This window comes from Sphingopyxis sp. (assembly GCF_035998905.1).
In the GTDB taxonomy this organism is placed as follows: Bacteria; Pseudomonadota; Alphaproteobacteria; order Sphingomonadales; family Sphingomonadaceae; genus Sphingopyxis.
The window spans coordinates 1-54,341 of the sequence record NZ_DASYHG010000030.1 but is presented as its reverse complement, the minus strand read 5'-3'; the positions used below and the strand labels follow the sequence as shown (position 1 = coordinate 54,341).

56 protein-coding genes, 1 tRNA gene, 1 pseudogene and 1 riboswitch (1 of these 59 running past the window's edge) are annotated in these 54,341 nt (G+C 65.9%); of the genes and pseudogenes, 31 read left to right on the top strand and 27 right to left on the bottom strand.

The genetic code is table 11. The features are described 5' to 3' along the window. The 3 genes in view from yajC to secF are tightly spaced (at most 55 nt apart) and all read left to right on the top strand, a layout consistent with a single transcriptional unit that may run on beyond the window. Nucleotides 1-117: the end of a preprotein translocase subunit YajC gene (gene yajC, locus VGN62_RS19795; RefSeq protein WP_052182143.1), read on the top strand. Its footprint begins 213 nt before the window's first position; the window shows 117 of its 330 coding nt (coding positions 214-330); its start codon lies off the left edge, out of view; its stop codon occupies nucleotides 115-117. A 55-nt stretch (nucleotides 118-172) separates the two neighbouring features. Continuing rightward, nucleotides 173-1,786 (top strand): protein translocase subunit SecD, encoded by a 1,614-nt coding sequence (gene secD, locus VGN62_RS19790; protein ID WP_327457155.1) that lies wholly within the window; start codon nucleotides 173-175, stop codon nucleotides 1,784-1,786. 12 nt (nucleotides 1,787-1,798) lie between these two features. Further along, the gene (gene secF / locus VGN62_RS19785) at nucleotides 1,799-2,779 is read left to right on the top strand and encodes a protein translocase subunit SecF (protein WP_327457153.1); all 981 of its coding nucleotides are present in this window, start codon (nucleotides 1,799-1,801) and stop codon (nucleotides 2,777-2,779) included. Nucleotides 2,780-2,842: 63 nt separating this feature from the next. Here secF and VGN62_RS19780 read toward each other — a convergent pair whose 3' ends face one another. Beyond that, nucleotides 2,843-4,018, bottom strand: coding sequence for a glycosyltransferase (locus VGN62_RS19780; RefSeq protein WP_327457151.1), 1,176 nt, complete (start codon nucleotides 4,016-4,018; stop codon nucleotides 2,843-2,845). Next, nucleotides 4,019-4,579, bottom strand: coding sequence for a helix-turn-helix transcriptional regulator (locus tag VGN62_RS19775; RefSeq protein WP_327457149.1), 561 nt, complete (start codon nucleotides 4,577-4,579; stop codon nucleotides 4,019-4,021). 88 nt (nucleotides 4,580-4,667) lie between these two features. Between VGN62_RS19775 and VGN62_RS19770 the strand changes: the two genes are divergently transcribed. After that, on the top strand, nucleotides 4,668-5,150 hold the full coding sequence (locus VGN62_RS19770; RefSeq protein ID WP_327457147.1) for a DUF6456 domain-containing protein: 483 nt from the start codon (nucleotides 4,668-4,670) through the stop codon (nucleotides 5,148-5,150). A 196-nt stretch (nucleotides 5,151-5,346) separates the two neighbouring features. Here the strand turns inward: VGN62_RS19770 and VGN62_RS19765 are convergent, their stop codons facing one another. Further along, nucleotides 5,347-7,122: an ABC-F family ATP-binding cassette domain-containing protein gene (locus VGN62_RS19765; protein WP_327457145.1), complete on the bottom strand. Its 1,776-nt coding sequence runs from the start codon at nucleotides 7,120-7,122 to the stop codon at nucleotides 5,347-5,349. 134 nt (nucleotides 7,123-7,256) lie between these two features. Here VGN62_RS19765 and VGN62_RS19760 point away from each other — a divergent pair, with 134 nt between their 5' ends. Beyond that, nucleotides 7,257-8,003, top strand: a complete 747-nt coding sequence (locus VGN62_RS19760; RefSeq protein ID WP_327457143.1) for an SIMPL domain-containing protein — start codon at nucleotides 7,257-7,259, stop codon at nucleotides 8,001-8,003. Between the two features lie 19 nt (nucleotides 8,004-8,022). Here the strand turns inward: VGN62_RS19760 and VGN62_RS19755 are convergent, their stop codons facing one another. Continuing rightward, entirely contained in the window at nucleotides 8,023-8,703 is a 681-nt protein-coding gene (locus VGN62_RS19755) for a 2OG-Fe(II) oxygenase (protein WP_327457141.1), read from the bottom strand. Nucleotides 8,704-8,817: 114 nt separating this feature from the next. Between VGN62_RS19755 and VGN62_RS19750 the strand changes: the two genes are divergently transcribed. From VGN62_RS19750 to VGN62_RS19690, 13 genes are all read left to right on the top strand, one after another. Beyond that, nucleotides 8,818-8,894 (top strand) — tRNA-His (locus VGN62_RS19750). Between the two features lie 97 nt (nucleotides 8,895-8,991). Then, nucleotides 8,992-10,041: a Glu/Leu/Phe/Val family dehydrogenase gene (locus VGN62_RS19745; RefSeq protein ID WP_327457139.1), complete on the top strand. Its 1,050-nt coding sequence runs from the start codon at nucleotides 8,992-8,994 to the stop codon at nucleotides 10,039-10,041. 47 nt (nucleotides 10,042-10,088) lie between these two features. Continuing rightward, entirely contained in the window at nucleotides 10,089-10,442 is a 354-nt protein-coding gene (locus VGN62_RS19740; protein WP_327457137.1) for a YbaN family protein, read from the top strand. 184 nt (nucleotides 10,443-10,626) lie between these two features. Continuing rightward, nucleotides 10,627-11,358: a heme ABC transporter permease CcmC gene (gene ccmC / locus VGN62_RS19735; protein WP_327457135.1), complete on the top strand. Its 732-nt coding sequence runs from the start codon at nucleotides 10,627-10,629 to the stop codon at nucleotides 11,356-11,358. Nucleotides 11,359-11,361: 3 nt separating this feature from the next. Further along, complete coding sequence (locus VGN62_RS19730) at nucleotides 11,362-11,517, top strand: hypothetical protein (protein ID WP_327457133.1); 156 nt, start codon at nucleotides 11,362-11,364, stop codon at nucleotides 11,515-11,517. Next, on the top strand, nucleotides 11,514-11,951 hold the full coding sequence (gene ccmE / locus VGN62_RS19725; protein ID WP_327457131.1) for a cytochrome c maturation protein CcmE: 438 nt from the start codon (nucleotides 11,514-11,516) through the stop codon (nucleotides 11,949-11,951). The genes VGN62_RS19730 and ccmE overlap by 4 nt, the downstream gene beginning before the upstream one ends. Then, on the top strand, nucleotides 11,948-13,915 hold the full coding sequence (locus VGN62_RS19720) for a heme lyase CcmF/NrfE family subunit (RefSeq protein WP_327457129.1): 1,968 nt from the start codon (nucleotides 11,948-11,950) through the stop codon (nucleotides 13,913-13,915). Before ccmE ends, VGN62_RS19720 begins: the two co-directional genes overlap by 4 nt. Further along, nucleotides 13,912-14,442 (top strand): DsbE family thiol:disulfide interchange protein, encoded by a 531-nt coding sequence (locus VGN62_RS19715; RefSeq protein ID WP_327457127.1) that lies wholly within the window; start codon nucleotides 13,912-13,914, stop codon nucleotides 14,440-14,442. The genes VGN62_RS19720 and VGN62_RS19715 overlap by 4 nt, the downstream gene beginning before the upstream one ends. A gap of 143 nt (nucleotides 14,443-14,585) precedes the next feature. Beyond that, a complete protein-coding gene (locus tag VGN62_RS19710) occupies nucleotides 14,586-15,002 on the top strand; it encodes a cytochrome c-type biogenesis protein (protein WP_327457754.1) in 417 nt (138 codons plus the stop codon). Beyond that, nucleotides 14,999-15,652 (top strand): tetratricopeptide repeat protein, encoded by a 654-nt coding sequence (locus VGN62_RS19705; RefSeq protein ID WP_327457125.1) that lies wholly within the window; start codon nucleotides 14,999-15,001, stop codon nucleotides 15,650-15,652. Before VGN62_RS19710 ends, VGN62_RS19705 begins: the two co-directional genes overlap by 4 nt. 44 nt (nucleotides 15,653-15,696) lie before the next feature. Then, nucleotides 15,697-17,658, top strand: a complete 1,962-nt coding sequence (locus tag VGN62_RS19700) for a potassium transporter Kup (RefSeq protein WP_327457123.1) — start codon at nucleotides 15,697-15,699, stop codon at nucleotides 17,656-17,658. Nucleotides 17,659-17,763: 105 nt separating this feature from the next. Continuing rightward, on the top strand, nucleotides 17,764-18,585 hold the full coding sequence (locus VGN62_RS19695; protein WP_327457121.1) for a hypothetical protein: 822 nt from the start codon (nucleotides 17,764-17,766) through the stop codon (nucleotides 18,583-18,585). Further along, nucleotides 18,507-19,061: an AHH domain-containing protein gene (locus VGN62_RS19690; protein ID WP_327457119.1), complete on the top strand. Its 555-nt coding sequence runs from the start codon at nucleotides 18,507-18,509 to the stop codon at nucleotides 19,059-19,061. Before VGN62_RS19695 ends, VGN62_RS19690 begins: the two co-directional genes overlap by 79 nt. A 192-nt stretch (nucleotides 19,062-19,253) precedes the next feature. Here VGN62_RS19690 and VGN62_RS19685 read toward each other — a convergent pair whose 3' ends face one another. Continuing rightward, on the bottom strand, nucleotides 19,254-20,225 hold the full coding sequence (locus VGN62_RS19685; RefSeq protein ID WP_327457117.1) for a nitronate monooxygenase family protein: 972 nt from the start codon (nucleotides 20,223-20,225) through the stop codon (nucleotides 19,254-19,256). Between the two features lie 78 nt (nucleotides 20,226-20,303). Beyond that, a complete protein-coding gene (locus VGN62_RS19680; RefSeq protein WP_327457115.1) occupies nucleotides 20,304-20,723 on the bottom strand; it encodes a VOC family protein in 420 nt (139 codons plus the stop codon). 134 nt (nucleotides 20,724-20,857) lie between these two features. On the opposite strand from VGN62_RS19680, the gene VGN62_RS19675 reads away from it, so the two are divergent. Continuing rightward, entirely contained in the window at nucleotides 20,858-21,529 is a 672-nt protein-coding gene (locus VGN62_RS19675; protein ID WP_327457112.1) for an AraC family transcriptional regulator, read from the top strand. A 28-nt stretch (nucleotides 21,530-21,557) separates the two neighbouring features. Here the strand turns inward: VGN62_RS19675 and VGN62_RS19670 are convergent, their stop codons facing one another. Together VGN62_RS19670 and VGN62_RS19665 are read right to left on the bottom strand one after the other, a co-directional pair. Further along, the gene (locus VGN62_RS19670) at nucleotides 21,558-22,055 is read right to left on the bottom strand and encodes a hypothetical protein (protein WP_327457110.1); all 498 of its coding nucleotides are present in this window, start codon (nucleotides 22,053-22,055) and stop codon (nucleotides 21,558-21,560) included. A gap of 255 nt (nucleotides 22,056-22,310) precedes the next feature. Next, nucleotides 22,311-22,823, bottom strand: coding sequence for a hypothetical protein (locus VGN62_RS19665; protein WP_327457108.1), 513 nt, complete (start codon nucleotides 22,821-22,823; stop codon nucleotides 22,311-22,313). A gap of 83 nt (nucleotides 22,824-22,906) precedes the next feature. On the opposite strand from VGN62_RS19665, the gene VGN62_RS19660 reads away from it, so the two are divergent. After that, entirely contained in the window at nucleotides 22,907-23,683 is a 777-nt protein-coding gene (locus VGN62_RS19660; RefSeq protein ID WP_327457106.1) for a CPBP family intramembrane glutamic endopeptidase, read from the top strand. Nucleotides 23,684-23,732: 49 nt separating this feature from the next. On the opposite strand, the gene VGN62_RS19655 is transcribed toward VGN62_RS19660, so the two are convergent. Then, the gene (locus VGN62_RS19655) at nucleotides 23,733-24,227 is read right to left on the bottom strand and encodes a hypothetical protein (protein ID WP_327457104.1); all 495 of its coding nucleotides are present in this window, start codon (nucleotides 24,225-24,227) and stop codon (nucleotides 23,733-23,735) included. Between the two features lie 56 nt (nucleotides 24,228-24,283). Beyond that, nucleotides 24,284-25,111: an alpha/beta hydrolase gene (locus VGN62_RS19650; protein WP_327457102.1), complete on the bottom strand. Its 828-nt coding sequence runs from the start codon at nucleotides 25,109-25,111 to the stop codon at nucleotides 24,284-24,286. Nucleotides 25,112-25,249: 138 nt separating this feature from the next. On the opposite strand from VGN62_RS19650, the gene VGN62_RS19645 reads away from it, so the two are divergent. The 5 genes and pseudogenes from VGN62_RS19645 to VGN62_RS19625 all read left to right on the top strand — a co-directional run bounded on the left by VGN62_RS19645 (nucleotide 25,250) and on the right by VGN62_RS19625 (nucleotide 30,038). After that, nucleotides 25,250-26,263 (top strand): GlxA family transcriptional regulator, encoded by a 1,014-nt coding sequence (locus VGN62_RS19645; RefSeq protein WP_327457100.1) that lies wholly within the window; start codon nucleotides 25,250-25,252, stop codon nucleotides 26,261-26,263. A 92-nt stretch (nucleotides 26,264-26,355) separates the two neighbouring features. After that, nucleotides 26,356-26,715: pseudogene (locus VGN62_RS19640) on the top strand (YciI family protein); the annotation flags it as partial. Between the two features lie 90 nt (nucleotides 26,716-26,805). Further along, the gene (locus VGN62_RS19635; RefSeq protein WP_327457098.1) at nucleotides 26,806-28,089 is read left to right on the top strand and encodes an RNA polymerase sigma factor; all 1,284 of its coding nucleotides are present in this window, start codon (nucleotides 26,806-26,808) and stop codon (nucleotides 28,087-28,089) included. Then, nucleotides 28,086-28,757: a DUF6445 family protein gene (locus VGN62_RS19630; RefSeq protein WP_327457096.1), complete on the top strand. Its 672-nt coding sequence runs from the start codon at nucleotides 28,086-28,088 to the stop codon at nucleotides 28,755-28,757. The genes VGN62_RS19635 and VGN62_RS19630 overlap by 4 nt, the downstream gene beginning before the upstream one ends. Nucleotides 28,758-28,916: 159 nt before the next feature. Then, nucleotides 28,917-30,038 carry a choice-of-anchor A family protein gene (locus VGN62_RS19625; RefSeq protein WP_414713307.1) on the top strand — a complete coding sequence of 374 codons (1,122 nt, stop codon included), beginning with the start codon at nucleotides 28,917-28,919 and terminating at the stop codon, nucleotides 30,036-30,038. Between the two features lie 3 nt (nucleotides 30,039-30,041). Here VGN62_RS19625 and VGN62_RS19620 read toward each other — a convergent pair whose 3' ends face one another. Both VGN62_RS19620 and metE read right to left on the bottom strand, forming a co-directional pair. Further along, nucleotides 30,042-30,437 carry an acyl-CoA thioesterase gene (locus tag VGN62_RS19620; RefSeq protein ID WP_327457094.1) on the bottom strand — a complete coding sequence of 132 codons (396 nt, stop codon included), beginning with the start codon at nucleotides 30,435-30,437 and terminating at the stop codon, nucleotides 30,042-30,044. Beyond that, a complete protein-coding gene (metE, locus tag VGN62_RS19615) occupies nucleotides 30,427-32,751 on the bottom strand; it encodes a 5-methyltetrahydropteroyltriglutamate--homocysteine S-methyltransferase (protein WP_327457092.1) in 2,325 nt (774 codons plus the stop codon). Before metE ends, VGN62_RS19620 begins: the two co-directional genes overlap by 11 nt. A 117-nt stretch (nucleotides 32,752-32,868) precedes the next feature. Then, nucleotides 32,869-33,072, bottom strand: a riboswitch (cobalamin riboswitch). Between the two features lie 348 nt (nucleotides 33,073-33,420). On the opposite strand from metE, the gene VGN62_RS19610 reads away from it, so the two are divergent. Next, nucleotides 33,421-33,720 (top strand): hypothetical protein, encoded by a 300-nt coding sequence (locus tag VGN62_RS19610; RefSeq protein WP_327457090.1) that lies wholly within the window; start codon nucleotides 33,421-33,423, stop codon nucleotides 33,718-33,720. A 49-nt stretch (nucleotides 33,721-33,769) separates the two neighbouring features. On the opposite strand, the gene VGN62_RS19605 is transcribed toward VGN62_RS19610, so the two are convergent. Together VGN62_RS19605 and VGN62_RS19600 are read right to left on the bottom strand one after the other, a co-directional pair. Beyond that, the gene (locus tag VGN62_RS19605; RefSeq protein WP_327457088.1) at nucleotides 33,770-34,300 is read right to left on the bottom strand and encodes a GNAT family N-acetyltransferase; all 531 of its coding nucleotides are present in this window, start codon (nucleotides 34,298-34,300) and stop codon (nucleotides 33,770-33,772) included. 170 nt (nucleotides 34,301-34,470) lie between these two features. Next, nucleotides 34,471-35,520 (bottom strand): hypothetical protein, encoded by a 1,050-nt coding sequence (locus VGN62_RS19600; RefSeq protein ID WP_327457086.1) that lies wholly within the window; start codon nucleotides 35,518-35,520, stop codon nucleotides 34,471-34,473. Nucleotides 35,521-35,745: 225 nt separating this feature from the next. Here VGN62_RS19600 and VGN62_RS19595 point away from each other — a divergent pair, with 225 nt between their 5' ends. Together VGN62_RS19595 and VGN62_RS19590 are read left to right on the top strand one after the other, a co-directional pair. Then, nucleotides 35,746-36,666, top strand: coding sequence for a DUF6414 family protein (locus VGN62_RS19595; RefSeq protein WP_327457084.1), 921 nt, complete (start codon nucleotides 35,746-35,748; stop codon nucleotides 36,664-36,666). 366 nt (nucleotides 36,667-37,032) lie between these two features. Then, nucleotides 37,033-37,353, top strand: a complete 321-nt coding sequence (locus tag VGN62_RS19590; RefSeq protein ID WP_327457082.1) for an endonuclease domain-containing protein — start codon at nucleotides 37,033-37,035, stop codon at nucleotides 37,351-37,353. A gap of 132 nt (nucleotides 37,354-37,485) precedes the next feature. Here the strand turns inward: VGN62_RS19590 and leuA are convergent, their stop codons facing one another. The 4 genes from leuA to VGN62_RS19570 form a co-directional block, all read right to left on the bottom strand. Continuing rightward, entirely contained in the window at nucleotides 37,486-39,150 is a 1,665-nt protein-coding gene (gene leuA, locus VGN62_RS19585) for a 2-isopropylmalate synthase (RefSeq protein ID WP_327457080.1), read from the bottom strand. Between the two features lie 203 nt (nucleotides 39,151-39,353). Further along, nucleotides 39,354-39,842, bottom strand: coding sequence for a rhodanese-like domain-containing protein (locus tag VGN62_RS19580; RefSeq protein ID WP_327457078.1), 489 nt, complete (start codon nucleotides 39,840-39,842; stop codon nucleotides 39,354-39,356). 129 nt (nucleotides 39,843-39,971) lie between these two features. Then, nucleotides 39,972-40,328: a hypothetical protein gene (locus VGN62_RS19575; RefSeq protein ID WP_327457076.1), complete on the bottom strand. Its 357-nt coding sequence runs from the start codon at nucleotides 40,326-40,328 to the stop codon at nucleotides 39,972-39,974. 210 nt (nucleotides 40,329-40,538) lie between these two features. After that, the gene (locus VGN62_RS19570; protein WP_327457074.1) at nucleotides 40,539-41,180 is read right to left on the bottom strand and encodes a YceI family protein; all 642 of its coding nucleotides are present in this window, start codon (nucleotides 41,178-41,180) and stop codon (nucleotides 40,539-40,541) included. Between the two features lie 179 nt (nucleotides 41,181-41,359). On the opposite strand from VGN62_RS19570, the gene VGN62_RS19565 reads away from it, so the two are divergent. Next, nucleotides 41,360-42,481: a helix-turn-helix transcriptional regulator gene (locus VGN62_RS19565; RefSeq protein ID WP_327457072.1), complete on the top strand. Its 1,122-nt coding sequence runs from the start codon at nucleotides 41,360-41,362 to the stop codon at nucleotides 42,479-42,481. 203 nt (nucleotides 42,482-42,684) lie between these two features. Here the strand turns inward: VGN62_RS19565 and VGN62_RS19560 are convergent, their stop codons facing one another. Continuing rightward, the gene (locus tag VGN62_RS19560) at nucleotides 42,685-43,098 is read right to left on the bottom strand and encodes a hypothetical protein (protein ID WP_327457070.1); all 414 of its coding nucleotides are present in this window, start codon (nucleotides 43,096-43,098) and stop codon (nucleotides 42,685-42,687) included. A gap of 263 nt (nucleotides 43,099-43,361) precedes the next feature. Between VGN62_RS19560 and VGN62_RS19555 the strand changes: the two genes are divergently transcribed. Next, the gene (locus tag VGN62_RS19555) at nucleotides 43,362-45,023 is read left to right on the top strand and encodes a pentapeptide repeat-containing protein (RefSeq protein ID WP_327457068.1); all 1,662 of its coding nucleotides are present in this window, start codon (nucleotides 43,362-43,364) and stop codon (nucleotides 45,021-45,023) included. On the opposite strand, the gene VGN62_RS19550 is transcribed toward VGN62_RS19555, so the two are convergent. The 8 genes from VGN62_RS19550 to miaA form a co-directional block, all read right to left on the bottom strand. Continuing rightward, entirely contained in the window at nucleotides 44,986-46,257 is a 1,272-nt protein-coding gene (locus tag VGN62_RS19550) for an adenosylmethionine--8-amino-7-oxononanoate transaminase (protein WP_327457066.1), read from the bottom strand. The two genes, VGN62_RS19555 and VGN62_RS19550, sit on opposite strands and share 38 nt — an antisense overlap. Before the next feature lie 120 nt (nucleotides 46,258-46,377). Then, the gene (gene bioD / locus VGN62_RS19545; RefSeq protein WP_327457064.1) at nucleotides 46,378-46,986 is read right to left on the bottom strand and encodes a dethiobiotin synthase; all 609 of its coding nucleotides are present in this window, start codon (nucleotides 46,984-46,986) and stop codon (nucleotides 46,378-46,380) included. Further along, the gene (locus VGN62_RS19540; protein WP_327457062.1) at nucleotides 46,983-48,122 is read right to left on the bottom strand and encodes an 8-amino-7-oxononanoate synthase; all 1,140 of its coding nucleotides are present in this window, start codon (nucleotides 48,120-48,122) and stop codon (nucleotides 46,983-46,985) included. Before VGN62_RS19540 ends, bioD begins: the two co-directional genes overlap by 4 nt. Before the next feature lie 52 nt (nucleotides 48,123-48,174). Then, nucleotides 48,175-48,774, bottom strand: a complete 600-nt coding sequence (locus tag VGN62_RS19535) for a DUF6151 family protein (protein ID WP_327457060.1) — start codon at nucleotides 48,772-48,774, stop codon at nucleotides 48,175-48,177. Nucleotides 48,775-48,863: 89 nt separating this feature from the next. Next, nucleotides 48,864-49,904: a ketol-acid reductoisomerase gene (ilvC, locus tag VGN62_RS19530; RefSeq protein WP_327457058.1), complete on the bottom strand. Its 1,041-nt coding sequence runs from the start codon at nucleotides 49,902-49,904 to the stop codon at nucleotides 48,864-48,866. Nucleotides 49,905-49,987: 83 nt separating this feature from the next. Beyond that, nucleotides 49,988-50,506 carry an acetolactate synthase small subunit gene (gene ilvN / locus VGN62_RS19525; protein WP_037518885.1) on the bottom strand — a complete coding sequence of 173 codons (519 nt, stop codon included), beginning with the start codon at nucleotides 50,504-50,506 and terminating at the stop codon, nucleotides 49,988-49,990. Nucleotides 50,507-50,511: 5 nt separating this feature from the next. Beyond that, on the bottom strand, nucleotides 50,512-52,266 hold the full coding sequence (locus tag VGN62_RS19520; RefSeq protein WP_327457056.1) for an acetolactate synthase 3 large subunit: 1,755 nt from the start codon (nucleotides 52,264-52,266) through the stop codon (nucleotides 50,512-50,514). 74 nt (nucleotides 52,267-52,340) lie between these two features. Next, on the bottom strand, nucleotides 52,341-53,300 hold the full coding sequence (gene miaA, locus VGN62_RS19515; RefSeq protein ID WP_327457054.1) for a tRNA (adenosine(37)-N6)-dimethylallyltransferase MiaA: 960 nt from the start codon (nucleotides 53,298-53,300) through the stop codon (nucleotides 52,341-52,343). Here miaA and serB point away from each other — a divergent pair. Next, nucleotides 53,299-54,183: a phosphoserine phosphatase SerB gene (serB, locus tag VGN62_RS19510; protein WP_327457052.1), complete on the top strand. Its 885-nt coding sequence runs from the start codon at nucleotides 53,299-53,301 to the stop codon at nucleotides 54,181-54,183. The genes miaA and serB overlap by 2 nt on opposite strands. The last annotated feature ends 158 nt before the right edge of the window (nucleotides 54,184-54,341 follow it).

The following is a 54,341-nucleotide window of genomic DNA, read 5'->3' as shown; positions in this document are numbered from 1 at the left end:
ACGCGCGTCGACGATGATTTCGTCGATGTCGAAATCGCACAGGGCGTGAAGATCAAGGTCGTGAAATCGACCCTCGCCGACGTTCTCCAGCCCGGTGGCAAGCCCGCCAACGACTGACGCGGCGGTGGCGGCGTTCGCCGCGGCCCCGCGCTTGCTATCGGATTTCTAGACCATGCTCGATTTCCCGCGCTGGAAGACCATCAGCATCAGCATCAGCCTGCTGCTCGGTATCATCTTCTCCATCCCCAGCTTCCTTCCCGAAAAGACGGTGAACAGCCTGCCGTCCTTCCTGCAGGCGAAGGTCAATCTGGGCCTCGACCTTGCCGGTGGTAGCCACCTCTTGCTCGAAGCCGACATCGCCGACCTGCGCAAGACGCAGCTCGCGAACATGGAAAAGACCGTGCGCACGGCCATGCGCGGCGAGAGCGGCCCCGACGACGATATCGCCATCGGCGAGCTGTCGACCGCGGGCGGCAAGATCAGCTTCCTCGTCCGCGACCTCGCGAAGCTCGACGAAGCGCGCGAGCGGCTGTTCAACGAGACGCGCGGCGCGCAGCTGACGGGACAGCGCGACTGGACGGTCACCGTCGTCAATTCGACGCGGATCGAGATGACCCCGACGAGCGCGGGGCAGACGCAGGCCGTGGCGAACGCGATGGACACCGCGCGCGACATCATCGACAAGCGCGTCAACGCGCTCGGCACGCGCGAACCGACGATCATCCGCGAGGGCACCGACCGCGTCGTGGTGCAGGTGCCGGGCCTCCAGGATCCAGCCGCACTCAAGGAATTGATCGGCAAGACCGCGCGCCTCGAATTCCGCATGGTCGATACCAACGCCGACCCCAACGAAGCCGCAGCGGGCCGCGTGCCCGTGGGCAGCGAGATCGTTCCTTATGCCGAAGGCGAGGGCAGTGGCGCGGCGTTCGAAGTGCTGCGCCGCCAGGTGATGATCAGCGGCGAACAGCTGATCAACGCCCAGCAAAGCTATGATCCGCAGAACAACCAGCCGGTCGTCTCGATCCGTTTCGATTCGGGCGGTTCGGCGACCTTTGCCAAGGTGACGGCGCAGAACGTCGGCAAGCGTTTTGCGATGGTGCTCGACGGCAAGGTACTGTCGGCGCCGTCGATCAACGAACCGATCCTCGGCGGCAGTGCCCAGATTTCGGGCAGCTTCAGCGTCGCGAGCGCGAACGCGCTGGCGATTTCGCTTCGCTCGGGTGCGCTGCCGGTGAAGATGACCGTCGTCGAAGAGCGCACGGTCACCCCCGAACTCGGCGCCGATTCGATCCGCAAGGGTGCGATCGCGGGCATCATCGCAACGGTGTCCGTGCTCGTGCTGATGCTCGTCGTATACGGCCGCTTCGGCGTCTATGCGTGCGTCGCGCTGGTCTTTAACGTCTTCATGATCATCGCGGTCATGGCGGCGTTCAATGCGACATTGACGCTGCCGGGGATCGCCGGCTTCGTGCTGACGATCGGCGCCGCGGTCGACGCGAACGTGCTGATCAACGAGCGCATACGCGAGGAATTGAAACGCGGCCGAAAGGTCTTCCAGGCTGTCGAACTGGGTTACAGCGAGGCAAGCCGCGCGATTTTCGACGCCAACGTCACCAACGTCATCGCGGCCGCGTTGATGTTCTGGTTTGGTTCGGGCCCGATCAAGGGCTTTGCGGTGGTTCTGACCATCGGGATCGTCACCAGCGTCTTCACCGCCGTCACCGTCACGCGCATGTTCGTAGCCCATTGGCTGCGGACCAAGCGCCCGACGTCGATCAATATTTAAGGGAGCGAAACGATGCGCTTGCTGAAACTCGTTCCTGACGACACCAATATCGACTTCTTGCGGTGGCGGAAAGTCGCCTCGTTCATGAGCTTTTTCCTCGTGGCCGTGTCGATCGCACTGGTCGCGGTGAAGGGCCTGAACCTCGGCGTCGACTTCGTCGGCGGCCAGTCGGTCCGCGTCGAATTCACCCAGGGGATGCCGCCAATCGACGAAATTCGCGAAAAGGTCGGCGACATCGGCCTTGGCGAAGCGACGATCCAGCAGTTCGGATCGGACAAGGCGGTGTCGATCCGTACCGCGCTTCCCGACGGCGACAAGGCCGCCGCCGAGCGTGCGGGGCAGCAATTGGTCTCGGGTATCCACAAAGCCTTCCCGACCGCGAAGACCGGTTCGGTCGAAACCGTGTCGGGCAAGGTTTCGGGAGAATTGATACGCACCGGCGCGATCAGCCTCGGCCTCGCGATCCTCGGTATCTCCATTTATATCTGGATACGCTTTGAATGGCAGTTCGGCGTTGGTGCGCTCGGCCGCCTGTTCCACGAAGTGTCGCTGACATTCGGCCTGTTCGCGGTGACGCAGATGCAGTTCGACCTGAACAGCGTTGCGGCGCTGCTCACGATCGTCGGCTATTCGCTCAACGACACGATCGTCGTCTATGATCGCATTCGCGAGAATCTGAAAAAATATCGCAAGATGGAGATTATTCCGCTCCTCAATCTCAGCATCAACGAAACGCTGTCGCGTACGGTCATGACGACGGTCGCGATGGTTCTGGCGCTGGGCATGCTGTTGATCTTTGGCCCCGACGTGATTTTCGGCTTTACCGCTGCGATGCTGTTCGGCGTGTTCATCGGCGGCTATTCCTCGGTGCTGATGTCGACCCCGGTGCTCGTGTGGCTGAAGGTCGGCCCGCACAGCTTTGTCCCGCGTACGGTTGCGGGCATGGACGGCGGTGAACGCATCGAGCGCAAGGACGACGGCGCGGTCGTCTGACGCAATCCCGTTTCGAAAAAATCGGTGCCGGCCCGCTCATAGAGCGGGCCGGCGTTGCCGTATCTAGCGACCGGCGCAGCCGCGGAGATGCGCGGCGAGTTCGCGGCCGTTACGGTCCCAGTCGAAGCGGCCGGCAAGGCTCGCCGCGACATCCGGCGAGGCGGGCGGATTGGTCAGAATGGCCGCGACGGCTTCGGCAATCGCGCCCGGTGCGCGCTCGACGATCCGGCCGGCGGTTGGCGACGTCACCAGTTCGGCAGCGCCGCCCGCGTCGCTGATGACGATCGGCGTGCCGCAGGCGAGCGCTTCGACCCACGCATTGGCGAGGCCCTCGCTCGCCGACGGCATGACGACGGCATCGGCGGCGCGGTAAAGCGGCGGCAGCTCGGCGTTCGCGACGGGACCCATGAAATGGACGCGGGTATCGACGCCGAGCTTTTGCGCGAGCGCGCGATAGCGGCTTTCCTCTTCGCCGGCGCCCGCAAGCCAATAATGAACGCTGGGAAGCGCGGGCAGGGCTTCGATGACCAGTGCCTGCCCCTTGCGCGGGATGAGCGCGCCGACGGTCAGGATGGCGGGGGCATCGCCCATGCCGAGCGCCGCACGCGCGGCAGCGCGGTCGCCGGGATGGAAGCGCGCGGTGTCGATCCCCGTGTAATGAACCGCGACCTTGGCCGGGTCGATACCGATCGCGGCCATATCGCCCTGCATCGCGGCCGAGACGGCGAGCAGGCGGGCGGCCTTGCCGGCGGCTTCGATCACTTGCGCTTTCGTCGCGCGATCATGCCCGAAATGGCTGATATCGGCGCCGCGCGCCTTGGCCGAAAACGGCAGCCCGAGCCGGTTGGCCACCCACATCGCGGCGGGGCCGTCGGGGTAGAAGAATTGCGCATCGACGACATCGAATTCGCGTTCGCGCACCGCCGCAAGGACCGCACGCGCAACCCGCTGCGGGTTAAAGCGCGCGCCGTAGCGCGGGATCAGCGTGAAGCGCGGACGCAGGACGGTGAGACCGTTCCAAGTCTCGGCCCGCGGCAGGTCGCGCAGCGCCCGATAGCGTTTGTGGAGCGATAACGGAAAGGGCGGCAAGCCGACGGGCGCGACGATTGTAAGGTTGATACCTGGCTGCGCTGCGAGCGCGCGCAGGCTCTTTTCGACGAAGAGCCCGAAGTTGGGGCGTGCAGCGTCGGGGAAAAGCGTCGCGATCGAGAGGACGCGGAGGGGCGAGGGAGCGGGCACTCAGAGCGAGCGAAGCAGGCGAACCGCGACCGCAGCCCATGGCGGGTTGCTGACGACCTGCTGGCGCTGCCCGGTGCCGAGCGGGAGCAGGTGGAGCTTTTCGCCGTCGACGTTGAGCAGGCGTGCGAAGAAGAAGCGGCCCGCGGGGCGCGGAACGAGCAGGTCGCGGTTGAGCACGCTTGCCCAGTCGCCCTCGATCCGGCGGCACCAGATTTCGTCGCCGGCGCGATAGTCGCCGATCGACGAGGTGACGCGCACCGCGACCATATCCTCGCCCGGACGTGCGGTGAGCGCCTGTTCGACGCGTGTCGGGGCTTGCGCGCCCTCGGCACCGAGCAGCGCGGTGATGGTGAGCTGGGTGTCCTGCGGCAACTGGACGAGTTCGGCCGCCTCGACGCCGAGCGCGGCGGCGATGCGGTTCATCCAGCCCAGCGACAGCGTGCGTGTGCCGGTTTCGAGGCGGCCGATCGTTTGCGCGGTGGTCGGTGGAACGCAGCGCTGACCGACTTCTTCGAGTGTCAGCCCTTTTGCGCGGCGAACCGAACGGATGCTGTTGATCATGGCGGCAACTTTCGGATAACCAAATCGGTTTCTTCTTTCCTACAAAATATTCCAGTGTCAACCCCGGCGTGAAGCAAAGGAGAATCGTATGACCGCACGCCGCCTCGAGACGCGCCTTCACCCCGACGACCGGATCGATCCGGGCAAGGCGGGGCCGCAGGTAATGCGCCATGTGACGGTCCATGTTGCCGAGAGCCCGATCGCATGGCTGGCGTCACGCGGGCATCTGACCGACGCCCAGTTTCGCGCCGGCGAGCGGCTGCGCGCAGATTATGAGCGCGCGGGGCTGGCGGGGCGGGTGACGATGCGCTGGGATGCGGCGCCGCCCGCTAAAAGCCGCGGCGGCGCGCGCGCGTCGGATGCCTCGCTGGCGCGGATCGATGCGCACCGCCGCTTCCATGGCGCTCTCGATGTGGTGGGACCGGGGCTGGCCGATATCTGTTGGCGCGTCATCTGCGCGGGTGAGGGGATTGGCGGGGCCGAGAAAATGCTGGGGTGGCCGGCGCGGTCGGGCAAGCTGGTGCTGGGGCTTGCGCTCGACCGGCTGTCGCGCTTTTACGGGACGGGGTGAGGCGCGCGGATGGCTGGTTACGAACGGTTGCGGACGTCTCGGCTCTTATAACTTCGTCATTCCCGCGAAAGCGGGAACCCAGTGTGGGATCAGCTTACGCACGCTCTGGGTCCCCGCTTTCGCGGGGATGACGAATATTGGGTGTGGCAGCTTTCCACCCCAAGGCGGACATGCCGCGAACGCTGGCGATCGCCACTTAACCGAGCGCTTCCACCTCTTCGGCCAGCACGAGCCAACGGTCCTCCGCCGCCGCCTTTTCGTCGCGCAGCGTGTCGAGTTTGGCCGTCAGCATATTGAAGCGGGCATTGTCGCGCGTGAACAGGGCGCCGTCGGACAGTTCGGTTTCGATCCCCGCCATCTCTGTCTCGATCTCCTCGATCCGACCGGGCAGCAGGTCGTAGTCGCGCTGGTCCTTGTAGCTCAGTTTCTTGCGCGCGGTCGGTGGGGGCGGGGGCGCGGTGGTCGCGGCCTTGGCCCTGACGCTATTGGGTTTGACCCGCTTCGCTTCCCAGTCGGCATAGCCGCCCGCGACGATGTCGACCCTGCCCGATCCGTCGAGGCCGAGCGTCACCGTGACGGTCCGGTCGAGGAAGTCTCGGTCGTGGCTGACGAGCAGCACGGTGCCGGCATAGTCGGCGATGACTTCCTGCAAGAGGTCGAGCGTTTCGAGGTCGAGATCGTTCGTCGGCTCGTCGAGCACGAGCAGGTTCGATTCGCGGGCGAATTCGCGCGCGAGGAGAAGACGCGAACGCTCGCCGCCCGACAGCGCGCCGACGCTGGCCTCGACGACGCCGGGGTCGAAGAGGAATTCCTTGAGATAGCCTTGGATATGCTTTTTTACGCCGCGCACCTCGACCCAGTCGCCGCCGTCGGCGAGGATGTCGCGCACGCGTTTGTCGGGCGAAAGCAGGCTGCGCTGCTGATCGATGACGATGCCGTCGAGTGTCGGGGCGAGGGTGATCTTACCCTCGTCGGGCTGGATTTCGCCGGTGAGCAGCTTGAGCAGGGTCGACTTGCCCGCGCCATTGGCGCCGACGATGCCGATGCGGTCACCGCGCTGGACGCGGAAATCGAAATTCTTGATGATCGTGCGGTCGCCGAAGCTTTTCGAGACGCCTTCGGCGACGATCACCGATTTCGAGCGCACATCGTCGTTGGCGAGGCCGAGCTTGGCGACACCGGGACCGCCGATCATCGCGGCGCGCGTCGCACGCATTTCCTTCAATTTTTCGAGCCGGCCCTGATTGCGCTTGCGGCGTGCGGTGACGCCGCGTTCGAGCCAGTGCGCCTCGAGGCGGAGCTTCGAGTCGAGCCTTTGCGCGGCGCGGGCTTCTTCGGCGGCAACCGCGTCGCTCCACTCCTCGAACCCGCCGAAGCCGATTTCCTTGCGGCGGATGCTGCCGCGGTCGAGCCACAGCGTCTGACGCGTCAGGCGCGTCAGGAAGGTGCGGTCGTGGCTGATCGCGACGAAAGCGCCGGTGTAGCGCGCGAGCCAGTTTTCGAGCCAATCGATCGCCGCGAGGTCGAGATGGTTGGTCGGCTCGTCGAGCAATAGGACGTCGGGGTTCTGCGCCAATGCTCGTGCCAGCGCGGCACGGCGACGTTCGCCGCCCGAGGCGCTGGCGGCGGTGCGCGACATGTCGATGCCGAGCTGATCGGCGATCGCGGCGACCTCAAAAGCTTCGGGCGCGTTGGGTGCGGCGACCGCGAAATCCATCAGCGTCGCATAACCCGAAAAATCGGGTTCCTGTTCGAGCATCACGACATGCGTGCCAGGGACGATCACCCGCTTGCCCTTGTCGGCGTCGATCTGGCCCGCGAGCAGCTTGAGCAAGGTGGTCTTGCCCGCGCCGTTGCGGCCGATCAGCGCGAGCCGGTCGCGTTCGCCGACATAGATGTCGAGGTCCTGGAACAGCCAGCCGCTGCCCTGCACAAGGCCGAGGCCTTCATAAGATAAAATCGGTGCTGCCATGATGAACGGCTCGCTACTGGCGCGTTCAGCATCATGCAAGCGCGCTGCGCACAAAGGCCGGAACGGGTTCGCTCCGTCTGCGTTACGGGGCGGAGATCACAGATGACCGGAAGCCCGGTTCACAGGAGAATGAAATGACGAAGCAATTGTTCGCCGTTATGGCAACCGGACTGGCGCTGATGGCGGCAACGCCCGCGCTTGCGCAGCAGGGAGGTTCGACGGTGGCAGCAGCAACGACCCAGGGCCCGATCCTGACCTTCTCGGTCAGCGAGGAAGTGCGTTCGCGTCCCGATCAGGCGAGCGTCGGTGCCGGCGTGACGACGACCGCACCGACCGCGGTCGAGGCGATGCGCGCGAACGCGGCCGCGATGGACAAGCTGATCGCCGCCGCCAAGGCGCGCGGGATCAAGGCCGAGGACATCCAGACGAGCGGCATCAGCCTGTCGCCGCAGTACGACTATAACAACCGCGGCGACGGCCAGCCGCCGCGCTTCCTCGGCTATCAGGTGTCGAACAGCGTGCGCGCGACGACGTCGAAGATCGAAGACATCGGCCCGCTGCTCGACGCACTCGTCGCCGCGGGCGGGACCAATATCGACGGGCCGTCGTTCGGGATGAAGGACCCCGACGCGCAGCTCGTCGGCGCGCGCGGCACCGCGATCAAGGCGGCCGAAGCGAAGGCGCAGGATTATGCGCGTCTCGCCGGTTTCCGCGGCGTCGAGCTGGTGTCGATCAGCGAAGGCGGCAGCTTTGGCCCGCAGCCGCCGATGCCGATGGTGCGCATGGCAATGGACGCCGGTTCGGCGAAGGCCACGCCGGTCGAGCCGGGCCGTGTGTCGAACACACTGACGCTGAATTTCCAGTATCGTCTGGTGAAGTAAAAGCGGGGTGGGGGCTGGCTTAGGCCAGCTCCCCCTCGGCCCACGGCCAGGGGCGTTCGCGAAACCATTTCGTGATGATATATTTGCGGCCCTTGCGCACCTTCATCCCGTGGTGGAGCGTGTCGGGGTTCGCGGTGCCGTCGGCGCGCACATTGTTCCATGCGAGCAGCTTGCCCGCCTCGGGCTGGTGCATTTTTCCGGTCGCGAGGAAGCGCGTCGCGCCGCCCGCGGCGGGCTCGTTCAAATAGATCATCAGCGTCCAGCTGCGCTGGCCCGGAATCGCGCAATAGGTTTCCCAGTCGGCGCCGTGCGGGTCGAAATAATCGGTGTGCGCCTTGAATTCCTGCCCGACGTCGTAGCGCTGGCCCTGCATCGGCTCGCCATATTCCCGCGGAATTCCGGTGAGGTCGTGGAGGCGATTGTTGACCGCGATCACCAGCGGGTCGCGATGGTCGAGGTCGCAGGTCGTGCTGGTTCGAAACGCCTCGTCGCCGTTCGGATCGGCGATCGTCGACGGCCGCACGTCACGATCGATTTGCGCGATCAAAGCGGCGCAGGTTTCGGCGTCGAGGAAGCCGGACAGCATGAACTGCTGGAGCTTCGGCGATGGTGCGCGGCGGATGCCCGGGACGGCGGCGAGCCGCTCCGCGGTGCGGTCGGCGCCCGAGGTCGCCATGTCGACATGATCATTTCCGGCCATGGCGCGCTTTTTAGCAGGGAAGCGCGTGCGAACAATGCTTGACGAACGGGGGGATGCGCGCCTATTCGCCGCGCGCTGTCGAGGGTGCTTCGTGCGCCGCTCTTCGCTTATGTGGCGACCATAGCTCAGTTGGTTAGAGCGCCGGTTTGTGGTACCGGAGGTCGCGGGTTCGAGCCCCGTTGGTCGCCCCATTTTCTCTATCATCGCGCATAGACGCTTTTGGGGTGACTCGTCGCGCTCGTTGCATTATTGCGTCCTGACGTAATTTTCTAATACGAGGATGAGCCTATGTCCGCTGTCTGGGATTTCGCCGATTTCGACGATCACGAGCATGTCCACATGTTTCGCGATCGCGCCAGCGGACTGACCGCGGTCATCGCCGTCCACTCGACGCACCTCGGCCCCGGCGCGGGCGGCGTGCGTTACTGGCATTATCCGCAGCGCAAGGCCGCGATCACCGATGCGCTGCGCCTGTCGCGCGGCATGAGCTATAAAAATGCCATGGCGGGCCTGCCGATGGGCGGCGCCAAGGGTGTGATCCTGGCCGACGAAGGGGCGGAAAAGACCCCCGCAATGCTCGCGGCGTTCGGGCGCGCGGTCGATTCGCTGGGCGGCGCCTATGTCACTGCGGAGGATGTCGGCATGTCTGTCGCCGATATCGTCGCGATTTCGCACGAGACAAAATATGTCAGCGGCCTGCCCGTCGCAGGCGATGCCGTCGGCGGCGACCCGGGGCCGCAGACCGCGCTCGGCGTCTATCTGGGTATCCTCGCCGCCATCAAGCAGGGACTCGGTACCGACAGTGCAAAAGGGGTGCGCGTCGCGATCCAGGGTGTCGGCAGCGTGGGCGGCGGCGTCGCGCGGCGGCTGGCCGCCGATGGCGCGATCCTGACGCTGGCCGATGTCAACCTGACGCGCGCTAAGGCGCTCGCCGACGAGCTGGGCGCCGAGCTCGCCGATTCGGCAGCGATCATGGAGATCGAAGCCGATGTGCTGAGCCCCAATGCGCTCGGCGCGATCCTGACCGAAGACAGCATCGCAAAGCTGCGTGTGCCGATCGTTGCCGGCGGGGCGAACAACCAGCTCGCGACCGCGGCCGACGGCCAGCGCGTGCACGACCGCGGCATCGTCTATGCCCCCGACTATGTGATCAACGCGGGCGGCATCATCAACGTCGCGCTCGAATATCTGGGGCAGAGCAGCCGCGAGGAAGTCGAGAACCGCATCCGCCAGATCCCCGGCCGGCTGGCCGACATCTGGGCCGAGAGCAAGGCGAGCGGTACGCCGGCGTCGGTCGTGGCCGACCGGATGGCGCAGAAGCTGATCGGTCGGGGCTAACGGTCGAGGGCTGGCGTGCGGTCCGATTTCCGCTAAGCCAGCCGTCGATGAAACGGCATTTCTACCTGATCGCGGGCTGGGCGTCGCTGGGCCTTGGCGCGATTGGCGCTTTCCTGCCGCTGCTTCCGACGGTGCCGTTCGTGATCCTTGCCGCCTTTTGCTTTGCGCGCTCGTCGCCGCGGCTCGAAAACTGGCTGCTGACGCACCCGCATTTCGGGCATCATATCGTTGCCTGGCGCGAGAAAGGTGCGATCAGCCGCAAGGGCAAGGTCGCGGCGACCGCGGCCTTTGCGTTCAGCATCGTCCTCGCCGCGATCTTTTCTCCCTGGCCGTGGGTGATGCTGCCGGTTGCCGCCGCGGCGGTGACGGGAAGCTGGATATGGACGCGGCCCGAGGGGTAAGGGCGTCCCACGCTTCATTCGCAATAGTTGCTCTTTTTGACCTTGCTCAATTGGGCCGTTGGCGAACTGCGTTATGCGCGGCGGGTTGACGGCGTGCACGCGGGCGGCAAGAAAAGGACGCCGGGTCGCGCCGGGCAAATTGCTGGACCCCTTTCTCCGGCTCGCCTAAGGACGACGCGATCCGATGCACGCCTACGCCAATCCCACGCGCTTTCTTGCGATAGCCAAGCCGCTGACGCCCTGGTTGCTCGGCATCGGGCTGTTGCTCGTGCTCGCGGGCGGCTGGGCCGGGCTGGCGATGGTGCCGGGCGACTACAAACAGGGCGAAACCGCGCGCATCCTCTATGTCCATGTCCCGTCGGCATGGCTCGGCATGGGCGGCTGGACGTCGCTCGCTATTGCCGGTTTGATCCAGCTTGTCTGGCGCCATCCGCTGTCGGGCATCGCCGCGCGCGCGATCGCGGTGCCGGGGATGCTCTTCACCGCGCTTTGCCTTGCGACCGGTTCGATCTGGGGGCGCCCGACCTGGGGCACCTGGTGGGAATGGGACGGCCGGATGACCTCGATGCTCGTCCTCCTTTTTCTTTACGCGGGCTTCATTGCGCTGACGAGCGGTGACGACGGCCAGCGGCAGGGCGGTTCGCTGTCGCGCGGCGCCGCGATCTATGCGCTGGTCGGCGCGATCAACATCCCGATCATCAATCGCAGCGTCGTTTGGTGGAACAGCCTGCACCAGGGACCCAGCATTACGCTGCGCGGATCGAGCATCGACGGGGCGCTGCTCTGGCCGCTGCTCTTGACGGTGCTGGGTTTTTCGCTGTTATTCGGGGCCATCGCGCTGATGCGGATGCGGCGGATCATCGCCGACAACCGCGTCGCGGCGCGATTGCGGCGGCTGGCCGACGAGGAGGATTAAGGGGTGACGGGGGTGATCAGCGGGGGCGGCCAATGGGCGTTTGTCGCCGCGGCTTATGGGCTGACGATCGTGCTGACCGGGCTTGTCCTGTGGACGAGCTGGAGCGCCATGAAAAAGGCCGAGAAACGCAGCGACGCGCTGCGAAAGGATCGTAAGTGAAAGCCAAGCACCAACGGTTGATTCTGGCGCTGGTCGCGTTGAGCGGCGTTGCGGGCGCAGGCGTGCTCGCGGCGAGCGCGCTGCGCGACGAAGCCGCCTATTTCCGCACCCCGGTCGAGATCGAGGGCGGCAAGGCCGAAGTCGGCGAGGCGATGCGGCTGGGCGGCATGGTCGCGAAGGGCAGCATCGTGCGCCAGAGCGACGGGCTGACGATCCGCTTCGTCGCAACCGACGGCAAGGCGTCGGTGCCGGTCGAATATAAAGGCATCGTCCCCGACCTGTTCGGCGAGGAATCGGGCATGGTTGCCGATGGCCGGATGCGCGCCGACGGGACCTTCGTCGCCGATCGCATCCTCGCCAAGCATGACGAGCGCTATATGCCGCCGCAGATGGGCGATATGCCCAAGAATATGAAGGCGCCGGCAACGACATGATCGCCGAACTCGGTCTCGCGCTGCTGTGGATGGCGGCGGCGCTCGCGTGCCTCTCGCTCGTCGCCGGAACCCTGTTCCTGCGTGGCGGTTCGAAGGACCTTGCGGCGCTCGTGCGGCCGGCAAGCGTTGCGCAGGGGGTGCTTACGACGGCGGCGTTCGGCCTGCTGATCGCGCTGTTCGTGCGATCGGACATGTCGGTCGAACTCGTCGCGCGCAACAGCAACAGCCTGAAACCCATGATCTTCAAGGTGGCCGGCACATGGGGCAATCATGAAGGGTCGATGCTGTTGTGGCTGATGATCCTGTCACTGTCGGGCGGGTTGATCGCGATTTTCGAGCGGAGGCTGCGCGAGGATACGCTGGTCGCCACGCTTGCGGCACAGGCAGCGCTCAGCCTCGGTTTCTTCGCCTTCCTCCTCTTCTCGTCGAACCCGTTCAAGCGGCTGCCGGTGGCGCCGCCCGACGGGCAGGGACTCAACCCGCTGCTCCAGGACATCGGGCTCGCCTTCCATCCGCCGACGCTTTACGTCGGCTATGTCGGCTTGTCGGTCGCGTTCAGCTTTGCCGTCGGCGCGCTGATCACGCGCGAGATCGGCCCGGCTTTCGCGCGCGCGATGCGGCCGTGGGTGCTTGGGAGCTGGATATTTCTGACGCTCGGCATCACCGCGGGCAGCTATTGGGCCTATTACGAACTCGGCTGGGGCGGCTGGTGGTTCTGGGACCCGGTCGAGAATGTCTCGCTGATCCCCTGGCTCGCAGGCGCGGCGCTGTTGCACTCGGTCGCGGTGACCGCCACGCGCAACGCCCTGCGCGCGTGGACGGTGATGCTCGCGGTCATCGGCTTTTCGATGTCGATGGTCGGCACCTTCATCGTGCGTTCGGGACTGCTTACCAGCGTGCACAGCTTTGCCGTCGATCCCGAGCGCGGCACCTTCCTGCTCGCGTTGATGGCGATCTATATCGGCGGCGCGCTGACCTTGTTCGCGCTGCGCGCCGGGAGCGTTGCCGAGGGCAAGAAGTTCGCGCTGCTGAGCCGCGAAGGCTCGCTCGTGATCAATAACCTGCTGCTGACGACGATCCTTGCGCTCGTTTTGCTCGGCACGCTCTACCCGATCGTCGCCGAGGCGATGGGCGAGAAGATTTCGGTCGGGCCGCCCTATTATAACCGCGTCGCGGGCCCGCTCGCGCTCGCGCTCTGCCTCGTGATGGTGGCGGGGCCGCTGCTGAGCTGGCGCAAGGACGATGGCAAGCGGCTCTGGTCGCGGCTGCCGCTGGCGATCTTTGCGGGTGCGGCCGTGCTGTTCGCGCTCATCTTGTTCGGCGGCAAGGTCGGCATCCTCCCGCTGCTCGGCATGACGGTGGCGGGCATCGTCGCGGTCGCGAGCCTTGCCCCGCTGTGGGGCCGCAACCTGCGCCGCACCCCGCTGCCGACATGGGGCATGGTGGTCGCGCATTTCGGCGTCGCGGTGTGCCTTGCCGGGATGGGCGCCGAAAGCGCGTTCATCAAGGAACGGCTGGTCGCCGCGGCGCCGGGCGATGTCGTGAAGGTCGGCAATTTTTCGGTGAAGTTCGTCGGGGTCAAGCCGGTCGCCGGACCGAATTACACCGCGATCGAGGGCACGCTCGTCGCGACGACATCGTCGGGCAGCAGCTTTACCATGCGTCCCGAAGCGCGGACTTTCCCGGGCCTGATGGGCACCGCGCCGACCGAGACGAACGAGGCAGCGCTGCTCACGCGGCCGGGCGGGCAGCTTTACGCGGTGCTGGGACAGCCGGTGACGGGTGACGATGGCCGCGCCGACCGCTACCAGATCCGCCTGTGGTGGAAGCCGCTGGTGTGGTGGATATGGCTCGGCGGCGGGCTGATCGCGCTCGGCGCGGCGCTGTCGCTGCTCGGCCGCGCGCAATTGCTGACCATCTGGCGCGCGCGGCGGGCCCGTAAAGCAGAGGAACGTTTCGCGTGAAGAACCGCTGGGTCCTGTTTGTGCCGCTTGCGATCATGGGATTGCTGTTCGGCGCCTTCGTCTACCGGCTGGTGACGCCGGCGGAGACGTTGATCCAGTCGCAATGGATCAACAAGCCGATGCCGCTGTTCGACCTGCCGCCCGCGACGGCGGGGGTCGAGGGGCTGAAGAGCAGCCAGCTTGCCGACGGACGCCCGCGCCTCGTCAATGTCTTCGCGAGCTGGTGCATCCCGTGCCGCGCCGAGGCGCCGCAGCTCGAGGCGCTGAAGGCCGCGGGCGTGCCGATCGACGGCATCGCGATCCGCGACCGGCCCGAGGATGTCGCGATGTTCCTGCGCGAATATGGCAATCCCTTCGACCGCGTCGGGGCTGACATGCAGAGCAGCGTCCAGATCGCACTGGGGTCGTCGGGCGTGCCCGAAACCTTCCTGATCGACGGCAAGGGCATCATCCGCGAACAGATCCAGGGCGTGATCCTTGCCGATCAGGTGCCCGAAATCGTCGCCAAGCTGGAGGCGATGAAATGAAGGGCGCGACCCAAAACGACCGTGCCCCTGCGAAGGCAGGGGCCCATCTCCGGTCGTCGCGCCATCAAGCAACCGGCGGTTCTATGCTCTGCCGTCGGGTGATGGGCCCCTGCCTTCGCAGGGGCACGGCGGCCTTTTTTGTGATGTTGTGTGTTGTCGCTGGTTTCACCGCAACGCCCGGAACCGCCCAAGACCGGCTGCCGCCGGCGCCCTATGCCTATCAACAGCTCAAGGACCCGGCGCAGGAAGCGCGCGCGAAAGCGCTGATGGAGGAACTGCGCTGCCTCGTCTGTCAGGGCCAGTCGATCGCCGATTCGGACGCACCGCTCGCGGGCGACATGCGGCACGAGGTGCGCAGCAAGATCGCGGCGGGGGAAAGCCCGGCCGAAATCAAGACCTGGCTCGTCGCGCGTTATGGCAATTGGGTGAGTTACGACCCGCCGTTCGATACGGCGACGGCGTTCCTGTGGCTCGGGCCGCTGTTTTTCCTCGCGCTTGGCGGATGGCTGGCGTTCGGCCGGTTCCGCCGCGGCGAGGGCGACGCGGAGGACGCGGCATGATCTGGCTCTGGATCCTGCTTGTCGCGCTCCTCGTCATCGGCGGCATCTTCTGGCTCGGCAAGCTGCCCGCTGCGGCACGGCCGCTCGCGGGCGCGGCGATCATGCTGGGCCTTGCGGGTTATGCGCTCCAGGGCAGCCCGTCGCTGCCGGGCAAGCCCGTGGCCGCGCCCGAGGAGCCCGAAGGCTTCGGCGATGCGATCACCGACCAGCGGCAGGGGATGGCCGAACGTTTCGGTCCGGCGGCGCAGTGGCTCGGCATGTCCGACGGCTTCGCGCGCACCGGCAAGACCGAACTCGCGGCGAAGACGCTCGAAAAGGGGCTGGAGAAATATCCCGACAATGTCGACCTGTGGGTCGGATTGGGCAATGCGCTCGCCGCGCATAGCGGCGGCGCCATGTCGCCGGCGGCGGCGCTGGCGTTCGACGAGGCGGCACGGCGCGATCCCTCGCATCCCGCGCCGCCCTTCTTTGCCGGGCTGGCGCTGGCGCAGGGCGGCGACCTGAAGGGGGCCGAGACGGTGTGGAGCCAGCTGCTCGCGCGCAGCCCCGCCGACGCGCCGTGGCGGCCCGACCTCGAAATGCGGCTGGCCCAATTGCGGCAGGCGCTGGGTCCGCAAGCGCCGCCCGCCGGCGCAGCGGATGGGTCTTGATTTGAAAGCTATTCCAACGGCGCGGGCTCGTCTAAAGGCGCGCGATGACTGCTGAGTCGCACCAGGGGGCAGGTGGCGCCGAAAGCGCTGCCCCGGCCGCCGCCGAAACGGCCCATCCGGGCCACGGACATCATGGCGATGGCAAGCTGAAGCTTGCCGTCGGCGCGGTCGGCGTCGTGTTCGGCGACATCGGTACCAGCCCGCTCTACGCCTTTCGCGAAACCTTTGCCGGGCACCACCCGATCGAGGCCGACCGGCTGCACATCTATGGCGTGCTCAGCCTCGTCTTCTGGTCGATGATGCTCGTCGTCACGTTCAAATATGTGCTGACGATCATGAAGGCCGACAACAAGGGCGAGGGCGGCAGCCTTGCCTTGCTCGCGCTGATCAGCCGCTCGTCGGGCGAGAAGCGCTGGACCTGGCCGATCATCCTGCTCGGCGTGTTCGCGACCGCGCTTTTCTATGGCGACAGCATGATCACCCCGGCGATGTCGGTGCTCTCGGCGACCGAGGGCCTCAGCTACGTCAACAAGGGCTTCGAGCCCTATATCGTGCCGATCGCGCTTGCGATCCTGATCGCGCTGTTCGCAATCCAGTCGCGCGGGACGGCGAAGGTGGGGATGCTGTTCGGGCCGATCATGCTCGCCTATTTCACGATGCTCGCGATCCTCGGCCTGATCCATATCGTCGATCATCCGGGGATCATCGTCGAGACGCTGAACCCGGTGAATGCGCTTCGCTTTTTCTATGTCGACGGTTTCACCGCCTTCATCGCGCTCGGCGCGGTCGTGCTCGCGGTGACGGGCGCCGAGGCGCTCTATGCCGATATGGGGCATTTCGGTCGCGGGCCGATCGGGCTCAGCTGGCTGACCTTCGTGCTGCCAGCGCTGATGCTCAACTATATGGGGCAGGGCGCAATGGTGCTCGAAGCCGAAATGGGACCGCGCGCCGACCTGATCGCCGATCCTTTCTTCCAGATGATGCCCGAAGCGTGGCAGATTCCGGTAGTGCTGCTCGCGCTGGCCGCAACGATCATCGCCAGCCAGGCGGTGATCTCGGGCGCCTTCTCGCTGACGCAGCAGGCGATCCAGCTCGGCTTCATGCCGCGCCTGCGCGTCGAGCATACGAGTGCTTCGGCGGCGGGGCAGATCTATATCCCGATGGTCAATTGGGGGCTGATGGTGATGGTGATCATCCTCGTCCTCTTCTTCGGATCGTCGAGCAACCTCGCCGCGGCCTATGGCATCGCGGTGACGGGCGCGATGTTCATCGACACCTGTCTGCTCAGCGTCGTGCTCTTCACCTTGTGGAAATGGCCGGCGTGGAAGGCGCTGCCGATCCTCGCGGTCTTCTTCATCGTCGACATCGCCTATTTCGGCGCGAATTTGATCAAGGTGCCCGACGGCGGCTGGGTGCCGCTGGCGATCGGCCTGACGATCTTCACCCTGCTCACCACCTGGTCGCGCGGGCGCAAGCTGATGCAGCAGGAAATGGCCGAAGGCGCGATGCCGATCCCGGTGTTCGTCAAATCGGCGGCGAACAGCGCGACGCGCGTCCCCGGCACCGCGGTGTTCATGACGTCGAGCAGCGATGGCGTGCCGCACGCGCTGCTCCACAATTTGAAGCATAACAAGGTGCTGCACGCGCGGATCATCCTGCTCACGATCAAGATCGCCGACGTGCCGTTCGTGCAGGCGGAGAAATTCTGCCTGCTCGAGGATCTGGGGCAGGGGTTCCACCGGCTGGTGCTCAATTATGGCTTCATGCAGCCGATCGACGTGCCCGAGGCGCTGACCCGCGTCACGAGCTGCGGCGGCGAGTTCAAGATGCTCGAAACGAGCTTTTTCCTGTCGCGCCAGACGCTGATCGCGGCGAGCAAGCCGGGGATGCCGATCTGGCGCGAAAAGCTGTTCGCATGGATGCTGCGCAATTCGGAAAGCGCGATGGAATATTTCCGCCTGCCCACGAACCGCGTCGTCGAACTTGGGAGCCAGGTCGCGATCTGACGCTGGGCGGGCGATGTTAACTTCCCGACATGTGCCCAATAAGCGTTTGAACATTGCGGCCAGTCTTGCAATGCAAGCGCGAACCCGAAAAGGCCGTGCAACGCGATGGACGTCGGCAACCGCGACAATATGATCCTCCCGGTTCCGCCGGAACCCTTTGCGCTGATCGTCGGAGCGGCGATGCAGGGCGCGCCGGACAGTGCGCTCGAAACCTCGCTGCGTCACATGGGGTTGCAGCCCGAACCGGTCCGCGCGGACAATCCCGACGGCGCAGCGCGGATCGCCGCCCCCTGTTTTCGCCTGACCTTTGGCGCGGTATCGGTGCTGGCCGGTCCCGCAGCCGAAGCGGCACTCGACATGGCCGACCCCGAGCATCCGTCGACGAGCCTGCTTGCGGCCAGCCTGTCGCCGAGATGGCGCGATCACGGCGCGTGCTGGATTTTCATCCCCGAGCCCGGCGAGGCGCCCGGTACGCCGACGCGGATGCGCGAATTCTTCAAGATGATGGTGCTGCTGATCGACCTGTTCGACGCCAGCCATATTTTCTGGTCGCCCGCGCGGCTATGGTCCGACGCGCCCCAGTTTCGCGCGTCGGTTGCCGAAATGCTGGCGAGCGGTATGCCGCCGGTGCTGCATCTCGTCGCGTTCCGGCGTCAGGAAAGTGATACGGGTGCGAGCATGGGGACGCGGGGGCTGGTGCTCTTTTCGGGGCAGGAGCTGGAAGCGCGGATACCCGGCGGCTGGACGGTCGCCGAAATGGTCCGGCGGCTTTCGCGGCTTGCGCTCGACATGATGCTCAACGGCCCGGTCCGCGACGATCGAACGATGCGGGGGCTGGAGGCGGGTGAGTGGATCGACCTTTCGCCGCGCGCCGCGAGCGGCAACCTGCGATCGACGGTGGTTGTCGAGTTCGGCCGCGACGCTTGATACCGCCGAGGGGATGGCAGGGCGCACCGCCGCCGCAAACCGGGTTCCAGCGCCACCACCTCATCCCCATCGCCCTGTCGCGGCGCTCACAAATGGCCGCGATGTTCGAGCAGCTTCATAGCGAGGGGTTCGCGCTCCAGCATTTCGGCCGCAACGGGCTGATGCTCCCCGCGTGCGAGCCGGCGGCGCTGCGGTCGGGCCATGCGCTGCACCGCGGGCCGCACCATGGCTATAGCGATGTCATCGCGGCGCGGGTCGAGCGGATCCGGGCGCATTTCACGCTTCACGCGCCCGCCGACCTGCGGAAGGCCCGGCGCACCGCGGTAATGCGTTTGCGCCTGTTGCAGGACACGGCACGGCGCGCGCTCACCGACCGCCATGGCGCAGGCTTCTGGCTCAATCGCCGCGATCCCATGCGGCTGTTCGTCGATCGCCCCTATCTCGACGAGGCGATCGACAAGCTGTTCGGCGCGTAGTGCGCAAGGCGGGTTTCGACCGGTTGCGGACATTGCGTCCCATCTTAGTTTGTCATTCCCGCGAAAGCGGGAACCTAGTGTGGGGTCAGCTTACGCACGCTCTGGGTCCCCGCTTTCGCGGGGATGACGAATATTGCGTGTGACAGCTTCCCACCCCAAAACCGTCAGGACCGAACGCTCGGCGGTGCCGGTTTAAAGGCGCACTTTCGCTTCGAGTTCGCGGCGCGCCGCAAGATATTGCGCTTCGAGTTCGGCGACGAATTCGGCAACCGGGCGCACCGCGGAGACGGGGCCGATGCCCTGGCCCGAGCCCCAGATGTCCTTCCACGCCTTCGCCTTGGTGTTGCCGCCCGATCCGAAATTCATCGTTTTGAGGTCGCCTTCGGGCAGATTGTCGGGGTCCATGCCCGCCGAGACGATCGACTGGCGAAGATAGTTGCCGTGGACCCCGGTGAAGAGGTTCGAATAGACGATGTCGGCGGCGCGTCCTTCGACGATGCCGTCCTTATAGCCCTGATCGGCATTGGCTTCGGTGGTCGCGATGAAGGCGCTGCCGATATAGGCAAGGTCCGCGCCGCACGCTTGCGCGGCGAGGATCGAGCGGCCGTGGCCGATCGCGCCCGACAGCGCGACGGGGCCGTCGAACCATTCGCGAATTTCCTGCACCAGCGCGAAGGGCGACTGCCGGCCGGCATGACCGCCCGCGCCCGCGGCGACAGGGATCAGGCCGTCGGCGCCCTTTTCGACCGCCTTGCGCGCGAAGCGGTCGTCGATGACGTCGTGGAGCGTGATGCCGCCCCAGCCATGCACCGCCTGGTTGAGTTCCTCGCGCGCGCCCAATGAGGTGATCGTGATCGGCACCTTCCACTTCGCGCAGGTTGCGATGTCCTGTTCGAGGCGGTCGTTCGATTTATGGACGATCTGGTTGACCGCATAAGGTGCAGAGAGGCGATCGGGATTGGCGCGGTCCCACGCGGCGAGTTCTTCGGTGATCTGGTGCAGCCATTCGTCGAGCAAGGATTGCGGGCGCGCGTTGAGCGCGGGGAAGCTGCCGACGACGCCAGCCTTGCACTGCGCGATGACGAGCTCCGGCCCCGAAACGATGAACAGCGGCGAACCGATGACGGGCAGGCGCAGGCGGTCGAAAATCGGGGGAAGGGCCATGAATCAGTCTCTCCGGTTGCGGTTTGCAACTGACCTTAACGTAAACGGAAGGTTGCGCAAGATGCTAGGGTCAGGACCCTAGTCGAAAGCGGGGCCCTTGAGTTCGACGATATTGCCTTCGGGGTCGCTGATATAGATCGACGGTCCTTCGCCCTCGGCGCCGTAGCGCGGCCCGGCCTGTTCGACCGCGACGCCGTGCCGGTCGAGGTGGGCGCGGATCGCCGCCTCGTCGAAGGGGGCGACGGTGATCGCGAAATGGTCGACGTTGCGGCCCTCCGCTCCCGGGGCCGCGCCTCCCATCGCGCCGAGCTTGCCGTCGATGGTGACAAGGTCGATCAGCGAGCTGCCAGCGCGCAGCTGGAAGAGCCCGATTTCCGATTGCGCGCGCTCGTCGGTGCAGCCGAGAACCTCGCGGTAAAAGCCCGCCATGCGGTCGAGATCGACGACCCGAAGCACCACATGGTCGATTGCGCGAAGGGCAAAGGGGGGTGTCGTCATGGCAATCGCTCCTCGATTTTTTGTGCGCGGCCCGAGCCTTCTAGTTGGCGAGCGCCCCTGCTGTCCATCGACCGGTAACGGGGGTTGATCCGGTGGCGGTTGCGGTCGGCCGTGCGGCGCGACAGGGTAGGATCATGCAGTTGCTTCAGCCCAGCCTGTTGCCCGCCGCCGCCGAGATCGCGCGGCACCATCACCGCGAACCCTATGCAACATTGGTATTGGCTGGAGCTTATGAGGAAGCCGGCGATGCCGGGCGGATCGCGGCGCAAGAGGGCGAAGTGCTGCTTCATGGACCTTTTTCGGCGCATCGTGACCGGGTTTCCGCGAAACGGACTGTCGTGCTCGACCTGCCGCTGCCGTTCGACGGGCGCGATTGGCCCGCGCGCGCGGACATTGCCGATCCCGACCGGATCGTCCGGCTGGCCGGGCGCGACCCGGTCGAGGCGGTCGCGGCGCTGCTCGAAGGCCTTGTTCCCGCGACCGAGCCCGAAGACGGCGACTTGCCCGACCGGTTGTCGGCGGCGCTGCGGACATCGGCGCCGCCACGGATCGGCGAATGGGCCGCGGCGCACGGGCAATCGCGCGAACATGTCTCGCGCAGTTTCGAGAAGCTCTATGGCGTGTCGCCTGCCGCCTATCGCGCCGATTGCCGGGCGAAGCGGGCGTGGCGGAGGATCGTGGCGGGCGGCGACAGCCTTGCCGGGATCGCGGTCGAGGCTGGTTATGCCGACCAGGCGCATATGACGCGCGCGGTGACGCGATTGACCGGGATGTCGCCGCGGCGATGGCGGGTCGGGGCGGGGTAGGGAGGTCGGCTTTGGGAGTGGGAAGCGGTCATTGACTCGCCTTCTTGGCAACGAGAAACGACTCCGCGACCTTAGAGCTTGGAAACTTCTCCAAAACCTCTTCCAGTGTCGTCCTCGCCTTTTGCGCTGCAGCGTTGTTGCAACTGTCTGGGTAAGGCAATGTGAAGAACCCGAATGTTTGTTCGTCTGGATAGAAGAGAACTATGATGTCCCCGAAATCGTGATCAACGCTCTTCTTGCATCCCAAGGGACGGACGTCGGCCTGATAGCCTTCTAGCTTTGCAGGACGAATTCGCCACAGTCGCTCCCTTACGTTCGCGGCGACGCGGGACGACAACGTAAAGACTTCCTTTCCAACAATTTTGTCGTCCGGTACGAATTTGTGCGTGACGGTCAGAACGTCGTTGGAGGAAAGAACGAAAGAGAGGTGATGCTCACCGTAGCCTTCACCGCCATATCCTCTGGTGATCTCGATCGTCTCACGAACAAGATCGGCTTTGGAAGGGGGCAAGCTACCAGCTACCAAGCGGTCACTATTCGTTATTGCCGGAGGACCGCAGGCGGCGGTCAAAGACAGAAGCGCAAGGCCGCAAACACGGCGAAACGGATCCTCCAAGTTGGAAGCGCGTAATCGCCTCAAAGACGAAAGGACGCCTGATGTCCAAGAGATAGGTACAGAGGCCTTCATGAGACACTGTTACATTGGTCTGCGAATGTCCGCAATGGGTTCGTTTTCAGGCACGGCCGGCGAGTGTGACGCAACCGCGAAGGCATCCCAATGTCAGGGCGATTGTTCCCGCGTACGCTGGGTCCACAGAATGCTGGGGATTTCCCTTTTTCCGTCCTGGACGGTGAAGCGCGTAAGGTCGAAAATCTCGGTCCGCCGGTCGATCTGCGCCTCGCCGAGTTGCTCCCCCTCCATCCAGCGCGTCTGTCTGACGTCGAAACCGCAACGCCATGACCGGGGCGCCTGCTCCGACTTGTCCACTTCCTCGCAAACGACATTGCTGACGGCGTAACGGGTGTTGAAACGTATCTGCCGCCCTTCGTGATCGCTGCACCCGTCGACAGTGACCGTACAATATTCCTTCCTGAGCAAAAGATACTCGATGACGCTCGCGTCGGGTGGGCCGGCCGACGCGGTGCTCAGGGCCATCAGCACCGCGATCATGACGGCCGGATGCCGAAGCTTGCGGCCTCCTCTGCGTCCCGGCACATCAGCATGCGATATCGGGTGAGTATCGTCATCACGCGTGCCTCCCTTTTTGACAGCGTCGATCGTATCCCGCGCCATCCGGACGCCGGAGTCAATATCTCTCCTCATACGCATCACATTTGTTCAAGAAGTGCAGGATGCCTCGCGCCTAGACCCGGCGTATGACAAGTCTTTCCCCCGCTTCGCCGCGCCCGCTTGTGGCGCTTTCCGGATTTCGTTTCCGCTTGTGGCCGATCGTGCTGGCGGCGGTGTTGATGCAGGTCATCCTCGAACTCGGCCGTATCCCGGCGCGTGAAATCTATCGCGCGGGGGCGCCGCTGTGGGATGGCTATGTGTCCGTATTCCTGCTCCTCGCGATCGCCTTTCAGGCGTTGCTCGGGCTCGCCGCGATCCTCGTCATGCGCCGGTTGCTCCCCGCGGCCGATCCGCATCTGCGCTGGCCGCCGGGCGCGAGCTATGCGGGTGTTGCGGCGCTGATCGGCATCGGCATGGGGCTGGCGATGCTCGTCGCCGATTATTGGCCCGCGCTCGCGGCGCAGACCCCGCCCGACATGAGCTATTCGAAAGCGCCGCTCGATTCGGCGGGCTATCTGCTCGGGATGATCACGACGGGGCTGGCGGAGGAGACGATCTTTCGCGGGCTGCTCGTCGGGATGCTCGTCGTGCTGGTGCCGGGGCGGCTGCGGATCGGATCGCTCGACCTGCCCGTCGCGGCCTATCTGGTCGCGCTGATGTTCGGGCTGGCGCACTGGAAATCGTTCACCGTCGATCCCTTTTACCAGGCGATGGCGCAGCAGATTTATGCCTTTGCGTGGGGCCTCGTCTATGTCTGGCTGATGGAGCGGTCGCGGAGCCTGCTCGCGCCGATCGTCGCGCACGGGCTGGGCAATTTCACCGAGGTTGGAATCGTGATTGCGCTCAATGCGCTGTGGGCCTGATACGACAAGGACGGCCCCGGGGGCCGTCCTTGTGTCGCTTGGAAGCCGGTCAGGCGGCGATGGGACGACGGCTCGCCTTGACCGCGAAATAGCCGAAGAGGATCGCGGCGAAGAGGAGCGCCCCCTGCGCTGCGGCGAACGGGGGTTCGGTGCCGTTCGGGGCCAGCGCGTTGAGTGCGGGGACCTTGAGGAAGGACTGCACGACCAGCACGAAGAGGTTGAGGTAGAGGGCGAAGGTGGCCGTCACTGCATAGACCGTTGCGGCGCGGCCTGCGAGCTTGTGGCGATACCAGGCCGAAAAGGTTGCGATGAGGATCAGCGTCGAGAGGATGCCGAAGCCAAGCGCCGGGGTGAAGGCGACGATCGGGAAGAGGAAGCCGGTGAGGCTGGTCAGGAGCGTCGCCCAGAGGAAGATGTCGGTGGTGCGGCGGAGAATGCGCCCGCGTGCAAAGGCGGGGAGGGCGATGAGGCCCGCACCGATGCCGATCAGGCTGATTGCGACATGGAGTGCGGTGAACTGCGGAATGGTGAGGCCGAGGATCATGACACGTCTCCTTATATGGTGAGGAGGCGCGGTCGGGGGCCCGCGCCTCGTGCTTATCAGCTGTTGATGAAATCGAGAAGGTCGGCGTTGAACCGGTCCTGATGCGTGACGGTCAGGCCGTGGTCGGCGCCTTCGTAGACCTTGAGCACGGCGTGCTTGACGATTTTGACGGTCGAGAGCGCCGCAGCCCCAATCGGCACGATCTGGTCGTCGTCGCCGTGGAGGACGAGCGTCGGCTTGTCGAACTTCCTCAAATCTTCGTTGAAGTCGCTTTCCGAAAAGGCGCGGATGCTGTCGAGCAGGCCCTTGAGACCGCCGTTCATGCCTTGGCGGACGAATTCGTCGCGGATCGCTTCGGAGACCACGGCGCCGTCGCGGTTATAGCCGTAGAAGGGGAGCGTCAGATCCTTGAAGAACTGCGGGCGGTTGTCGAAGGTGCCCTTGCGGATGCCGTCGAAGACGTCGATCGGCAGGCCGCCCGGATTGGCTTCGGTCTTGAGCATCAGCGGGGGGACCGCGCCGATCAGCGCGACCTTGGCGACGCGGCTCGTGCCGTGGCGGCCGATATAGCGGGTGACTTCGCCGCCGCCGGTCGAGTGGCCGACGAGGATGACGTTCTTGAGGTCCAGCTGTTCGATCAGTTCGGCGAGGTCGTCGGCGTACTGGTCCATATTGTTATTGTCCCAGACCTGGTCCGAACGGCCGTGGCTGCGGCGGTCGTGGGCGATGGTGCGGAAACCCTGATTGGCGAAGAAGACCATCTGCGCGTCCCACGCGTCGGCGCTGAGCGGCCAGCCGTGCGAGAAGATGATGGGCTGTCCGTCCTTCGGACCCCAGTCCTTGAAGAAGATGTTCGTACCGTCCTTGGTGGTGATGGTGGTCATGATGGCGTTCCTTTCGATTGGGAAGGGCGGGGTGTCCGTCCCGGTGATTGGGAGATAGGCCGGATCGCGCTTGCGCGGGATTGGCGGATACGACATTATGCGGGTCGATTCCGACAAGTGTGCGATTGGGGAGCCGATATGCCCAAGCTGAACGTGCCCGACGCGGCGACCTTGCCGCTGATCGAGGTCGGGATGATGACCTATCCCGACTGCCAGATGGGGATGGTGCACGGCATCACCGACCTGTTCGATGTCGCCGGGCGCTTCGCGGTCGACCATGGCCGCCGCCCGATCCGTGCCAGCCATTGGCGTCTGCAGGAGGGCGGGGGCTTTGCGCGCTGGTTCGACAGCCATCCGGACGAGCCTGCCGGCAATTCGCCGGCGGTTCTGATCGCGCCGGGCAGCCTCCACAAATTGCTCGAGCCGGGCGAGGTCGAGCCCTATGCGCGCTGGCTGCTCGACCGCCATGCGCACGGCGCGGTGCTGGCGTCGAATTGCGGCGGCGCCTTCGCGCTCGCGGCGACGGGGTTGCTCGCGGGGCGGCCGGCGACGACGCACTGGTTTTTCGCAGAGGAGTTCAAAAGCCGCTTTCCCGATGTGCGGATGGAGGCCGACCGGATGGTGATCGACGACGGCGATATCGTCACGGCGGGCGGGCTGATGGCGTGGACCGATCTCGGCCTTCGCATCGTCGAGCGATTGCTGGGGCCGACGGTGATGATGGAGACCGCGCGCTTCCTGCTGATCGACCCGTCGGGACGCGAGCAGAAAAATTATGCGAGCTTTGCGCCGAAGCTGACGCATGGCGACGAGGCGATCCTGCGCGTCCAGCATTGGTTGCAGGCGCGCGGTCCGGGGCCGGTCGCCGTCGCCGAGATGGCGGGCGAGGCGGGGATGGAAGAGCGCACCTTCCAGCGCCGCTTCAAGGCGGCGACGGGGATGACCCCGGTCGAATATGTCCAGCATCTCCGCGTCGGCAAGGCGCGCGAATTGCTGGAGTTCACGAAGCGCACGGTCGACCAGATCGCGTGGGCCGTGGGTTATGAGGACGCGGCGGCGTTCCGCAAATTATTCCACCGCCTGATCGGCCTGTCGCCGAACGAATATCGGCAGCGTTTCTCGACCCCGCAGTCGCTCGCCGAGGTCGCCTGAAATTTTTTTTCACACTCCGTGTCGATTTGGCGATGGCTCGTTCGTCGTCTGGATACGAGCCGCTGTTGGCCCGATGAAAAAGGAGATGGACGATGCGTGTGATGGTTTTCGTGAAAGCGACCGAGGACAGCGAACAGGGCATGACGCCCTCGCCCGAACTCGATCAGATGTTCGTGGACATGGGCAAGTTCAACGAGGAGCTGGTCAACGCCGGCGTTCTGGTTGCCGGCGACGGTCTCAAGCCTTCGTCGTTCGGAAAGCGTGTCGCGTTCGACGGCCCCAGCCGCACCGTGATCGACGGTCCCTTTGCCGAGACGCGCGAGCTGGTCGCCGGTTATTGGCTGTGGGAAGTCAAGGACATGGACGAGGCGGTGGAATGGGTGAGGCGCTGCCCCAACCCGATGTTCGGCCCGAGCGAGATCGAAATCCGCCCGCTCTATGAGATGGAAGACTTCGCCGATCTCATCCCGGCCGAAGCCGCCGCGATCCACGACGGCGTTGGCGACAAGCTCGCGAACCGCTGATCCCTTGCCCGCCGCGCCATGCGCCACTACCCCTTGCGCATGGCGGCGGATGCAACCCATCGGGCGATCGAGGCGGTTTTCCGGATCGAGCGAGCCCGGCTCATCGCGGGGCTTGCGCGGCTCACCCGCGACGTCGACCGGGCCGAGGAACTGGCGCAGGAGGTGCTGGTGATTGCGCTGACCGAATGGCCGAGAAGCGGGGTGCCGGACAATCCGGGCGCCTGGCTGATGGCCGCGGCGAAGCGGAGGGCGATCGACGGCGTCCGGTACCATGCGATGCGGGAGCGGAAACATGCCGAAATCGCCCGCGAACTCGACGAGGAGCGCGATATGAGCGCGGAAGCCGTCGAAGCGGCGATCGACGATCCGCTGGGCGACGAACTGCTCGGGCTGATCTTTGCCGCCTGCCACCCGGTGATTTCGCCGGAGGCGCGCGCCGCGCTGACGCTGCGGCTGGTCGGCGGGCTGACGGTCGAGGAGATTGCGCGCGCCTTCCTGTCGAACGACGCCACGATCGCGGCGCGGATCACCCGCGCCAAGAAGGCGATCGCCAAGGCCGGCGTTCAATTCGAGGTGCCGCGCGGCGCCGAATTGACCGTGCGGCTCGGGTCCGTGCTCGAGGTCGTCTATCTGATCTTCAACGAAGGCTATGCTGCCACCACCGGGCCATCACTCGTCCGCCCGCCGCTCTGCGGCGAAGCGCAGCGGCTCGCGCGCATCCTCGCAGGACTGATGCCCGAACAGCCCGAGGTGCTGGGATTGCTCGCGCTGGTCGAGATCCAGGCGTCGCGGCTGGCGGCGCGTGCGGGGGCTGATGGACGCTTCGTGCCGCTGACCGAACAGAATCGCGCGCGCTGGGACCAGCTTCTGATCCGGCGCGGGCTCGACGCGCTGGACCGCGTCGAAGCGCTTGGAGGCAGCGACGGGCCCTATGCGTTGCAGGCCGCGCTCGCGGCGTGCCACGCCCGGGCGCGCTCGGCCGAGGCGACCGATTGGCAGCGCATTGCGGCGCTTTACGACCGGCTGGGACAGGTGATGCCGTCGCCGGTGGTCGAGTTGAACCGCGCTGTTGCACATAGCATGGCGTTCGGTCCCGAAGCCGGGCTGCGGCTGGTCGACGAAATGGCCGATGCGGCGATGCTCCGTAACTATGCGCCGCTGCCCGCCGCGTGCGGCGATTTCCTGTTCCGCGCCGGGCGGCGGGAGGAGGCGCGGGCGGCGTTCGAGACGGCGGCGGCGCTGACCGGTAACGAGCGCGAACGCGACTTCCTGCTGGCGCGCGCCGCAGCGTGCAGCGAATGACGGCGGTCCGTATCGAGGCGATCGGCGCGGAAGCCCAGCCGCTCGCCATCCTGGACGATTTCGCGCCCGACCCCGACGGCTTGCGAAGCTATGCCACGGCGGCCGGTTTCACCGCGGCGCTCAATCATTTTCCGGGCGTCCGCGCTGCGTTGCCCGAGGCGTATTTGCGCGCACAAATTCCCGTCATCGCTGCGGCGGCGGCCGAAGCCTTTGGGCGTGCGGGCCCGGTCACCATTGTCGATGCGAGCTTTTCGATCGTCTCGACGCCCGCCGAAGCCTTGAGCGTTGCGCAGCGCCTGCCGCACATCGACGCCTTTACCGAGGACCGCATCGCGCTGGTCCATTATCTGTCGCCGGCGGGCGGCGACGGCACGGCATTCTTTCGCCACCGCGCAACCGGGTTCGAGACTGTCGACGAGGCGCGGCGCGACCTGTTTTTCCGGCACCTCGACATCGAGATGCGGCATGGCGGGGTGCCGCCCCCCGGATATGTCCGGGGCGACACGCGCCTGTTCGAATGTATCCGCACCGAACCGGCGCTGTATAATCGGGCGCTGCTCTACCGGAGCTGGAACCTCCACAGCGGTGCGATCTCGCCGGACAATCCCCTGTTGCCGGATCCCGGTGCAGGACGGCTGACGGTGACCGGCTTCCTGTCGATCGGCTGAGGTGTGGCCAGAAATGGCCCACCGCGATTTTGGCACGGCTTCGCGCGCTTTTCGGCGGCTGTTCCAGAACGGGACAACGGTCCGTCGCACTTCGGTGTAAGGCGGGCGACGAACGCCCTATGGGCGCCCCCGTAATTTGAGACCCTTTCCCTTTGAAATATGGACAACAACGCCGTGGCTTTCCCGACCCGTATCCTGTTCCCCGCCGTGCTCGCTGCGGCTTCGCTGACGCTGCCGGTGCTGGCGCAGAACAAGGCGATCACCGGAATCGACGCGCTGCGCGAATGGAATCTCGTCGTGCTCGGCAATCTCGATTCGTCCTCCGAAGTCGAGGGGCGGACCTTTGTCGGCGGCAACCTCACCGGTAATTCGTCGAACTACGGCATCCGCGCCACCACGTCGCCGAACGGGCAGCCGGGGCTGACCGTCGTCGGCAATGTCAATGGCGGCCACAAGAATCTCAATAACGGGTCGGGGGCGGTCGTCGGCGGCAATGTGACGAGCGGTTTCAACCTCAACGGCCCGAACCAGACGGTGAAGGTCGGCGGGACGATCAACAATGCCAACGTCAACCAGAATACGGTCCTGTCCAATCTCGATCGGAGCGATCCCGGATTTGGGCTTGGGCTTCAGCAACAGAAGGCGGAGCTCAAGAGCAGCATGGGCAGCCTGTCGTTCGACATGGGCACGCTGACCGCGAACAGCCAGCTGAGCGTGCAGGGCAATCGCGGCACCTTCAACGCCCAGCCCAATGCGCAGGGGCTCGCGGTGTTCAACATCACCGCCGCCGATCTCGACAAGATCGGCGAGATCCAGTTCAACCTGAACGGTGCCGACACCGCGATCGTCAACGTCAGCGGGCGGACGGTGAACCTCAACGACAATTTCCTCGGCGGCACGAACAACCTTGGCGAACGGGTGATCTGGAACTTCCCCGAGGCCGAGGACCTGAAGGTGACGACCGCGTGGGGCGGTTCGGTGCTCGCGCCGCTCGCCGATGCCGAAACGCGCAATTACATCCAGGGATCGGCGGTGTTCGGCAACCTCAAGCAGAATGGCGAGATGCACATCGGCACCTTCAAGGGCGGCTATGTGACCCCGCCGACGGGTGGCACCTCGACCGGCGGCGACAGCTCGACGGGCGGATCGTCTAGCGGAGGCTCGTCGAGCGGCGGCGCCGTGCCGGTGCCCGAGCCCGGCATGTTCGGGCTGTTCGGGCTGGGGGTTGGCGGCTTGATCCTGTGGCGCCGCCGCCGGGCGAAGCGGGGCGGCGACGCCTGACGATCAGCTTTCGAGCGGCCTGATCGCCCGCGGCCTTCGGTCCGGCCCCACCGCGACGAAGATGAACACCGCCTGCGTGACCTTATTATCATCGTCGGCGTGGCGGTCGCGCGCCCAGGCTTCGACTTCGACGTGCATCGAGGTGCGGCCGACCTTGACGAGGCGGCCGAACACCGAGACTTCGTCGCCGACGAAGACCGGGCGGTGGAAGGTCATGCCCTCCACCGAGATCGTCACCGCGCGGCCACGTGCGTGGCGCGAGGCCACCGACGACGCGGCGAGGTCCATCTGCGCCATCAGCCAGCCGCCGAAGATGTCGCCATAGACATTGGCATTGGCGGGCATGGCAGTGACGCGGACGGCGGGCTGGGTGCCGGGCATGATCGCCTCAGTTTGCATCGTAAGCCTCCTTGATGCGGGCCTTGGTGCGCATCGCTTGTGCGGCGGCGACCATCGCGACGAGCGCGGGGCGCACCTCGTCCCATTTGCGCGTCTTGAGCCCGCAATCGGGGTTCACCCAGATATGCTGCGGCGGTACATGCTTGCCGGCAAGGGTGAGAAGATCGGTCATCTCGCGCTCCGCCGGGATGCGCGGGCTGTGGATGTCGTAGACGCCGGGGCCGACCTCGTTCGGATAGGCATAGCTGGCGAAGGCGTCGAGCAGCTCCATCTGTGATCGCGCGGTCTCGATCGAGATGACGTCGGCGTCCATCGCGCCGATCGCGCGGATGATGTCGTTGAACTCCGAATAGCACATATGCGTGTGGATCTGTGTGTCGTCGCGGACCCCCGACGATGTGATGCGGAAGCTTTCGACCGCCCAGTCGAGGTAATGCTGCCATTCGGAGCGGCGGAGCGGAAGGCCTTCGCGCAGCGCGGCTTCGTCGATCTGGATGATCGCCGCGCCAGCGGCTTCGAGGTCCTGCACCTCGTCGCGGATCGCGAGCGCGATCTGGCGGCAGCTCGTCTCGCGCGGCTGGTCGTCGCGGACGAAGGACCAGTTGAGGATCGTGACGGGGCCGGTGAGCATCCCCTTCATCGGGCGGTCGGTCTGATCCTGTGCGTAGCGCCACCAGCCGACGGTCATGGCTTCGGGGCGCGAGACGTCGCCGTAGAGGATCGGCGGCCGGACGCAGCGCGAGCCATAGCTTTGCACCCAGCCGGCGCGGGTGAAGGCGAAACCGGCGAGCTGTTCGCCGAAATATTGCACCATGTCGTTGCGCTCGAACTCGCCGTGGACGAGGACGTCGAGGCCGATTTCTTCCTGCCATTTGACCGCGGCGCGCGTTTCGACGCGGAGATACTGGTCGTAGGCGGCATCGTCGATCTCACCCTTGATATGGGCGGCGCGGGCCTTGCGGACCTCGGGGGTCTGCGGGAAGCTGCCGATCGTCGTGGTGGGGAAGGCGGGGAGGGCGAGGCGCTTTTGCTGCGCGTCGCGGCGCGCGGCGAAGGGGGAGGTGCGGTTGGTCGCGCTTTCGTCGAGCGCGGCGAGGCGGGCGGAGACCGCGGGGTCGTGGATCTTCGGCGAGGTCTGGCGCGCGACCGCGGCGATGCGCGAGGCCGAGAAGGCAGCGAAGCTCGCGTCCTCGCCTTCGTTGAGCGCTTTGGCGAGCGCGGCGAGTTCCTCGATCTTTTGCACCGCGAAGCTCAGCCACTGCGCGATTTCTGGATCGAGCGAGGTTTCGAGCGCGAGGTCGACGGGGACGTGGAGGAGCGAGCAGCTCGGCGCGAGGATGAGGTCGCGTTGGCCGGCGAGGGTCTTGAGTCGCCAATAGAGCTCGGGGAGGTTGGCGCGCCAGATGTTGCGGCCGTCGATGACGCCGAGCGAGAGCAGGACGTGCGGCTGGAGCTTGGCCAGCGCGGGTTCGAGCTGGTCGGGGGCGCGGACGAGGTCGAGGTGGAGGCCGTGGACGGGGAGGTCCGCGACGAGATCGAGGTTATCGCCGAGGCCGCCGAAGTAGGTGGTGAGCATCAGCTTTGGCCCGCGGGTGGCGAGGCGAGCATAGGCGCGCTCGAAGGCTGTGCGCTGTTCGGTCGTGAGGTCGAGGACGAGGCAGGGCTCGTCGATCTGGACCCATTCGGCGCCGGCCTTGGCGAGGCGGGCGAGGATTTCGGCGTAGGTGTCGAGAAGCTGTGGCAGGAGCGCGAGCGGTTCGACCGCCTTGCCCTTGGCGAGCATCAGATAGCTGACGGGGCCGAGGAGAACGGGGCGGGTCGTGTAGCCGAGCGCTTTCGCTTCATCAAATTCGTCGAAGATTTTCGTCGAGGCAATCTGGAATGTCTGGCCTGCGATGAGTTCGGGGACCATGAAATGATAGTTGGTGTCGAACCATTTGGTCATTTCCTGCGCGGTGGTGTCGTGCGTGTGGCCGCAAGCCGATGGCCCCGTTGCATCACCTTGCGCGCCGCGCGCCATGGCGAAGTAGAGGTCGGGGTCGACGGTGTCGCCGCTCCAGTCGTAGCGCGGCGGGACCGCGCCGATCAGCGCGCTGGTGTCGAGGACATGGTCGTAGAGCGAGAAGTCGTTCGACGGGAGGATGTCGGCGCCGAGCGCTTTCTGGCGTGCCCAGTTGGTGACGCGAAGTCCCGATGCGGCGGTCTGCAATTCGGCGATGCTGGACTTGCCCGCCCAATAGCTTTCGAGCGCATGCTTGAGCTCGCGGCGAAGGCCGATGCGGGGGAAGCCGAGGGTGGCGACGCTGACAGTCATTTCACAAACACCTTGCAAGGGGCAAGGCGCCGGGCAGACGCGTACGCACGGGACTCCGCGCCCGCAAAGCAAGGGTCGGGCGCAGCCATGCATGCGGCCTGACCGGACACCCCGCCGGAGGACGTATCTGACGAGGCAGGTCTCCTGGCTCACGGATCGACGCGGCGGTCTGGCCTTCCCGGTCCCTTGCCGGACCAGTGACACGTATCGACCGCCGCTCACCGCTTACAGTTGCGGGGGCAGCGCCGGTTTTTCACCGGCTTCCCGTCTTAGCTCCACTCCGTGCAAACGAAGCGGAGAACCTCGACAGCCTGGAGCATAGTGCGGACGCAAGGCTTGTCAACAGCGATATAAAGAATTCTTTATATGTTATCCTGCGGCAGCCGTTCGAGCAAGGCGGCACATGATGCTGCGCGGCGACCGTCAAGTCGTTTGTCGATTCGATGACGCCGCTCGTCGAACGCCCGGCAGCGGAACGGCGGCGGTATGGCAATGAAATATTATATCTTTTTGGATTGTGCGCCGTCGATCGCGGCGCCATCCATGTCCTGCGCGGGCCAGAGCGCGGCAAGGAGACGTATCGCAAACCCCTTTCGCCCCGGCGACGGTCTCGGCTGAACACGCCATCGAAACCGTCCCCTTCGTTTCCCCCACCGAAGGCTCCCCCCAATGAAGTTCCCCCAGCCATATCCCAGCGGCTCCGGCGACGGCGAATGCGACTGTCTGCCGCGTCCCGATTCCCCGGCCGATTCCGCTCCCCCGCTCACCACCTATGTGCTGCGATACCGCGATGCGTGGTTCGGGATGGAAAAGCGCGTGGCGTTCGAGGCCGAGGACGTCGCCGCAGCGCTCGTCTTGATGGAGCGCGAGCCGATCGGCGACTGGGCCGAGCTGACGCAGGACGGTGACATCATCTGTCGCCGCGGTCACGAGCCGGGCGGGGCGACCGATTATTGGGTCGTCGATTAACCGCACACGGGCGCTTTCCGGACGCCCCTGGATGTCCTGCAAGGATTGACTAGAGCGCCTTGCCCATGCGGATCAGCGGTACCGCGACGCCGTCCGGCCCCGGCGCTTCGATCCGCTCGATCGGCGCATAGCCGCACGCGCGGTAGAGCGGCTCGCCCGACAACGTCGCCATCATCTCGGCGCGGGCGAAGCCCGCGGCGCGCGCCGCATCCTCGCACAGCGTCATCACCAGCCGCCCGACGCCGCGGCGGGCGAAATCGGGGTGGGTGTACATCGCGCGAATGCGCGCGGCGTCGACCGCGGGATCGAGCGGCGCAGGGTCGCGGAGATCCTTGCTGTGGTCGCCGCCATAGAGCGTCGCGCGGTGCGACCAGCCGCCGCAGCCCGCGATGCGGCCGTCCTCCTCGACGATGAAATAGGTGCCGTCGGCGATCAGCTGCGTATCGAGCCCCATCACCGCGTTGCTCGCCGCGATCTGTTCGGGCGAGAGGAAGCCCTTCTGCAACTCGGCGATGGCGAGCGCCATCACGGCGCGCAGGGCTTCGAGGTCGGCGGGGGCGGCGAGGCGGTGAGTGAACATGGGCGGCTTCTATGCGGCGGGGCGTGGGCGAGTCCATGCAGGATATGACCGGGGCATTCGGTAGTCGGGACAGCTCCATCACCGTCACCCCGGACTTGATCCGGGGTCCAGCTTTTCGACGATGCTGAGCGGGACCCCGGATCAAGTCCGGGGTGACGAAGGAGGGTGGGTCAGCCGCTCGCCGATGTTCGCGCCTTTCCGCCTTCGGGCGCCGGATCGTTGGCGGGATCGGGCAGCGCGAAGAAGGCGCGGCGCGCGGCCTCGCCGGCGAGGCGCAGCGGCGCGAAGGCTTCGGCGCGCGCTTCCTCCCACGCGACCTCCTCGTCGACGTCGAGCGCGCGTTCATAGTCGGGGTCGCCGAACTGGCCGTCTTCGGTGCCCGCGAAGCCGTCGGGCGGCGGGAAGTTGGTGCGCAGCTCGCTGCTTTCGTCGTCGTACCAGACGGTCATCGTGGCCGCCGCCTGCTCGGGGGTCGGTTCAGCCTCGTCGGCGCCTTCGGCCTCGGCGTCGGAAGCGGCGGAAAACTGCGCAACTTCATTCGCGATTGCGGTGCCGCGCCAGAGGCTGGCGAGCGGGTTGGCGCGGTTGTCGCGGCCCGCGAGCCAGAGCGCGAGCGCGGCGGGCATTCCCTCGGCCGGGCCGGTTGCGGCGCCGGTATCCTGTTCGCTTTCGGGTGCCTCTGCGGCCGCTCCTTCGGCGGCAGCGGTGCGGGCGGCCTCGCCCCCGCCGCGTGCGGCTTCTGCAACGTCGAACAGCGCGAGGAAGCCCGGCCAGTCGCCCGCGACGATCTGCGCGAGCATCTCTTCGCCCGGCCATTCTCCTCTTTTTGGGGCGCGGGTTTCGACCATCTTGTCGAGCCGCGCGAGCATCGCGAGGCCGAGGCGGCTGTCGATGCGGCGGCGCTTGACGAAGCTGCGGCCGTCCTCGCGTTGCACCTCGCTGGTCTCGTCATGCCCCCAGATCGCGCGGTCGAGCAGCTCGTCGACGAGCCGCCCGCGCGCGATCAGCAGCGCCGCGGCGCAGCCGAGCCGGAACGCCGCGCCCTCGGGCCGCTGCTTGAGCTGATAGACGGCGCCGGGCGACATGCTGACCTTCGCCGCCGAAATCTTCACCGACCCGTTGGTGGCGAACGCCTCCAGAAAGTCGCGCTGGAGCCGCGGCGTCCAGTGATAGCTGCCGGGGGCGGGGATATGCGCAGGGTCGTGCGGGGAGTCGTCCATCGATTCGTCCTTTCGGTTGGGTGAAACCGACAGAATGAACCATATAGGTAAATTGTAGGAAAGGGGAATTTGAGGTTTGAGCCGCGCCAGAGTTCATAGATCATTTCGAAGTGATCAGATGGATCGTTCAAATCTTGGATTTTTCCAAACTCTGGCTCATTTTGTCCAAAGCCGATACGGTAGGCAGGGACGCCTAAGATGTAGGGCGGTAATTGGGGAGGTGGTATGCCAGATGATGACTTAGCAATATCTCAAAGCCGGTCTGTTGAAGGCGCTTCTGTCTCTGATTTTCTTTATCATGACAGTCGCAGAATCGCTTCTTTTCTTTCCCAATTTGATAGCAGCGGTCTTCTTACCGGGCTAACAAAGGCAGAGACTGCGAGTAAAAATTCCAAGAGAGGCAAAAAGATCGGTGTCGGCGGAGAGGTTCCGCTACTGGGCGGGGGAAAGGTTGAATTTGAGCTTTCCCCGAGCGAGCCAGGCACAGAAAGTCTGGAGCGCGTCTACGATCCCTTTTGGACAAATGCTCGCCAATTTCTAAATGTTCTGACTGAACGGAATATGATTCAGCGCGATATTGGTGATGCCAGCATTGGCCAATTTGTACGGGTGACTGGATATCTCAGTATTCAGGATTTAGGAATGTTTAAAGAAGCTTGGAAGGCACCATCCATTCAGCGCAGAATTAAGGGTGGCGCGGGTCTAGGGCAAAAGATTGGCAATATGACCGCCGCTCAGAAAGCCGCTGCGCGGGAGGAGCAGGAGAATAAGGACATATTTCTGGATATGATCCAGATCATGCCTCACGCTGTGCATGCACGACTCCTGACAAAAATTGGAAATAGCGCAGGGCTCGTTTGGTGCACGTTAGATCAGCAGTATCTGGTTGCGCCGGCGAGCGATATCACGTTGACTTACGGTGATACGATGTCCGGAGAGTGGTCTATCTTAGGCATTTTGAGTGCTCACCCGGAATACCTTACACCGGACTTGTCGCAGCAATTCAACGATGACGATTTTGGACTGACACACAGCGTAATCGGTCAAGTCTCTAAGATGCTAGCGCCGATTGTTCGGGTGACGTTGGGCAGGCCTGCGGCGGCACATGCGATTACACCGCTTCTCATTTTTCGTGACGTTGCGTGAACGAGGGGTCGCATTCAACATACTGAATTCGAAAATAGACCATTGATCACGGCCCCTCCGCCACTCGCTGCGCGAGCGGTCCCGCTGGCGTTACGCGCCGTCTGCCACTCCCCATCGCTTCGCGACAGGGAGGATTTGGGGTTTGGTCCGGGGTGGTGCGGGTTGGGGTTTCTGATTTCCTCCCTGCGCCGTAGGCGTGGGGAGGGGGACCGACGCCGTAGGCGTTGGTGGAGGGGCGGCGGCGCCCGCGCTTTTGGCCCCTCCGTCAGCCGCTTTGCGGCTGCCACCTCCCCATGGCCTTTCGGCCACAGGGAGGATTGGGGTGGGAGTGTTGGGGTGCGGTCGACTTCGAAGGCTACTGTTAAAATGGCGCGGGGGTTGCGGCGGGTTTTGTCGCCGCCGGAGGTTTTGCTTTGGCAGCGGTTGCGCTTGCGACCGGCTGGGGTGAAGTTTCGGCGGCAGCATCCGGTGGGGGACTATGTGGCGGATTTTTATGCGCCGGATGCGCGGATGATCGTTGAGGTGGATGGGTTGGTGCATGATGCCCGGGTGGAGCGGGATGCTTTGCGCGATGAATGGTTCAGGGGGCAGGGGTTTGTTGTTGTGCGGGTGGCGGCGGTTGATGTTTTGAAGGATGTGGATGCTGTTGTTGATGGGGTGGTTCGGTTGGTTTTGGCGTCGCGCTAGGGGCCCCTCCACCACCGCTTCGCGGCGGTCCCCCACCCCATGCCTTCGGCACAGGGAGGATTTGAGTACGCCAATCCTCCCTGTCGCGTAGCGATGGGGAGGGGGACCGCGAAGCGGTGGAGGGGCGGACTTCTACGCGCCGTTCGCGGCTGAGAGGATCGCCCGCACACTCGCCGTCGCGACGTCGGTGTCCAGCCCGCAGCCGAACAGGCTTTTCCCGTCCGCGGTGCGGCACTCGACATAGGCCGCGGCCTGCACATTGCTGCCCTGGCCGATCGCGTGCTCGCTATAGTCGACGATGTCCATCACCGGGCCGCCGCTCTCGCTCAAGGCCGCGATGACGCTCGACATCAGGCCGTTGCCGCGGCCGCTGACGCTGCGCTGCATGCCGTCGATGGTGAGCTTGCCGGCGAAGATGCGGTCGGCGCCGCTGTGCGTCTCCGACCAGTCGACGAGCTGGAAGCGCTTGGCTTCGGTCGCCAGATACTGGCCCTCGAACGCGTGCCAGATATCCTCGGCGCCGAGTTCGCGGCTCGTCTGGTCGGCAAGTGCCTGGACGACATGGCTGAAGCTCGCCTGCATTTTCTTGGGCAGTTTCAGGCCCTTGTCCTGTTCGAGCACCCATGCGACGCCGCCCTTGCCCGACTGGCTGTTGACGCGGATTACCGCTTCGTAGCTGCGGCCGAGGTCGGCGGGGTCGATGGGGAGATAGGGGACTTCCCACTTCTCGTCATTCTGGCGCTCGCGCGCGGCGAAGCCCTTCTTGATTGCGTCCTGATGGCTGCCCGAGAAAGCGGTGTAGACGAGCTCGCCGCCATAGGGGTGGCGCGGGTGGACGGGCAGGTTGTTGCAATATTCGACCGTCTGGATGACCTCGTCGATGTTCGAGAAGTCAAGGCAAGGGTCGACGCCCTGCGTGTACATGTTGAGCGCGACGGTGACGAGGCAGGTGTTGCCGGTGCGCTCGCCATTGCCGAACAGGCAGCCCTCGACGCGGTCGGCGCCCGCGAGCAGACCGAGTTCGGCCGCGGCGACGCCGGTGCCGCGGTCGTTGTGGGTGTGCAAGGATATGATCGCGCGGTCGCGATTGGGCAGGTTCTTGCAGAAATATTCGATCTGGTCGGCGTAGATGTTCGCCGTCGACGCCTCGACCGTCGCGGGGAGGTTGAGGATGATCGGCTTGTCGGTCGTCGGCTGGAGGATGTCCATCACCGCTTCGCAGCAGGCGATGCTGAAATCGAGCTCGGCGGTCGAGAAGGTTTCGGGGCTGTATTCGAAACGCCAGTCGGTGCCGGGCAGGCGCGCGGCATTGTCGCGGAGCTGCTTCGCGCCCTCGATCGCGATGCCCTTGATCTCGTCCATCTCCATGCCGAAGACGATCTTGCGCCACGCGGGGCTGACCGCATTATAGACGTGGACGATCGCGGTTTTGGCGCCTGCGAGGCTGTCGAAGCTGGTGCGGATGAGGTCGGCGCGGCTCTGCGTCAGCACCTGCGGCGTGACGTCGTCGGGGATGCGGCCGTTCTTCACGAGGCCCGAGATGAAGTCGAATTCGGTCGCGCCGGCGCTGGGGAAGCCGACCTCGATCTCCTTGAACCCGCATTTGACGAGCAGGTCGAAGAAGCGGGCCTTTTTCTCGGCATCCATCGGGTCGATCAGCGACTGGTTGCCGTCGCGCATGTCGGTGGAGAGCCAGATCGGCGCGCTCGTGGTGACGCGGCCGGGCCATTCGCGGTTCGCCAAGGGAACCTGCGGGAAAGCGCTATACTTGACCGAGGGGTCGCGGAGCATGGTCATGGTGTGAAAACTTCTTCTGGTGGTTGCGAGTGCTTGTCGATCGGACCCTTGAGCGGGTGGCCGCGACTAGCGCGCAGCCAGTGTCACGCCCAAGGGCGTGTAAGTCGCAGAAGAAGAAGGGCGTTGCCGCGCATGGGGAGGCTATTGGTTCAAAATGTCGCGTTTGGCAAGGGGGGAGTGCGAAAATTGCGTGGGGTGCGGACTCAGCCAGCCACCCATTCGACCTTCGGATCGTTGAAATCGACGACGTCGGCGAGTTCGAGGACGTTGGGATAGCCATAGCCGACGAGGTTGATGAAGGTCTGGATATTGAGCGCGAGCGGCGCCGATTTGAGCGGCACGGGGCTGCGGTGGTTCGAGAAATTATTGTTGCAATAGATGAGGATGGGGCGCCCGGGATTGGCGCCGACGACCGCGGCGAGGCTTTCGGCGGTGAAGTCGGTGAGCGGCAGGTTGACCGCGCCCTTGATATGGCCGCGCTGGAAGGCGTCCTTCGAGCGCGCGTCGAGGAGGAGGGTGCCGGGCTTTGCGGCCTCTGCCTTGAAGGCGTCGAAGGCGATCAGGCGCGTCGCGCGCGCGGGGGCGACGCTGGCGGTGAGCGCCTGGAAGGCCGGATAGTCGATCTGCGGGTTGGCCTGCGCCAGCGCGGGGGTGGCGGTGAGCGCGAGAGCGAGAAGCAGGATATGGCGCATGAGGATCCTCCCTTGAATCGAGGGGAGGCTACGCCGCCTTGGCTGGCTGTGCGATGAACCGAAAATGTCGCCGGGCCGCAAGGGGGCTCGCGGCCCGGCGCAGTGCAGGGGATGTTCGCCGGGCGAAGGTCAGGCGGCTTCGCTCGCGTCGTCGTCCTCGTCCCACGGTTCGTAAACCTCGTCCTCGATCAGATTGTCGACCGCGTGGACGCGCACGCCGATCACCCAATCCTCGAGCGGGCCTTCCCATGCGGCCTCGACTTCGGAGAGGACTTCGGCGGCATCGCCGGAAGGACGGTCGCCGACGAGGTCGAAATCCTGCACGCCGTCGTCGGGCGGGGTGATATAGACATGCGGGTCGAGCCGGACATTCGCCCAGCCCGCGGTGGGGGCGAGCCCCTCGGCCTCGACGACCAGCAGCGGATTTTCCTCGTCGCCGTCGATCGACGCGTTCACTTCGACAATTTCGCGTACCAGTTCGCTCATCACACGGCTCCTGTACGAAAAAGGGCGGGACCAGCGCCGGTCCCGCCCCGTTCTTACGCGGCGCGTGTGACAGATTGGGTGCGTCTGTCTGGAAATGCGCCTGACGGCGCATTTCGGCGGCACCGGCCCGCTCCCCCACCCGGCCTCCCCAACGATAGTAACCTAGGGAGGCCGGGTGGGGGAGCGGGCCGGTGCCGCGCTGTTAAACCCTTACTGCTTTTCGAACGCGGCGTGGATTTCGAGTTCGACGGCATCGCTGACATAGGGGATGCCCATGTTGATGCCGAAATCGCTGCGCTTGATCGTCGTTTCGGCCTGGAAGCCGATGGTTTCCTTCTTGTTCATGCCGACGCCCGCGCCGTGGAAATCGACGTCGAGGGTGACGGGCTTGGTCACGCCGTTGAGCGTGAGGTTGCCGGTGACCTTCGCCTCGTCGCCGTCGTCGTCGAGGACGACGCTGGTCGAGACGAATTTGGCGTCGGCGGGGTTGGCGCCGAAGAAGTCGGGCTTGCCGCCGTCCTTGCCCGCGCGGAGCAGGTGGCTGGTGAGCCCGGCGCTGGCGGTCGTGACCTTGGCGACGGGGATCGTGACGTCGACCTTGGCCGCGGCGAGATTCTTGGGATCGATGACGAGCGTGCCGGTCACGTCGCCGAAGATGCCGGTATATTTGCTGAAGCCGAGGTGATCGACTTCCCACACGACCATCGTGTGGCCGGCGTCGGCGGCGTAGGTGCCCGCGGTGACGCGCGATTTGTCGGGGGCGCCGGGGGCGGAGCCGCCCTGCGCGAGGGCGATCGGGGTCGCGACGACGGCGACGAGGGCAAGGGCGGCATAGGGGAGGATGCGACGCATGGGACAGTCTCCTGTTGGGGAAGGCGCGAAGCTAGGCGAAGGCGAGGGACGGCGTCAATAAGCCCCGGAGAAACGCAGCGTTTCGGTTCTGGTTGCAGCGCCCGGCGCCCGCAACGGGCTTGCTCCGCGCCCGCTTTCATGGTGCAATGCGATAAGGAACGAAGGCTGGGGGGCCTTGCGTGATGGATAGCCTGTTTGCCCGCGAAATGGGCGAGGTCGAAAATGCCTTTCTGGCGGCGCCGTTCGAGGCGGACGGGTGGAACGCGGCGCTGCGCCTGCTCGCGCGCCGGACGCGGTCGACGCGCGCGCAATTGCTGGGGATCGGCGACGAAGCGACGCTGTTCAACTTCCTGCCCGACATCGACCCCGCCTATCAGCGCGAATTCCTGGAGATCGAGGGCTGGCGGCCCGAGGTGAACTGGCGCGTCGCGGTGAGCGCGCGGCCGCTCGAGATATTGAGCGAGGCGCATTACGATATTGCGCGCCGGCACAGCGGCACCGACGATTATGAGGAGCACATCCGCCGCTGGGACGGGGTCCACGGCTGCCAGACCGCGCTGGTCGAGGGCGAAGGGTTCCTCGTCGGACTGGCGGCGCTCCGATCCGAGGACGACGGCCGCACCGAAGCGCGCGACCGCAAGCTGTTCGCCGCGGGCGCGACCTATGCGCTGGCGGCGGTGCGGATGCAGCAGGCGATCGCGCAGCGCGGCGCGGCGATGACCGTCGGCGCGTTCGATGCGATCGGCGTCGCGGCGTTCCTGATCGACCGGCACGGCGCGGTCGCCGCGCTCTCGGCCGCGGCCGAAACGATCGTCGGAGAGCGTGCGGGCGGGGCGCTGTGCCTGCGCCGCGGGCGGCTGGGCGCTGTACGGCGCGATACCGATGCGTTGTTGCAGGCTGGGCTGGCGCGCGCGCTCGAGAGCGCGTTGCCGGGAGAAGCCATGCAGCAATATTGGATCGGGTCGCCCGACGACGCAGAGGGCGGGCTGCTCTGCGAATTGTTCCGCCTGCCGCGGCGCGAATGGGATTTCGGTTTCGAGCCGCGGGTGCTGGTCGTCGCGCGGCGTGCGGCGGATATTCCGGCGATGCGGACCACGCCGCTGCGCGCCGCGCTGGGGCTGACCGCGGCGGAGGCGGAGATTGCGCTGCGGCTGGCGAACGGCGAGGCGCGCGAGGCGATCGCCGCGGAGCGCGGCACCAGCGCGCAGACGCTGGGTACGCAGATCAAGTCGATCCTGCGCAAGAGCGAGGTCGGGCGCGAGGCCGAACTGGCGGCGCTCGTGAACCGTCTGCTGCGCTAGGCGATATCGGGGACCGGAAGATACCGGCGGCGGGTCGCGAGCCGCCGATATCCCCCCTCAGGCCGGGCGCCCCGTTGCCGTGCAACGCAGCGCCCACCATCATCCACCGGCTGGCCGAGGCAAGCCGTTGATCGGCGGCGGGTATCATCGATTTGCATGGGGTGTCATACCCCGTGCGGGGTATGGGCGGGCGATGCCCGGCGTCAGGGGGCGCGGCGCGCCTCGAACCATTGGCGCAGCGCCGCGGCAGCGCAGCCGGTGAAACCATAGGAGCCGACGGGCGAGCAGCTGTTCGGGCGGCTCGCCGCCGCGGCGCCATTGGTGTAACCGTCGACGGCCGAGGCCCAGCTGCCGCCGCCGGCGACCTCATCCTCCTTCAACTCCTCGCGCAGCTCCTTGGGGACGCGGTAGCGTTCGGATTCGGGCTGCTGCGCGCAGACGACGATCTCGTCGCCCTTGGGTTCGGGGCAGGGCTCGTCGCCATAGGTATAGAGGACCGAGGTGCGCTCCGGCGGATGACCCGATTGCGCAAGCGAGCCGTCATCCTGCGCATGGCCCGGCGCGGCGAAGGCGAGCGCCGCGAACAGGGGGAGGAGGAGGACGGCTTTTGTCTGCATGATCGATTTATTCCCGGACCCCATATCCCCTGCGTCGCAGATTGAGCGGCTTAGATGAACCTAAGCCGAACTGCGGTGGCCGGCATGGGAGCGATGTTGTCCAGATGGGGGCTCGAACGCCGAAAACCAGACCCTCTCCATCGTTTGGCTGGAGCGTCGGTTGCGCGTTGCTCCGGATGAAAAGGAAGCGCATGAACGACGAGGCAGCCCGGCCGTGGAATCGGTCGCGCACGCTGCTGTTTTCAGGAGGGGGCCAAAACAGGATGCTTTCCCGTCTCGCGATCGTCGCCGGTGTTTTGGCCGCCTTTGCCGCGCAGCCGGCCCTCGCGTGGCAGCCCTGTCCCAAGGGGGTCGAGATCAAGGCGGGCGCGATCCGGTCGGTCGCCGAGATCGTCCGCATCAAAGGGCTTTATCCGGGGCAGCAGGTCAATTTCGACGGGCTCGTCCTGCCGCACGCCGATTTTTCGGGGCAGGATATTTCGAACCTCTGCTTCAGCAATGCAAAGCTGGTGCATTCGAAATGGACGCGCGCGCGCGGGACGAACAGTCGCTTCCATAATGCCGAGCTCAACGCGTCGGACTGGCGGGGGTTCGAGGGGCGCGGGCTGGAGTTCCGCGCATCGACGCTCGACCGGGCCAACCTGAGCCACGCGACCTTCCGGCGGGCGCGGTTTCAGCGGACCAAGATGGAGCAGGTGGACGCATCCTACGCGGACCTGTCGGGCAGTTCGTTCGAGGGCGCCGCGCTGCATTCGATCAAGGGCGCCAGTTTCCAGTCGGCGAATATGAGGGGCTTCGAATTCCGCTGCGGGCTGGGGCAGGACGATAATTGCGGGCAGGACAGTTCGGGCGTGTCACTCGCCGGCGCGGATCTGACAGGCGCGGCGTTGTTGATGGCGTCGAAGTCCGACTGGGACCTGACCGGCGCGACGATCGCGAACACGCGGCTGCACATGATCCAGCTCGACTGGCTGCGCCGCAGCCGGATCGCGGGGCCGGTGCTGGTCGAACCGACGAGCTGGACGCCCGCGCGATACGACTGGGTCGGCGCCAGGCCGGAATCGGGCCGGGTCGTGCTGTCGCGGGGCGAACTCGGTCAGGTGTGGGCCGCGCTCGACCGGCCCGAAACGCCGGGCTTCGATTGCAACCGCGCGCGTTCGGTCACCGAACATTACATCTGCCGCGAGCGGTCAGGGGATGAGGCCGGCGCGCCTTCGGCCTTTGCGGACGTGGATCGCGAACTGAACGAAGCCTATGTCCTCGCCTGGCGAAACGACCGGTCGGTCGTGGCAACACAGCGACAATGGCTGCGCGAGCGCGATACGTGCATGGCGATGATCGAGAAATGGGATCGTATCGGCTGCTTCCGCACGGCTTATCGCGAGCGGACCGAGGCGCTATGGCAGATGGCGAAGGACCGGCCCGACTTCGCGTCGGGCGCCCCCCAGATCTATGCCGATCAGGGGACCGCGGGCTTCCTGTCGGCGGTCGACGATCCGGCGCTGCGCCGCAAGCTGGCGCGCGCGGCGTTCTGGAACAGCTGGCAGCTCGTGATCGTCGAATCCCCCGCGCGGGGCAAACTCTATGCGCGCGGCGAGGCGATGGGCCCCAATTATCATCTCGGCACCATGAATTCTCCCAGGGAAGGGATCGTCCATGACCCGATTTCGGGCTTTTACGGCGCGCGCGAGCTATGCCTCGCGGGGTATCGCGTGTGTCCGCTCGTCCGCTTTCGCGGGCGCTATCTGGACGTCGGGCCCGAAACGGGCGTCGATCCCGCGACCGGCGATTTCGGCATCAACGACTATGTGATGACCGGCGCGCGCGCGAAATTCGAACGGCTGGTGCGCGTGCCGCTGGACCGGGGCGATGTCGTGCAGCTGGCGATCAGGCGGGATCCCGAACCGCCCCGAGGGATGTACTGATCGCGTCCCAGACCTGCGCGAGTTCGTCGGCGGTGATGCAATAGGGCGGCATGACGTAGAGCGTGTTGCCGAGCGGGCGGAGGAGGACGCCGCGGTCGCGATAAAAGGCGATCAGGCGCGGGGCGAGGTTCGAGAGATAGCCGCTGTCGGAAACGACGATGTCGAGCGCTGCGATCGTCCCGAGGCGGCGCGGGTTGGCGACGCGCGGGTCGTGCGAAAGCAGCGAGAGATGTGCAGCCTGCGCGTCGGCGAGCGCGTCGATGCGTTGCTGGACGGGTTCGTCGCGCCAGATTTCGAGATTGGCGTTCGCGGCGGCGCAAGCGATCGGGTTCGCGGTGTAGCTGCTCGAATGATAGAAGGTCTTCGCGCGGTCGGCCGAGAAATGCGCTGCGAAGATCGGTTCGATGCAGAGCGTGACCGCGAGCGGCAGGCTGCCGCCGGTGAGGCCTTTCGAGAGGCAGACAATGTCGGGGATGACGCCCGCAGAATCGCAGGCGAAGCGCGTGCCGGTGCGGCCCCAGCCGGTCATCACCTCGTCGGCGATGAAGAGGACATTGTGGCGCGCGCAGATCGCGCGCATTTCGGCGAGCACCCATGCGGGGTAGATGAGCATGCCGCCCGCGCCGAGGATGAGCGGCTCGACGATGAAGGCCGCGGGTTTGGCTGAGCAGGCGGCCTCGAGCGCGTCGAGCGTGGCTTGCTCCATGCCTTCGTGCGGGAAGGGGATGGTGTCGACGTCGAACAGCAACGGCTGCCACGCGCGGTTGTAGACGCCGCGTTCGCCGACCGACATCGTGCCGATCGTGTCGCCATGATAGCTGTGTTCGAGCACGAGGATGCGGCTGCGCGCCTCGCCGATGTTATACCAGTAGCCGAGCGCCATCTTGAGCGCGACCTCGACGCTGGTCGAGCCCGAGTCCGAAAAGAAGACCCGCGTGAGCGGGGCGGGGGTGATGCGGACCAGTTCGGCGGCGAGGCTTTCGGCGGGTTCGTGCGTCCAGCCGGCGAAGATGAGCTGGTCGAGCTTTTCGGTCTGGGCGCGGACCGCTGCCATGATGCGCGGGTGTGCGTGGCCGTGCGTGGTGACCCACCATGAGGAGATGCCGTCGATCCAGCTTTGGCCGTTCACGTCGTAGAGGCGCGCGTCTTTGGCGTGCGAAATCAGCGGGATGGGGTCGCCGAGGCCGTGCTGGGTGAAGGGGTGCCAGACGGGGGAGGTGGGGTTTTGCGTCATCTTTTACCTCGTCATTCCCGCGAAAGCGGGAACCCAGTGGCACCGTTGCTGGTCGAATGCCACCCTGCGGGTGGATTTTCTCATTTCGCTGGGTCCCCGCTTTCGCGGGGATGACGAAGTTTAATGGAAGTCCGTGAGATCGAAGTTTGCTGCGAAGGCTTGCGCGAGGCTTTCAGGCGTCAGCGGGGCGATGACCGGCAGGCGGCCGAGGCGGCGGACGCCGCCGATTTCGGCGATGATCGCCTCGCTGTCCTCGACCGCGTCGCCGAGGAAGGCGAGGCCGTGGATCGGGACGCCGCGCGACCGCAGCGCCTCGATCGTGAGCAGGCTGTGGTTGATCGTGCCGAGCGCGGTGCGCGCGCAGACGATCACCGGTACCTGCCATTTCGCGAAGAGGTCGGCGTAGAGCGTCTGCCGCGTCACCGGGACAAGCGCGCCGCCGGCGCCTTCGACGATCAGCTTGCCGGGCGGCGGGGTCAGCTTTTCGACCTCAATGTTAACGCCGTCAATTTCGGCGGCGATATGCGGCGAGGCGGGGGTGACGAGGCGGTAGGCTTCGGGGCGGACCGGCACGCCCGCGAGGCGCGCGACGATCTCGCTGTCGGTTTCTTCTTCGAGGCCTGACTGGATCGGTTTCCAGTAGGGCGCGCGGGTGGCCTGCGCCAAAGCGGCAGAAAAGATGGTTTTTCCGATGCCGGTGTCGGAGCCGGTGACGACGAAGCGCGTCATGCCGCGGCCATCGCCGACGCCAGCGCGTCGGCCATGTCGTCGATGTTATCCTCGTCAACATTGAGCGTGATCGCGATGCGCAGGCGCGCGGTTCCCTGCGCCACGGTCGGCGGGCGAATGCCGCGAATGTCGAAACCCGCGTCGCGCAGATCGCCCGCGATCCGCATCGTGCGGTCGTTGTCGCCGATGATCACGGGCAGGATCTGGGTGCCGCTGGCGGGGATGCCGAGCGGGACGAGCCGCTCGGCGGCGTGACGGACGAGGCCGTGGAGACGCCCCTGCCGCTCGGGCTCGTTCGCGACGACCTCGATCGCCTGGCGGACGAGCCACGCCATCAGCGGCGACGGCGCGGTCGAGAAGATGAAGGGGCGCCCGCGGTTGACGAGGAAGTCGCACGCGATCGAGGGACCGCAGAGCAAAGCGCCCTCGGCGCCGAGCGCCTTGCCGCAGGTGTGGAGGGTGACGAGGTTGTCGCGGCGCGGAAGGCCGTGCGCGAGGCCCGCGCCGCCGGGGCCGAAAACGCCGGTCGCGTGCGCCTCGTCGACGACGAGGATCGCATCGTGGCGGTCGGCGACCGCGGCGAGATCGGCGAGCGGCGCGCGGTCGCCATCCATCGAATAGAGGCTTTCGACCGCGATCCACGGGGTGCCCGCACCGCCGCCGGCACGCCAGCGCGTTATGACGTCGGCGAAGGCCTGCGCATCATTGTGCCTTGCCGCGATCGTCCCCGCGCGGCCGAGTTTCATGCCGTCGTGCGCGCTCGCGTGGATGAGTTCGTCGTGGACGACGAGGTCGCCGCGCTGCGGGAGCGTGGCGAAGAGCGCGACGTTGGCCGCGAAGCCGGTCGGGAAGAAGAGTGCGGCCTCGCTGCCATAATGGCGCGCGGCGTGCGCCTCGAGCGCTTCATGTTCGGCGTGGTTGCCGCGCAGCAGGCGCGAGCCGCCCGATCCCGCGGGCAGGCCGCGTTCGATGCCCGCGGCGAGCGCGGCGCGAAGGGCTTCGCTATCGGCGAGGCCGAGATAGTCGTTCGACGCGAAATCGCGGCCCGCGCGCGGCGCGAGGGTGCGGCGGCGGCTGTCGCGCGCCAGCGCCGCGAGATCGGCGCGATGGGCGGAGAAGGGAGGGAGGCCCGGCATCGGGGCTTCCCTTAGGGCATCGGATCGAAATGACAAACCCGCGCGTGCGGCCTCAGCGGCGGCGGAGCGCAAGCATTTCTTCGCCGGTCAATCGATGAGGTTTGGCGATGGGTTCGAGGGTTTCCGCGTCGAAGAGCGCGGCGCGTCGCCGGTTGCCCGAAACGATATCCTTGATCATTCGCACGAAGAAGCGTCGCATCAACGTGACCATGCTCATCTGGGGCAGGTGGCTGGCGTCGCCGATCGCGTCCTGTGTGTAGATATGACCGCGCGACGGTCCGACGACTTCGCGTGCAGCGGGATCGCAGGCGGCGAGCTGGATCGTGATGAAGGGGAATTTACCGTTCGCGACGGTGTTGAAGAGCGGCAGGCGGCAACAGGCGGCATACCAGCGCAAGGTCGGTTTACCGGTCAGATGGACGCAGGCGAGATGCTCGCGGCCGGAGTCGAGCCGCATGTTCGCGCAACGCGTCTGGTAGAGCGCGGTGCCACCATGCGCGTCGAGCACGCGTCCGGCATGGCCGAGATAGTGGGTGAGATCCTGGCAATCGCTGCAATGGCAGATCAGGTGATCGCCTTGCGCCGGGCCGACGCCCAGCATTGTTCCAGTGACGGTCCCGCAATCGCAGGCGAAGGAGAGGTCGGATGCCATGACCCGGCCCTAGCTCCTCGCCCGCGACTGGGGAAGACCCGTCGCCACTGGACCCCGGATCAAGTCCGGGGTGACGGCCTGTTGGGCCGTCAGTTCTTCGATTTGTCGACGAGCTGGTTCTTGGCGATCCACGGCATCATCGCGCGCAGTTCGGCGCCGGTCTTTTCGAGCTGGTGCGCCGCGGCGGCCTTGCGGCTCGCCTTCAGTTCGGGCTGGCCGGCCTGGTTGTCGAGCACGAAATCCTTCACGAAGCGGCCCGACTGGATGTCGGCGAGGACGCGCTTCATTTCCTTCTTCGTTTCGTCGGTGATGATGCGCGGGCCGGTCTTGATGTCGCCATATTCGGCGGTGTTCGAGATCGAATAGCGCATGTTCGCGATGCCACCTTCATAGAGGAGGTCGACGATCAGCTTGGTTTCGTGGAGGCACTCGAAATAGGCCATTTCGGGCGCGTAGCCCGCCTCGACGAGCGTTTCGAAACCCGCCTGGATCAGGTGGGTGATGCCGCCGCAGAGCACCGCCTGTTCGCCGAAGAGGTCGGTTTCGCACTCTTCCTTGAAGGTGGTTTCGATGATGCCGCTGCGCCCGCCGCCGACGGCCGAGGCGTAGGAGAGGGCGAGCGCCTTGGCGAAGCCGTTGCCCGACGCGCCCGCGCCCTGTGCTTCCTGCGCGACCGCGATCAGGCAGGGGACGCCGCCGCCCTTCTGATATTCGCTGCGCACCGTGTGGCCGGGGCCCTTGGGCGCGACCATGAAGACGTCGATGTCGGGGCGCGCGTCGATGAGGCCGAAGTGGATGTTGAGGCCGTGCGCGAAGGCGAGCGCCGCGCCGGGCTTCATGTTCGGGCCAATGTCGTCGGCGTAGATTTTTGCCTGATGCTCGTCGGGGGCGGCGATCATGATCACGTCGGCCCATTCGGCGGCTTCCTTGTTCGACATGACCTTGAAGCCCGCGGCTTCGGCCTTTTTGGCGGTCGCCGAACCGGGGCGGAGCGCGATCGCGACTTCCTTGACGCCGCTGTCGCGCATGTTCTGCGCGTGGGCGTGACCCTGGCTGCCGTAGCCGACGACGGCGACCTTCTTGCCCTTGATCAGATCCTGGTCGGCGTCGCGATCATAATAAACCTGCATTGGAAAACCCTTCTAGTCCTGTGGCCCCGCGAGGGGGGGGATTTGATGTGGAGAGTGAGGCCGAAGCCCAATGTTAACGGTGTTTACAGCGCCTCCGACCCGCGGGCGATGGCGACGACGCCGGTGCGGCCGACCTCGACCAGCCCGCATTCGCGCATCAGCGCGATGAAGCGGTCGACCTTGTCGCTCGTCCCGGTGATTTCGAAGATGAAGCTGGTGAGCGTCGTGTCGACGACCTTGGCGCGGAAGACGTCGGCCATGCGCAGCGCCTCGATGCGCTTGTCGCCCGTGCCCGCGACCTTCACGAGCGCGATCTCGCGCTCGACATGCGCCTCGCCCGCGTCGTTGAGGTCGATGACCTTGTGCACGGGAACCAGCCGGTCGAGCTGCGCGATGATCTGGTCGATGATCGGCGGCGGTCCCGAGGTGACGATGGTGATGCGCGACAGCGCGTGGTCGGCGGTGATATCGGCCACCGTCAGGCTTTCGATATTATAGCCGCGCGCGGTGAACAGCCCGGTGATCTTGGCGAGCACCCCGGCCTCGTTGTCGACGGTGATGGCGAGCACATGGCGCTCGCCGGCTTCGGTCTTGATTTTCATATGATTTACACCAGTGCCTTGGCTTCGTCGTCCATCGTGCCGGTCACGTCGCTCGGCTGGAGGAGCATTTCGGTGTGCGCGGCGCCCGACGGGATCATCGGGAAGCAGTTCGCAAGCTGCGCGACGCGGCAGTCGACGATGACCGGACCCGGGGTCTCGATCATCTTCTTGATGCCGTCTTCGAGCTGGCCCAGATTGTCGATGCGCAGCCCCGTCCAGCCATAGGCATCGGCGAGCTTCACGAAATCGGGCAGGCTGTCCGAATAGCTGTTCGAATAGCGGCTTTCATAGGTCAGTTCCTGCCACTGGCGGACCATCCCCATCCATTCATTGTTGAGGATGAAGATCTTCACCGGCAGGCGATACTGGCTGACCGTCCCCATTTCCTGGATGTTCATCTGCAGGCTGGCTTCGCCCGCGATGCAGATGACGAGGCGGTCGGGGTGCGCGATCTGCGCGCCGACCGCGGCGGGGAAACCATAACCCATCGTACCGAGCCCGCCGCTGGTGAGCCAGCGGTTCGGCGCCGAAAAGCCGAAATGCTGCGCCGCCCACATCTGGTGCTGGCCGACCTCGGTCGTGATGATCGGGTCGCGCCCGCGCGTCGCGTCGAACAGCGCCTTCACCGCGCGCTGCGGCATGATGTCGGCGGCCGGATCCTTCTTTTCGGGGAAGTCGAGGCAGCGCGTCGCGCGCCAGCCGTCGACGCGGCGCCACCATTCGCCGAGGTCGCGCGCCTTGTGGCCCGCTGCCTGCCAGCCCGTAATGATCGCATCGAGCGCGCGCCCGGCATCGCCGACGATCGCGAGGTCGACGGGGACGATCTTGTTGATCGAGCTGCGGTCGATATCGATGTGGATCTTCTTCGAGTCCGGTGAGAAAGCGTCGAGACGCCCGGTGACGCGGTCGTCGAAGCGCGCGCCGACCGCGATGATCAGGTCGGCGCGGTTCATCGCCATATTCGCTTCATAGGTCCCGTGCATGCCGAGCATGCCGAGCCATTTGTCGTCGTCCGACGGGAAGGCGCCGAGGCCCATCAGGGTCGAGGTGATCGGCGCGCCGGTGAGCGCGACGAGCTGGCGCAGTGCCGCGCTCGCGTCGGGGCCGGCGTTGATCACGCCGCCGCCGGTGTAGAACACCGGGCGCTCGGCCGCGGCGATCATCGCGACGGCCTCTGCAATCGCGTCGGCGTCGGGTTCGACCTGCGGGCGATAGCTTTTGTGCAGGATCTTTTCGGGCACGACATATTCGCCGGTCGCGACCTGCACATTTTTGGGGATGTCGATCACGACGGGGCCGGGGCGGCCGTGCGTCGCGATGTGGAAAGCCTCGTGCAGGATCGGACCGAGACGGTCGGGGTCCATGACGAGATAATTATGCTTGGTGCAGTGGCGCGTGATGCCGACGGTGTCGCATTCCTGGAACGCGTCGGTGCCGATCAGCGCGGTCGACACCTGTCCGGTGAGCACGACCATCGGGATGGAATCGAGCAGCGCGTCGGTGATGCCGGTGACGGCATTGGTCGCGCCGGGACCCGAAGTGACGAGCACGACGCCGGGCTTGCCGGTCGAACGCGCATATCCCTCTGCCGCGTGCGTCGCCGCCTGTTCGTGGCGGACGAGAATGTGCTTGATCGTCGGGTGATTGAAGAGCGCGTCATAGATGGGAAGGACCGCGCCGCCCGGATAGCCGAACACCGTGTCGACCCCGAGGTCGACCAGCGCCTGAACCACCATGTCGGCACCACTCATTTCCGTCACGACGAAACTCCTTCCAGCACAAAAACGCAGCGCTTGTGCGCTGCAACAGGGTTGCGGGCAATAGGTGCATGATTCTATCCTGTCAACAATCTATCACGTAATATTATTGCTAAATTGTTGATCGAATCGATGTTTAATGATTCCTCGTGGCGCAGCCAATCTGGCGGGGGCTGGTGGCGGAACCACGTAAATTGGCGCTTTGCATATTGGCGGGTGGCGGCCTGCGCGGCTTCGAGCGCTTCGTCGCGGCCGATCTCGCCGCGCAGATGGCTGGCGATTTGCGGCACGCCGATCGCGCGCATCGCGGGGAGGGCGGGGTCGAGGCCGCGCGCGAGTAGCGCCCCGGTTTCTGGGATCGCGCCCGCGTCGAACATCTGGACGAGGCGCCGGTCGCAGCGGGCGCGGAGCCAGTCGCGCGGGGGCAGCAGGACCAGCGGGGTGAGCGTGACCGTGCCGGCGATGCCGCCTTCGCGCGCCTCCTGCCACTCGCCAAGCGTGCGGCCGGTCGAGCGCACGACCTCGAGCGCGCGCGCGACGCGGGTGGTGTCGGCGGGGTTGAGACGTGTTGCGGCGGCGGGGTCGGACTGGGCGAGTGCGGCGTGTGCATCGGCGACGGGGAGTGCGCGCACGGCGGCGCGGATATCGGGATCGATTTCGGGGACAGGCGCGATCCCGTCGAGGAGGGTGCGGAAATAGAGGCCGGTGCCGCCGACGAGGATCGGGACGTCGCCCGCGGCGTGCGCGGCGGCGATGACGGCGCGCGCTTCATCGGCCCAGCGCGCGGCATTATGCGCCTCTGCAGCGTCGACATGACCGAAGAGACGGTGCGGTACGCCGTCCATCTCGTCATCCGACGGGCGCGCCGACAGGATGGCAAGGTCGGCATAGACCTGGCTCGCGTCGGCGTTGACGACTGTTCCGTTTCCGAGCGCTTTTGCGAGCGCGACCGCCAATGCGCTCTTGCCGCTGGCGGTGGGGCCAGCAATAAGTGCGAGAGGCGGCGCGTCGCCGGAGAATGAAGAAGGAGCAGCCATGTTCGTAGCCACGCTGATAGCAGCCGGAAAGCTGACCGACGAGGTGGTTCGCGAAGCGATAGACCGGCTGGCGGCGACGGGGCACGATGTCGGCGCCCCGCACTGGCTCGACGAGCATGACGCGGCGGATATCGTCTTTCACGGCAGCCTTGTCAGCGCGCGCAAGGAGCTGGCGCATATGGACCATGGCGCGCTCGATATCGTCGTCCAGCCGCTGGGCGACCGCACCAAGAAGATGATCATCGCCGACATGGATTCGACGATGATCACGGTCGAGTGCATCGACGAACTCGCCGACTATGCGGGGCTGAAGCCGCAGATCGCGGCGATCACCGAACGCGCGATGAAGGGCGAGCTCGACTTTCGCGCCGCATTGATCGAGCGCGTCGGGCTGCTCGCGGGGATGCCCGAATCGACGCTTGTCGACTGCCGGATGGAGCGGGTGAAGCTGACGCGCGGTGCGCGCACTTTGGTACAGACGATGAAGGCGCATGGCGCGCACTCGGTGCTGATTTCGGGCGGCTTCACCGCCTTTGCCGGCCCGGTGGGCGAGGCGATCGGGTTCGACCGGATCATCGCGAACGAGCTGGAAATCGCCGGCGGCAAGCTCACCGGCAAGGTGACCGAGCCGATCGTCGACAGTTCGGCGAAGCTCGAGACGCTGAAGGCCGAGGCGGCGAAGCACGGCCTGCCGCTCGCCGAGACGCTGGCGGTCGGCGACGGCGCGAACGATATTCCGATGATCACGAGCGCGGGGCTGGGGATCGGCTATTATCCGCACCCCGCCGCGGGCGAGGCGGCCGACGCCGCGATCCGCCATCATGATCTGACCGCGCTCTTGTGGGCGCAGGGCTATTCGCGGCGGCAGTGGGTTATGGGGTAGGCGGCTGCGGCGGCTTTCGACCGGTAGCGGCCGTTCTTCTCCCCTCCCGCTTGCGGGAGGGGTCGGGGGTGGGCAGCCACGTTACGATCAGGCCCACCCCGCTGCGGCTAACGAACAAGTTCGCAAGCCTCGCTGCCCCTCCCGCAAGCGAGAGGGGA

Excerpts from the sequence above, each read along its gene's own strand:
- secD (WP_327457155.1), top strand. The coding sequence starts at position 173 with ATGCTCGATTTCCCGCGCTGGAAGACCATCAGCATCAGCATCAGCCTG.
- secF (WP_327457153.1), top strand. The coding sequence starts at position 1,799 with ATGCGCTTGCTGAAACTCGTTCCTGACGACACCAATATCGACTTCTTG.
- VGN62_RS19775 (WP_327457149.1), bottom strand. The coding sequence starts at position 4,579 with ATGATCAACAGCATCCGTTCGGTTCGCCGCGCAAAAGGGCTGACACTC.
- VGN62_RS19770 (WP_327457147.1), top strand. The coding sequence starts at position 4,668 with ATGACCGCACGCCGCCTCGAGACGCGCCTTCACCCCGACGACCGGATC.
- VGN62_RS19765 (WP_327457145.1), bottom strand. The coding sequence starts at position 7,122 with ATGGCAGCACCGATTTTATCTTATGAAGGCCTCGGCCTTGTGCAGGGC.
- VGN62_RS19760 (WP_327457143.1), top strand. The coding sequence starts at position 7,257 with ATGACGAAGCAATTGTTCGCCGTTATGGCAACCGGACTGGCGCTGATG.
- VGN62_RS19755 (WP_327457141.1), bottom strand. The coding sequence starts at position 8,703 with ATGGCCGGAAATGATCATGTCGACATGGCGACCTCGGGCGCCGACCGC.
- VGN62_RS19745 (WP_327457139.1), top strand. The coding sequence starts at position 8,992 with ATGTCCGCTGTCTGGGATTTCGCCGATTTCGACGATCACGAGCATGTC.
- VGN62_RS19740 (WP_327457137.1), top strand. The coding sequence starts at position 10,089 with ATGAAACGGCATTTCTACCTGATCGCGGGCTGGGCGTCGCTGGGCCTT.
- ccmC (WP_327457135.1), top strand. The coding sequence starts at position 10,627 with ATGCACGCCTACGCCAATCCCACGCGCTTTCTTGCGATAGCCAAGCCG.
- VGN62_RS19720 (WP_327457129.1), top strand. The coding sequence starts at position 11,948 with ATGATCGCCGAACTCGGTCTCGCGCTGCTGTGGATGGCGGCGGCGCTC.
- VGN62_RS19710 (WP_327457754.1), top strand. The coding sequence starts at position 14,586 with ATGTTGTGTGTTGTCGCTGGTTTCACCGCAACGCCCGGAACCGCCCAA.
- VGN62_RS19705 (WP_327457125.1), top strand. The coding sequence starts at position 14,999 with ATGATCTGGCTCTGGATCCTGCTTGTCGCGCTCCTCGTCATCGGCGGC.
- VGN62_RS19700 (WP_327457123.1), top strand. The coding sequence starts at position 15,697 with ATGACTGCTGAGTCGCACCAGGGGGCAGGTGGCGCCGAAAGCGCTGCC.
- VGN62_RS19695 (WP_327457121.1), top strand. The coding sequence starts at position 17,764 with ATGGACGTCGGCAACCGCGACAATATGATCCTCCCGGTTCCGCCGGAA.
- VGN62_RS19685 (WP_327457117.1), bottom strand. The coding sequence starts at position 20,225 with ATGGCCCTTCCCCCGATTTTCGACCGCCTGCGCCTGCCCGTCATCGGT.
- VGN62_RS19680 (WP_327457115.1), bottom strand. The coding sequence starts at position 20,723 with ATGACGACACCCCCCTTTGCCCTTCGCGCAATCGACCATGTGGTGCTT.
- VGN62_RS19675 (WP_327457112.1), top strand. The coding sequence starts at position 20,858 with ATGCAGTTGCTTCAGCCCAGCCTGTTGCCCGCCGCCGCCGAGATCGCG.
- VGN62_RS19665 (WP_327457108.1), bottom strand. The coding sequence starts at position 22,823 with ATGGCGCGGGATACGATCGACGCTGTCAAAAAGGGAGGCACGCGTGAT.
- VGN62_RS19660 (WP_327457106.1), top strand. The coding sequence starts at position 22,907 with ATGACAAGTCTTTCCCCCGCTTCGCCGCGCCCGCTTGTGGCGCTTTCC.
- VGN62_RS19655 (WP_327457104.1), bottom strand. The coding sequence starts at position 24,227 with ATGATCCTCGGCCTCACCATTCCGCAGTTCACCGCACTCCATGTCGCA.
- VGN62_RS19650 (WP_327457102.1), bottom strand. The coding sequence starts at position 25,111 with ATGACCACCATCACCACCAAGGACGGTACGAACATCTTCTTCAAGGAC.
- VGN62_RS19645 (WP_327457100.1), top strand. The coding sequence starts at position 25,250 with ATGCCCAAGCTGAACGTGCCCGACGCGGCGACCTTGCCGCTGATCGAG.
- VGN62_RS19635 (WP_327457098.1), top strand. The coding sequence starts at position 26,806 with ATGCGCCACTACCCCTTGCGCATGGCGGCGGATGCAACCCATCGGGCG.
- VGN62_RS19630 (WP_327457096.1), top strand. The coding sequence starts at position 28,086 with ATGACGGCGGTCCGTATCGAGGCGATCGGCGCGGAAGCCCAGCCGCTC.
- VGN62_RS19625 (WP_414713307.1), top strand. The coding sequence starts at position 28,917 with ATGGACAACAACGCCGTGGCTTTCCCGACCCGTATCCTGTTCCCCGCC.
- VGN62_RS19620 (WP_327457094.1), bottom strand. The coding sequence starts at position 30,437 with ATGCAAACTGAGGCGATCATGCCCGGCACCCAGCCCGCCGTCCGCGTC.
- metE (WP_327457092.1), bottom strand. The coding sequence starts at position 32,751 with ATGACTGTCAGCGTCGCCACCCTCGGCTTCCCCCGCATCGGCCTTCGC.
- VGN62_RS19610 (WP_327457090.1), top strand. The coding sequence starts at position 33,421 with ATGAAGTTCCCCCAGCCATATCCCAGCGGCTCCGGCGACGGCGAATGC.
- VGN62_RS19605 (WP_327457088.1), bottom strand. The coding sequence starts at position 34,300 with ATGTTCACTCACCGCCTCGCCGCCCCCGCCGACCTCGAAGCCCTGCGC.
- VGN62_RS19600 (WP_327457086.1), bottom strand. The coding sequence starts at position 35,520 with ATGGACGACTCCCCGCACGACCCTGCGCATATCCCCGCCCCCGGCAGC.
- VGN62_RS19595 (WP_327457084.1), top strand. The coding sequence starts at position 35,746 with ATGCCAGATGATGACTTAGCAATATCTCAAAGCCGGTCTGTTGAAGGC.
- VGN62_RS19590 (WP_327457082.1), top strand. The coding sequence starts at position 37,033 with ATGGCGCGGGGGTTGCGGCGGGTTTTGTCGCCGCCGGAGGTTTTGCTT.
- leuA (WP_327457080.1), bottom strand. The coding sequence starts at position 39,150 with ATGACCATGCTCCGCGACCCCTCGGTCAAGTATAGCGCTTTCCCGCAG.
- VGN62_RS19580 (WP_327457078.1), bottom strand. The coding sequence starts at position 39,842 with ATGCGCCATATCCTGCTTCTCGCTCTCGCGCTCACCGCCACCCCCGCG.
- VGN62_RS19575 (WP_327457076.1), bottom strand. The coding sequence starts at position 40,328 with ATGAGCGAACTGGTACGCGAAATTGTCGAAGTGAACGCGTCGATCGAC.
- VGN62_RS19570 (WP_327457074.1), bottom strand. The coding sequence starts at position 41,180 with ATGCGTCGCATCCTCCCCTATGCCGCCCTTGCCCTCGTCGCCGTCGTC.
- VGN62_RS19560 (WP_327457070.1), bottom strand. The coding sequence starts at position 43,098 with ATGCAGACAAAAGCCGTCCTCCTCCTCCCCCTGTTCGCGGCGCTCGCC.
- VGN62_RS19555 (WP_327457068.1), top strand. The coding sequence starts at position 43,362 with ATGCTTTCCCGTCTCGCGATCGTCGCCGGTGTTTTGGCCGCCTTTGCC.
- VGN62_RS19550 (WP_327457066.1), bottom strand. The coding sequence starts at position 46,257 with ATGACGCAAAACCCCACCTCCCCCGTCTGGCACCCCTTCACCCAGCAC.
- bioD (WP_327457064.1), bottom strand. The coding sequence starts at position 46,986 with ATGACGCGCTTCGTCGTCACCGGCTCCGACACCGGCATCGGAAAAACC.
- VGN62_RS19540 (WP_327457062.1), bottom strand. The coding sequence starts at position 48,122 with ATGCCGGGCCTCCCTCCCTTCTCCGCCCATCGCGCCGATCTCGCGGCG.
- VGN62_RS19535 (WP_327457060.1), bottom strand. The coding sequence starts at position 48,774 with ATGGCATCCGACCTCTCCTTCGCCTGCGATTGCGGGACCGTCACTGGA.
- ilvC (WP_327457058.1), bottom strand. The coding sequence starts at position 49,904 with ATGCAGGTTTATTATGATCGCGACGCCGACCAGGATCTGATCAAGGGC.
- ilvN (WP_037518885.1), bottom strand. The coding sequence starts at position 50,506 with ATGAAAATCAAGACCGAAGCCGGCGAGCGCCATGTGCTCGCCATCACC.
- serB (WP_327457052.1), top strand. The coding sequence starts at position 53,299 with ATGTTCGTAGCCACGCTGATAGCAGCCGGAAAGCTGACCGACGAGGTG.
- miaA (WP_327457054.1), bottom strand. The coding sequence starts at position 53,300 with ATGGCTGCTCCTTCTTCATTCTCCGGCGACGCGCCGCCTCTCGCACTT.